Raw genomic sequence first — 57,671 nt, 5'->3', positions numbered from 1 at the left:
CTGGAGAACCTGCCTTGGATCTTCCGAAAGGCCCCCCGAAAATCCTGATCGCCGACGACAACATCCAGAACGTGGAGTTGTTGGAAGCCTACCTCGGCGACGTCGACTGCGAGATCCGCACCGCGTTCGACGGGGAAGACACCCTCAAGGTCGTCGAGGAGTTCGCGCCCGACCTGCTCCTGCTCGACGTGATGATGCCGAGGCTCTCGGGCTTCGAAGTCTGTCGCAAGCTCCGCTCCAACCCGGCCACCAAGGATCTCCTCATCCTGATGGTCACCGCGCTGAACGAAGCGTCCGATTTCGAGCGCGGCGTCCAGTCGGGCACCGACGACTTCCTCACGAAGCCCGTGAACAAGGTCGAGCTCCTTTGCCGAATCAAGAGCCTGCTCCGGGTCCGGCACCTGAAGAACCAGCTCGACCGGACTCTGGCCTACCTCGCCGAATTCGAGGCGGCGAGCCGCGCCCCCGAACCCGGCAAAGAATGATCGGCCGCGCCCCTCGAGTGACTTCCGATCGTGCCTCGGGTTTCGATTGAGGTTCGTTGGCTTTTTCATGACGAGATCCTGACAGGAAGGCCGACCACTTGTCGCGCCCGAGGTGCCTTCGCGGGTGATTCGATGGCGTGCCTCGCGCCGAATTCCCCTGAATCTCGCGCGAATCCCGGTTAGATGGTCATGTGACCCGGGCGTTGAGCCCGTTTGGAACGGTCGTGTCCCAAGGACGCCTTGCGATGTCCAGCCTCCCTCGAGTCATCATCAAACCGCGCCGGGCTCGCCCGTTCTTCGCGAAGCATCCCTGGGTCTTCGTCACCTCGATCGGCCGGGTCGAGGGCGACCCGCAGCCTGGGGGCGAAGTCGAGGTCGTCAGCCACGAAGGCCAATTCATCGGCCGGGGGATCTTCAACCCCAAGAGTGCGATTCGCGTCCGTCTCTATCGCTGGGACGGTGGGCCGCTCGACGACGACTATTGGATCCGTCGCCTCGACGAGGCCGTGTCTCTCCGTCGCGATGCCCTCGGCCTGGTCGGTCCCGGGGTCGGGTGCCGTCTCGTCTCGAGCGAGGCGGATGGGCTCTCGGGCCTGACGGTCGATCGCTACGACCGCTGGTTGGTCGCCCAGTTCACGAGCCTCGCCCTCTTCCAGCGCCGAGAGCTCCTGGTCGAACACCTGGCGAAGCTCACGGACGCCCAAGGGATCCTCGCGCGTCCGGAACGGGTGACGGCGGAACAGGAAGGAATTCCGGCCCACGGCGACCTCTATTTCGGGACCCCTCCCGAGGCCCCCGTCGAGGTCGTCGAGAATGGCCTGACCTTCTGGGTTGACCTTAAAGCCGGGCAGAAAACCGGTTTCTACCTCGATCAACGCACGAACCGTAAGGCGGTCGCCGCTTATTGCCAGGGCAAGGAGGTTCTCGACCTCTTCTGCTACACCGGGGGTTTCACGCTGAACGCGCTCCTGCACGGCGGTGCGACGTCGGTCCTGGGGATCGACAGCTCCTCGACCGCCATCGAAGTCGCCCGCCACCATGCGGTCATCAACAAGCTCGGTGCCGCCCGCTTCGAAGCCGCCGACGTCTTCGACACCCTCGAGACGCTCCGCAGCGGAGGACGCCGGTTCGGCGTCGTGATCTGCGACCCGCCGAAATTCGCGCGGCATCCCCGAGGCGTCGAGGATGCTCTGAAGGGCTATCTCCGATTGAACCGCGCGGCCCTCGACGTCCTCGAGCCGGGAGGGATCCTGGTGACCTGCTCCTGCTCCGGCCTCGTCGATCGCGGCCTCTTCGCCGATATCCTCGGCCAGATCGCCGAACTCTCCGGCCGCTCGATCCAGATCCTCGAACAACGAGGGCAGGCCCCCGACCACCCGATTTCCGCCTCCTGCCTCGAGACCGAGTACCTCAAGTGCTTCATCTGCCGCGTCTCCTGACGGGGTTGTGCGGATTGAATCCGGAGACTCTTCACCACAAAGGCACAAAGAAATTCAAATAAAAATGAAATAGGATTTTTTGTTCTTACTTTTTTGTCTCTGTGGTGAACAGCGTTCCCTTCGGATATTCCGCCTCATTTGCAAATTCCCCCGAAACGTCCATAACGTGTCTCGACAATATTGGACAATTGCTGGATTTTTTCGGGCATGGGACTATCCTGGGAAAGTCCGTCCAGATGAGGACGTCGGGTAGTCACTGATCGGGAGGTCGGGCCGTGCAACATCGTCCGGACGGTTTCTCGCATTCGATGAGCCATCGCCGCGGGACCCATCTCTGGCAGCCACCGGCGCGTGACTTGATCGGTGCCGGTACGCCGTCTCGCCGTTGGTTCCTCCGCGCGGGCCTCTCGGGGATCGCGGGGCTCTCGGCCGCGCAACTCCTCGGACTTCGCGCCGAGGCCGCAATGCCGAAGCCGACGGGGGGGCCCAAGTCCGTCATCCTGTTCTGGTTGTCGGGCGGTCCGAGCCACCTGGATATGTGGGACCCGAAACCTGACGCCCCCTCGGAGATTCGCGGCCCGTTCGGGACGATCGCGACGAGCGTCCCGGGTGTCCGCTTCTGCGAGCACCTGCCGAGGCAGGCGGCGATCATGGACAAGCTGACCGTGATTCGCTCGATGGACTGCTCGACGAGCAACCACACGCCGATCACCTTGCAGGCCGGGAATCCGCTCGCGCGTCGGACCGACGACGGCCGAGACGGGGACGGTTATCCCTCAATGGGCTCCGTCGCGGCCAAGTTCCGCGGCCCGAACGACCCCGGGCTTCCGGCCTTCGTTGGCCTCGCTGACAGTTGGGCGGCCGATGTCTGGGGCGCGGGGCATATGGGAGCGGCCTACGAGCCGGTCAAGGGGAGCGAGCTTGCCGGCCGATTTCAACTCCCTCAAGGCGTGAACCTCGACCGAATCACGAGCCGAGACGCCCTGCGCCAGCAATTCGACCAGCTTCGGGCCGAGCTCGACGCGAGCGAAGGGATGAAGCTCACCGACCGTTACACGCGCCAGGCGCTCGACATGGTCCGTTCGGGCAAGGCGCAGCGGGCCTTCGAGCTCGACAAAGAAGATCCTCGGCTCCGGGACGCCTACGGGCACGACAGCTTGGGGACCAAGGCCCTCCTCGCTCGACGACTGGTCGAGGCCGGAGTGACCTTCGTGCTCGTCAGCGGGGCCTGGGGCTACTTCGACCACCACGGCGACCACGTCGTCTGGAAGGGCATCGAAAAGGGCCTGAAGCCCCTCCTGCCCCGCGTCGACCAGGCTCTCGCCACGTTGGTTCTCGACCTCGAGGCGCGTGGCCTGCTCGACCAGACGCTCATCGTGATGATGGGCGAATTCGGCCGCTCCCCGACCATCAATAAAGAGGCCGGGCGGGAACATTGGGCCAACGTCATGTCGCTCGTCCTCGCCGGCGGCGGCCTGCGTCACGGCCAGGTCATCGGCGCGACCGATCGCAAAGGCGACTCGATCGTCGAGCGCAAGGTTACCCCGCAGGACCTCGCCGCGACCGTCTTCACCCACCTCGGGATCAACCCCGAGGCCCACTGGATCAGCGGCCAGGGCCGCCCGACGCCGATCGTCGTCGAAGGGGGCCGTCCCATCCAGGAACTACTTTGAGACCTCCGCACAAAGCGATGGACCGATCTTTCAAAGAGTCCCCTGAAGTGACGCGAACTCGCGCCGGCTCGTCTTGTGGGATTTCGAAAGATCGGCTATTGGTGGAATGACGCCCCACCCGAAGATCAGCCGACTTTGATGCGATGCAGGGAGGCATTGCACCCGTGTCACCGCGCCTAGAATCACTCACCTTCGCCGCCGCACTCGCCGTCCTCGTCTCGGTCTTCTTCGCCGAATCGCTCGTCGGCGGAAAGGTTCTGAGCTCCGCCGACGTGCTGCTCGTCTCGGCCAGCTTCCGGGATGAGCGCGGTCCGCTCTATGAGCCGGCCAACCGGCTCCTGATGGACCCGGTGCTCCAGTTCCAGCCCTGGCTCGAATACAACCGCGAGTGTCTCCGCAACGGTCGCCTACCCCTCTGGAACGATCGGGCGGGATGCGGTGCGCCCCACCTCGCGAACGGCCAAAGTGCGGTGTTCGACCCGTTCCACCTTATCGCCTACCTCGGGACCCTACCCGACGCTTACGCCTGGATGGCCGCGGCCCGGCTCTGGGTGGCCGGCCTGGGCATGTTTTTCCTCGCGCGATCTTGGGGGCTGAAACCCTGGGGACGCTGGTTCGCAGGACTCTGCTTCCCGTTCTGCGGGTTCCTCGTCGTCTGGCTGCTCTTCCCCGTGACCAACGTTGCGGTCTGGATGCCCTGGCTCTTCCTGGCGGGAGATCGGGCGCTCGAACGGCCGAGTTTGCGGTCGATCGGCGGTCTGGCGATCGTCGCTGGCCTGGTGGTCTTCGGTGGCCATGTCCAGACGAGTGCCCACGTCTTGCTGGCTGCCGGGATGTACGTGGTCTGGAGGCTCGCAACCGGCGGCCTGGGGGCTTCGCCCTGGACGAGCGTATTCGCCTGGACAGCGGGAATCTCGCTCGGCCTGGCGTTGGCGGCGGTCGAGATTGTGCCGCTTGCGTCGTACTTGACGAAGAGCCCGGTCTGGGGGGATCGTGATCGCGAACGTGCGTCGCCCTGGACGTTGACCCGGCCGAGAGTCCTCGACGCCGTCTGCACCGCCCTGCCCTACGCGTACGGCAGCCAGCGTCGTGGGCATCCGCACCTTGGCCGGGCCGTCGGGGTCCACAATCTGAACGAGTCGGCCGGCGGCTTCGCCGGGTTGGTGACGCTCGTCGCGCTCGCCCCGCTCGCCTGGGGGGCTAGATTTCGAGTCCCGCGCGTCCGTTTCCTTGCGCTCCTGCTTGGTATCGCCGCGCTCGGGGCGTACGGCCTCCCTCCCTTGGACAACCTCCTCCGAGCCCTTCCAGTCCTGAACGTGACCGACAATCGGCGTCTCACGCTCTGGCTGGCCTTCGGCCTGACCCTTCTCGGGGGAATTGGCCTCGACCGGCTCTCGGAGTTGGTCCCTCAACGAGTCGCGCCAAAGCTCTGGATCCTTGCGGCCCTCACCCTGGTCGTGGCCGCTGCGATGGTCGGATTTCTCGAGCCTCGTCTCCGGGACAAGGCCCGAACGCACTACGCCAAGGCGGCGTCGGAGACGCCCGGGGCCGACTCGAAGGTCTACCTCGAGCGGGCCGACCACCAGGTACGACTGACCTTAGACTTCTACCCGCGATACTTCGGCCTCGTCGCCGCCGAGCTCCTCGCTCTGGCGACTCTGATGGGCTTGTGGAAACGCGGACGACTCTCGTCGCCCGCCCTTCAGACTTCGCTCGTCGCTCTGACCCTGGCGGAGCTCATCGGATTCGGTCATGGGCTGAATCCCGCGATCCCGCGCGAGGATGACCGAGTCGGGGGACCGCTGGTCGACTACCTGCGCCGCGAGGCCCCGCCGCCCTGGCGAATCCTCGGCTTGGGCGAAGAGCTCCCGCCGAACGTCCTGATGCGGTACGGCCTCCGCGACGTCCGCAACTACGACTCGGTCGAATTAACCAAAAATCTCTCATATTTCGCGGCCATGTATCCACCCGGATCTTCGGCGTGGACGAGCCGTCGCGAAGTGACCTGGGACGGGGCGATCCGCGCCAGGGAGCGTCTCCGCGAGGCCTCGGTCCGGGCGATCGTCGGCTCGACCCCGCCCCCTTCCGGGGCCTTCGACCGCGTCGACCGGGTGGGGGACGTCTGGGTCGCGCACCTCGACGGCCGGCCCTGGGCGGAGGCTCGCGGAGGGGGACCCGTGGCGTCGGACGGGAGCGTCGGGGGCGAGATAATTCTCTCTTGTAAAAACGAGAACATCTCGGATATCATTATTCGAGAGATATTTGCTCCGGGTTGGTACGCCGAGGTCGACGGCCGTCGCATTTCCGTTGAAGAGTATCTTGGTGCGTTCATGAGTATACGTGTGCCTGCGGGGGCTCGGCGACTCCTCCTGCGCTACGACCCGCCCGAGGTCCGGATTGCCCTGGCGACCTCGATTTCGGCCCTGTTCCTGGCGGTTTTCGCCTTGACGGTCTCGCGGCCGTTCCGATCTACTCGAATTATCGTCGAAGGGCTTGGACGGACCCAAGCCGTCGAGTTAGAATCGATTACGTCATCTTCACCGGCCAATTACTGAGGGATGAGACGCTGATGGTCCACTTCACGTGTGATCTCTGCGGCAAGGACCTGACCGCGTGCGGTGACCCCCGCTTCGTGGTCAAGATTGAGGCTTTCCCCGGCTTCGACCCCACCGAGATCACGGAGGATGACCTCGACGAGGACCCCATGGAGGCGGTCTCGCAAATCCTGCAGCGCGACGAGGGGCTCGGTTCCGAAGAGTTGGCCACGCCCCTTCGAAAGGGATTCCGCTTCGACCTCTGCCCCGCTTGCCACGAGAAGTTCCTGAAGGACCCCTTGGGCAAGGAATTCCTCCGCTCCTTCGACTTCAGTAAGAATTGATTGCTGGATGACGCAATGGCCGCCCTCGCGGCTCGACACGAAGTTCCGGCTCGGCCCCCAACTCTTGAAACGATGCCGGCCCACTCTCTCGGCCTTGCCGATCCCATCGACATCTGTCGAAACGCGATCCGACGCTCAAGGGCGTTCCCTTCACCTCGCCAAGCATGCGGCTGTTCTATTCCGAAGGTGACCGGTCGTGTTCTTCGCACGGTCGGTCATCGGCTGCCCTTCGGACGACAACCAGAGCTGCCAGCCACTCGATGGGTATGGAGATGCCTTTCCCGCAGGGAAGGCATTGCCCGCCGGTTCGGGATATAAGTCGAAAGGTCGCGGTAAGGCGTGACAGGCCGGGACAAGACGCGGGAGAGATCGGAGGGGTGAGCGATCGAGTGAGGTGTTCGATCAGCGTGTGACGAGGACGACGAGGTTGGTGATGACGGAGAGGGCGAGGATCGCGGTCAGGGCGATGATGATGTGCTGGCGACCGTTGACGTAACCGGCGAGCTCGATGAGCTGGGCTTCGGTCGCGCCTCGGTTCGCCTCGTCGACGTCCCCTTCGGCCAGGGTGGCGAGGTCGTCGGGCTTTTGCCCGGCGATCATCGGGCTTTCGCCCTGGAGGAGACATTTGAGGTCGAGGATCAGGTCTTCGGGGGTCCGGTATCGATTCTCGCGGTTCTTGGCCATCATGGTCTCGACGACCATGCCCACGCCGCTCGAGAGTTTGGTGTTGATGTGATCCGGGGGGACGAACGAGACGTTCTTGTCGACGTGCTTCCTCATCACCTCGGCGGCCGTCTCGCCGCCGTAGGGGACCTGCCCGGTCAGCATGTGGTAGAGGGTGGCGCCCAGGCTGTAGATATCGGCCCGGATGTCGACGTCTACCTGGCCGCGGACTTGCTCGGGGCTGATGTAGTACGGTGTCCCGATCGCCATCCCGGCCTCGGACATCGCCCACTTCTCGTCGGCGGTGAGCCTGGCGAGGCCGAGGTCGGCGAGCTTGACGTTCCCGTCCGTCGTAAGGATGACGTTCTCGGGCTTGATGTCGCGGTGGATCAGGCCGCGTTGATGCGCGTGCGCCAGCGCCTCGGCCACGGCCATCACGATCTTGAGGGCGGTCTTTTCCTCGAAGAACTCGCTCTTGTCGAGCTTGTCCTTGATGGTGTAGCCCTCGACGTACTCCATCACGAAGTAGTGGTTGCCGTTGACCTCGCCGGCGTCGATGGCGTTGACCACGTTATTGTGGGAGAGCTTCGCGGCGATCTTGGCCTCGCGGTCGAATCGCTTGATGAACTCACGGTTCTTCGCGAGGGCATCGAGGAGGATCTTCACGGCCACGATTCGGTCGACACTCGTCTGACGGGCCTTGTAGACGATGCCCATCGACCCTTTGCCGAGCTTCTCGAGGACCTGATATCCAGGGATCTCGAACCGTCGATTGGCGTCGCCGACTTCCTTGAGCAGTCGGGCGGACTGGCTCCGGGTCAGGACCTTGGCCTCGACCATGATTTCGAGGAGGCCTTTGCACTCGTCCCTGGCGGCGAGCTTGGCCTTATGGGCCTTGCAGGCCTCGATCTCGGCGGCCGTGGCGAGCCCCCTGCGCAGCACCGACTTCTCGAGGTTGAACTCGTTGAGACTCGAAAGCCCTTTCGAATCCTTCGCGGGGGGATTGCTTTCGGTCGTCGTGGCCATGAGGCCGGCTCCCTGGTGCCGCGCACAGAACGCGGTGAAGGTTACGATCGCCGTCGAATTTATTGAGAAACGCGCTAGGGTGCGACAGGCAACCGGAAGAAGAAAGGAAGCCCGGGGTGCCGCAGTTGGAGTCTTCGCTGACAAATTATGAGGGCATTCGGGGTCTTGTCAACGTAATTCTCCATCGACGGCGGCCTTTGTGTCGGACATTCAACCTCGGCGGCACACGGGTTACGCCCCCCGTCCGTGCTCGTGACGCTTGTCGCCTGCGCCCGGGACGGTTACAGTGGACTTTCGCCGGGCGAAGGGCGGGCCATGCCCCGGCGGACGTCGATCGCCCGCATTCGATTCCGAAGACGTTTCTGGCGGAGGCGGTTTTGCCCACGATCGGTGTGATTGCGGGAGATGGGGTCGGCCCTGAGGTGGTCCGCGAGGCTCTGGCGGTGCTTGCGGACGCGTCCGCGCCCGAAGGCTTCACTTACGAGACCGTGCCCTTCGACATCGGCGGCGAGCGTTACCTGAAGTCCGGCGAGATCCTCCCCGATCGCACGATCGACGATCTGAAACGCTGCGACGCGCTCCTGCTCGGCGCGGTGGGACATCCGGGCGTGGCGCCCGGGATCCTCGAGAAAGGCATCTTGCTCCGTCTTCGGTTCGAATTCCACCAATACATCAATCTTCGCCCCGTCCGCCTCTATCCCGGGGTCGAGACTCCTGTCAAAGGCAAGGGTCCCGAGGAGATCGACCTCGTCGTCGTCCGCGAGAACAACGAAGACCTCTATGTCGGCGCGGGGGGCTTTACCCGCAAGGGGACGCCCGAGGAAGTGGCGATCCAGACCTCGATCAACACGCGGGCCGGGGTCGAGCGCTGCCTTCGCTACGCGTTCGACCTGGCGAAGACGCGGGGCGAGTCCCGCCCCTTCCCCGGTTTGAGCGCCGAGGAACGCAGTCGAGGGCTCAAGGGGCAAGTGACCCTGGTCGCGAAGACAAACGTCCTCACCTTCGCCCACGACCTTTGGATGCGGGCCTTCACGGAAGTTTCTCGTGACTACCCCGAGATCAAGGCGGATTATCAGCACGTCGACGCTTGCTGCATGCGGATGGTCGTGAGTCCCGAGAGATTCGACGTGATCGCCACCACGAACATGTTCGGCGACATCATCACCGACCTCGGTGCCGTCCTCCAGGGCGGGATGGGGCTGGCCGCCTCGGGCAACCTCAACCCCTTGCGTACCGCGCCGAGCATGTTCGAGCCGGTCCACGGCTCGGCACCCGATATCGCCGGAAAGGGTATTGCCAACCCGATCGCCGCGATCCTCTCGGTTGCGATGATGCTCGACCATCTCAATATCCCCCGAGTCGCCGAACGGGTCCGTCGCGCCGCCGCGAGCGTGCTCGCGTCCGGGCCCAAGACCCCCGACCTGGGAGGGACCGCGAAAACGGCCGAAGTCGGCCGGGCGGTACGCGACGCCCTCCAGTAGGCGGAGCGGTCCCGGGCGGCAGCGGCAAGGGAAATCGCTCGAAACTTCGAGCTGATCGGTTCCGTTGCTTCGCTTTGCGTTCGCCCTGGACCCTTCAACTGCCCGCTCGGAGGAGAGACCCGCCCATGACCCTAGGCGCCAGTCACGCCCTCGACGCCAGCGTCCTCGTCCTGAACAAGTTTTACATGGCCGTCCATGTGATTTCGGTCCGGAGGGCATTCTGCCTGCTCTTCAAGGACCTGGCCGAGGTCATCACCCTCGACGACGGCCGTCACCTGTCGTTCAACTTCCAAAGCTGGCGCGAGGTCTCCCAGGCCCGCGCCCTCTTCAAGCATCCCGACGACGAGTTCATCCGAACCGTCCACTTCGAAATCCAGGTGCCGCGGGTCATCCGCCTCGTCACATACGACCGACTGCCCCGTCAAAAGGTCAAGTTCAACCGGCGCAACATCTTCGCCAGGGACTCCAATCGCTGCCAGTACTGCGGCAAGAGGTTCGCTACCAACGAGCTCAGCCTCGACCACGTCCTGCCGAGGAGTCGAGGCGGGCAGGCGAACTGGGAGAACATCGTCTGCGCCTGCCTGAAGTGCAACGTCCGCAAGGGGGGCCGGACCCCCTGGGAAGCCAACATGCGCCTGATCAAGGACCCGGTCCAGCCCAAGACCAGCCCGTCGTTGAGCCTCAAGCTCTCGCATCGCAAGTACCAGAGCTGGAAGACGTTCCTGGACAACGCCTACTGGTCGGTCGAGCTGAGGTGAAGTCGCGGGTGGGAGCCGGAACCCCCGGGTTCGGACCCTGGCTCCCAAGAATCGTTGAGAGAATGATAGCACTGATGACAGGCTTCGGTTATTGTTGACCTGGACTCCCTATCGATTCACCGTTCGGTCGTTTTTCCGAGGGAAGACCCAATGTGCCGGACCCTGAAGGATTGTCGATCCAGGGCGGGTTTCACGCTCATCGAGCTCTTGGTGGTAATCGCGATCATCGGCGTGCTCGTCGCCCTGATCATGCCCGCGGTCCAGCAGGCCCGCGAGGCGGCGAATCGAGCGAAATGCTTGAATAACCTCAAGCAACTGGGGCTTGCTGCGCAGGAATATCACGACAACTACAATTCGTTCCCCTCCGGCTGGTTCTGCTGCCCTCCGTACGGAACGACGGACCCGACGACCGGGCTCCCCTATCCGCTCTCGCAGATCGATGTGACCTATTGGAGCGGCCTCCCCTCCCTCTTGCTCAAGATGGAAGGGGTGAACCTCTACAACGAAATCAACTTCGCCCTGGCCACTTCGTCTCCTGGCAACATCACCTCCGTGCGCCGGACCGTGGATGGTTTCGTCTGCCCCTCCAACCGACGGGCGGCAACCGTCTCGGCCAGTAACCTCACGACCAATACGACGGGCACGGTCAAGTGGGGCCCGATGGATTACCGCGGCAACATGTCCGCCGGTTTCATCATGGACAACACCCAGAATCCGCCCGTCCCCACGACGAATCCCCCCTCCCCCATCCTCGACAACGGGATGACGTATCAGAATTCGCAGGTAGGCATGGCCGACATCTCCGACGGCACCTCCTCGACGATCTTGCTTGGCGAGACCTTGCAAGGGACCTGGCCCGACGCGACGAGCTGTTGCGTCCGGACCGACATGACCCGGACGCTCAACAAGCCCATCTCCGTCGCCAACCCGAATGGGACCGGCACGGTCAACTACTACACTTACTGGATGAGCAAGCACCCCGGCCTGGTCAACTTCGCCAATTGCGACGGCAGCGTCAGGACGATCAACAACCAGATCAACAAGGTCGTCCTCATCAAGCTCATGACCCGCAACGGTGGTGAGGTGATCTCTAGTGATGAGATGAAGTGACCTCGGGCTGACGAACGACGGGGTTTCTACCTCCGCGCGTCTCGTCTGTCGAACGCATGGTCTCTCTTCGATGCAACGGACGGAAGCCCTCGGCTCCGTCCGTTTGTTTTTTGATATCAGTAGAAATTTCGCCTGATATCCTTGCGGGGATGTCGACCTATTCACACGTCCGCCGTTGACCGTTCCACAGCCGTGTGGATCGTTTCTCGCTCGTGTGGGACGTGAGCTGACTCACCAACATCTAGGAGCGATCGGTCGACCGAATGACACCGAGACGTGGGATGTCGTTCGGGAGTACGATTCGCCGAATTGGTGTGGGAACGAGGGTGGGCGAGGTTGGTGAATCCGAGGGAGTGCGTTGTCTGGAGCCGATCACTGACGGGGTCGAAGGCTGGCGAAGGGCGCAAAAAACAACCCCAGTGGGACGTGCCTGGGGTCGAGAAAGCTCGGTTGCAGACCGTGGAAAAGCCGCGGTCGCTGGCCAACCCGCGATTTCGATCACTTGGCGGGCTTGCAGGCAGCGCCTTCAAGGGCCTTCTTCTTCTCGCTGATCACGGGGCTGCCCGGCGCCTCGTCGGCGTTGAGCTTGGTGAATTCTTTCCAATTGTCGGGGAGGTTGTCCTCGTGGAAAATCGCTTCCACCGGGCACTCGGGGACGCAGGCCTCGCAATCGATGCATTCTTCGGGGTGGATGTATAACATCTGCGCCCCTTCATAGAAGCAATCGACCGGGCAGACGACCACACAGTCGGTGTATTTGCAGTCGACGCAAGGCTCGGCGACGACGTGAGCCATTCAAGATCTCCTTAGAGGATACTCACTGTCCCAACAAATCGTGCGGTCAAGGCCGGAGGGGCTGCCACCGGGTGCGTGCGCAATTTTCGGCACCCAATCTTAATTCGTCTGATCGATCAGGTCAAGGGATCGATGCGGCGGCCGCTCCGGCCGAAATGTCGTCAGGACTTGGCTTTCCGCTTAGCGCTCTTGATGTAAACCGGCTTGACCGGTACATCCGACATCCCCGACTTCCGCCCGGTCGGCACCTGCGCGATGGCGTCGACGACGCTCAGGCCGTCGATCACTTTGCCGAAGACGGCATATCCGCCACCGAAATTGTCGAGCTTGGCGTTTTCGTCGTACCGGTTGAAGTAGAACTGTGAAGTGGCCGAGTTCGGGTCATTGGTGCGGGCCATGGCGATCGTCCCGCGCACGTTGCTCAGTCCGTTCCCCGCCTCGTTCTTGATCGGCGGATGGGTAGGCTTCTCTTGCATCGAGTCGGTGAATCCCCCCCCCTGGATCATGAAGTCGGAGATCACGCGATGGAAGATGGTTTTGTCGTAGAAGCCTTCGTCGACGTACTTGAGGAAATTCTCCACCGAGATCGGGGCCTTGGCCCGGTCGAGCTCGATGGTGATCTTCCCGAGCGTGGTGTCGAACACAACGACGGGCTTGTCGTCGGCGGGGGGCGCGGCGAACGTCTTGGTCGCCGACTGGGTGCCGACCGCCAGCATGGCCGCGAGGCCGAAGATGAAGTGAGATCGTCCTGGTGCCATGTTCCGCTCTCCTTGGTTTGAAACGCTCGTCACTCGCCCGAGTCGGGGGTGGGGTTCCAATCACCCCGAAGTCGGTTGGATCCGAATCCCCCGGGTGACTTCCGGAGACCCGGTCCCTCGCGACAGGAGGTCGTCCGAGTCCCGTTGTCGTCACGACGCCCCGAATCTAGCACAGGCTCGGGGCCTTTGAGTAGTTGCCGCAGACCCGTGAGCGAGGTGTTTTCGGCTCGGGGTCCGGTCGAAATCCCTGGCGAAGGTCGTGATCAACCCATCGCCGGGAACGGAACCGACGGGGTTGCCGACGCGGCCTGGGGGACGACTTCCTGCGGCGCCTCCTGAGGCCACCACTCGAGGCGGACGTCGCGACCTTTTACGGCGACGAATGGGCACGGGGGTGCTTCGGTCCAGGTGCCGCTGTTCAGGTATCGGACTCCGTCGATATCGGCTGTCAGGGGAAGGTGGGTGTGGCCGCAGGTCACGAAGCGAAATCCCCGGCTCTTGGCGTATTCGGACGCCCGACGCTCGATAAGCTGGCTGTTCCGCTGCCAACGCTTCGAGATCCGCCGAATCCAGCGCGAGGCTCGGTGGGGCATCCACTTCTGGATGTAGTAGAAGATGCCGCAACTGATCTCGGTGAGCCAGACGTACTGCGTGATGAAGGTGTCGAACTGGTCGCCGTGGAGGATCAGGAGCTCGACCTGGTCGTTCTTGTAGACATACTCGTCGAGGATATCGACACCGACGATGTGGCTGATGATATCGGCCGGGCCGTCGTGGTTGCCGCGGACCCAGACGAGCCGAAAATCGTCCCGGTCGGAGTTGCGCCGGATGACCTTGAGGCAGGCGAAGTGCCGCTTCGTCAGACGCTTGAAATTGAGGTCATCGAAGATGTCGCCGTTGATGACGAGCACTCGGGTTTGCAGAACGGCCCACTCCAGGAAGTCTTCGAGCAGCTTGGCCTGGCAGACGAGACTACCGAGATGGATGTCGCTGATCACGATGCAGTCGAAGCGCGGCTCGGTCGGGGTCGGTTCGGCCGGGAGATATTGGGTCATTCGCGCATTCCCATGGCTTGGGGAGACTTTGCGAACTCTCGGGGGTGGGTTCACTGGTCGCTTACCAACCGGCATAGTAGGCCATGCCGGGGTAGTCGCGGACGAATCCCAACTCGGCGAGCCAGGGGGCGGCGGGACTGGCGAGTGTCGCCGCCGTATTGTAACACTCAACCTTGAGGATGCGCCGCGAAGGCCCGGCCAGAGTCGGGAGCAGCACCAAGGCCGCTCGCAATTCGGCCTCCGAGGCGGAGGCCAGGCCGGTGAGTCGCTTGCCGAACGCCTCGATGATCAGGATCGGACGCCCGGCGGACAAGACCAGATAGTTTGCGCCCGAGCGAGGCAGGCGGGCGGTCCCCCCCTCCAGCAGGTCGATATCCAGGGGGGCGCCGGAGCCGTAAAGGTTTGCTGGGTCCAAGGTTGAGAGGAGTACCGGGGGCGTCTGACCGGGTCTTCCGGCCACATGCCGAGCGAGCTCCTCGGCGACCTCATCGGACGTAAACTGGACCCCCGAAAGCCCTTCAACGAAGTAGCCGCGACGCAACTCGCCCCGCAACTCGGCCCGGGACAACCAGGGGACTAGGTCACGCCACGCCGGTCCCGAGTGGTCGAGGGCAACCGTCTCTCGGCAGAGGATCCCGTACCGCTCGATCTGGACCTCGGCCCAGGCCAGCATCCCGGCCTCCTCGTCCCCGGAGGGAGGTGAGAAGGTGGACCAACGCCCTTCGGGCCGAGTGGTCGCCGACCTCCGGGGCGAAACGCGGCCAAGCCCGGCTCGACGCGCCCGAGCGTTCGCCGAGGTCAATGCCTCGAGCATGGCTCCCGAGCCGGCGCGGAGTGGATCGAACCGGTCGTTGGTGATCTCGCCTCGACGTACCAGCTTGTCGAGGGCCGTCCTCACCCGTGAAGGCTCGAGGCCGAGTACGCGGGCCAGGTCGGTCGCGAACGAGGCGCCCGAGTTGGTCAGCCGGTCCACCACGAGTTGTTCGTCGTCGGATCGGGGCGGCTCCTCACCTGGAGGGGGCCAAAGGCCGGCAAACTCGCGCCGGGCGAACGCGACGCGAGGATCCGCTTTGGCGTCTGCATGAGCACGCCAGAGCCAATGCCCCGAGGTCAGGGTGTCGTCGAGCCAGGCAGGGCGGTAGTCGGCGACTCGGCGAGGGAGGATCTCCGTTTCCCAGAGGTCGGCCGGGGCTGAGCATCCCTGGAGCTGTTCGAGGGCCAGTTCGAGCGCCGGGCGGCCCTCCCGACGCGTTTCCGGGTGGACGTGCTGTCGCCTGGCGACGAAGTCGGCGAACACCTCCGGGAGCACCGCCACGCTTTCCTGACGCTGCAAGGCGATCGAGAGTCGGCGGACATCTTCCAGGTTTCCTCGCTCGGCCCAGCGCGGCTCGTCAGACCCCTCCGAAGGGGCGAGCCGGACGAGGCCACCCGCCTCGGCCCAGCGTTCGAGCAACTCGGTCGCTCGCCCGGGTCCGATCGGATATCGCGCGGTGAGGTCGTCGAGGCCGATCAACGCATGAGTCCGGAGGAATCGTCGGACGATCGATTCCAGGGCCTCCTCGGCCGGTTTTCGGGCGAAGGCCGAGCGATACAACTCCTCCTCCTCGGCGCTGATCCATCGCGTCGGCTCGGGGGTGCCAGACAAGTTAATTGTCAGGGCACGACCGTCGGCCCGGAGCTCTTCAAGGAATCCGAGCATCGGGCCGGAGAGTTCATACGCGGTGAGATCACCGAGTCGCCTGAGGACTTCGGCCATCTCCTCGGCCGAGCGTGGGGGATGGCCGTGACCTCGCAGTCGGTCCTCAACGCGGCCGACCGCGTCGGGGTCGATCAACCGGTCGGCCACACCCGACCCGAGCAGCAAAGGGGCGAGGATATCCTCATCGACGAACGCGCGGCCCTTGGGGCGGTCGCCTCGGTTGGGCTCGTCCCACTGGTACAGATACTGGGACGTGAATCGGAAGATCAGGTCCGAGGCGAACGGAGAGGCCACTTCGCCTCGGCGGCTGACGATGCGGATCGTCTTGGTGGCGATCCCGCCGATGAACGAGCGAAGGCGAGTGAGGTCGAGGTCGTCGTCGAGGCACTCACGGTAGGTTTCGACCACGATCGGAAAGTCGGGGAACTTACGCACGACCTGGAGCAGGTCCTTCGCTCGAAGCCGCTGGAGCCAGAGTGGCGTGCGCTTGGCCGGGTCGGGGCGCGGCATGAGCAGGGCACGTCCCGCATTTTGACGGAACCGCAGTCCGAAGAGGGCGCTGTCGCCGAGCTCCTCGCGAATCAAGTCCTCGGCGATTTCGGGGGTGAGCCCTTCGAAAAGGTCGAGGGGGGGCTCGTCGATCCCGGGGAGTCGGATCAGGAGCCCTTCGTCGCCGTGGAGGCACGCGACGGAGATGCCCAACCGCTGGCGGAGCCTTGCCAGGAAGACGAGCTTCAGGGCCGAGTGGAGTTTGCCCCCGAATGGAGTGAGCACCGCCAGGCCGACTTCGCCCGCGGGGTCGCGGAACGACTCGATCACGACCGTACGATCGTCGGGGACCGCGCCGGCGACCTGGATCTGTCGACTTACGTAGTCGCGCAGCCTCCGGGCTGCGGCACGATCGAGCCGGCACTCGGATCGGAGCCAGTCGAGGACCTTGGGGTCGTCGCGCCGTTCGGAGAGTTCCCGGCAGAGGACGCCCACGGCCTCGCCGAGCTCGGGGCTCCGGGGTGAGTCCTCCCCTCGCCAGAACGGCATCATGGCCGATTGGCCCTCGGCGCGGGAGACGAGGACGCGGAGCGGCTCGATCGCATCGATTTGCCAGGTTGCCGTGCCGAGCACGAAGGTCCCGCCGACGCGCTGTTCGAGCACGAATTCCTCGTCGAGCTCGCCGAGTCGAGGCCCTCCATCCCCGAGGTAGACCGGGTATTGCCCTGTGTCGGGGATCGTCCCTCCGCCGGTCACCGCCAGCCTCGCGGTCCCGGGTAACGCCTGGAGGCGGTTATGGACCCGGTCCCATCCGACCCTGGCCCGGAGGTCGCGGAACGTTTCCGTCGGGAACCGCCCCGAGATCATCTTGAGGACGCTCTCGAAGGCCTGCGGCGTGAGGTTTCGATAGGGATAGGCGGCCCGGATCATGTCGAAGAGTGCGGGGACCTCCCAACGATCCATCGCCACGCTCGCGATGACCTGCTGAGCGAGGACGTCGAGGCAGCCGGTCGGGACGCGAAGGGCTTCGACCTCGCCTCGGAGCATCGCTCGGCAGAGGGCCGCGGACTCGAGCAGGTCACTCGACGTCTTCGCGATCATCCGCCCCTTGCTCACCTGGCCGACGAGGTGGCCCGCCCGGCCCACGCGTTGGAGGCCTCGCGAGACGCTGCCCGGCGACTCGACCTGACAGACGAGGTCGACGGCTCCCATGTCGATGCCCAACTCGAGGGACGCCGTGGCGACGACCGCCTTGAGCTCGCCTTCCTTCAAGGCCTCTTCGGTCGTGCGACGCTCCTCGATGCTCAGGCTACCGTGATGCGACTTCGCCAGGACCTGGGCCGAGTCCTTGGCGCCGTCTCCCTCCGCCTGCTCATTGAGATGGGCGGTGAGGCGCTCGACGACCCGGCGATTGTTGGCGAAGACGATCGTCGAGCGATGGGCTCGGATCAGCGCGAGGAGTTGGCCCTCGATCGCCGGCCAGATCGACCCCGCCGTCGGGGGTGCCGAGCGGTCTGACGGGACGAGGACCTCAAGGTCGAACTCCTTGCGCCGACCCGTATCGACGATGGTCACCGGCCTCGACTCGAGCCGCACCTCGCCCTGGCCGCCCTTGACCTTCCGAAGTCCTCCCAGGTAGCGGGCCACTTCGTCGAGCGGTCGCTGAGTTGCCGAGAGTCCGACGCGGACGAAGCCATCGGGGTTGATTGCCTCGAGCCGTTCGAGCAACAGGGCCAGGAAGACGCCTCGTTTGTTGGGGCAGAGCGCATGAATTTCGTCGATGATCACATGAGAGACCGAGCGCAGTGTGTCTCGGGCCCGGCTCGTGAGCATCAGGTGGAGCGACTCGGGCGTCGTGATCAGGATGTCCGGAGGCTTCCGGACCATCCGGGCCCGGTCGGCCGCCGGCGTGTCGCCGCTTCGCACGGCGACTTCCAGCCTCGACAAAGATGTCCCCGAGGCTTTCGACGTTTCGAGGATCCCTTCGAGAGGGAGTCTGAGGTTTCGAGAGACGTCCTGGTTGAGCGCCTTGAGCGGCGAAATGTAAAGGATGCGGACGCCTGCCGCCTTCCTCGGGACTCGCCAGAGGTGGTCCAGGCACGCGAGGAAGGCCGCGAGGGTCTTCCCCGATCCGGTCGGGGCGAAGATCAGGGTGTTCTGGCCCGACGCGATCGCGGGCCATCCCAGCTGTTGTGGAGGGGTCGGGGCCCCGAAGGTGGCGCGGAACCACGAGGCGACGACGGGCAGCAGTCCGTCCAGTCCGTCGTTGCCAGGCATGGAAAAAGGCGTGCCCCCTCGCCCCGGAGATCACCTGAACAGACCTACCCAAGATTGTGTCGGACGGACGACACCCTTGGCAAGATCGATCTCCGGGCGGGCGTTCCGGTTGTAAAAAGGCTCAAGCTTTGCAATCCGCGGATTCGTCGTCCGAGAGGGCACGGTCGATGAGCCCTCGGAGGATCTGGGCGATGCTCTCTCGGCGACGTTTCGACAGCTCTAACAAGGCGTTGGCCCGATTCGCCGAGAGCAGGAGCCCGATCTCGACCACGTCACCACAAGGAAGGTTGCTGGCTTTGGAGGCATTCAAGCTTTGAAAGGGAGCCATGTGAGGAAGGTCCTCGTCCATTTCTTACGGAAGAATGGCGCAGTCCTGGCGTGCGGGATTGGTGGAAGCAAATCCCGGGCCGGGGCTCGGCCTTCTTAGCGGATCAGCGTGATCGCCAGGATGGCAAGGACGCCGAGGAGGACGGCGATCGCGATGAAGTGAATCAGCCAGCGCGAGTCGTTGTCCGCTCGGCTTCCCAGCGAGGGGGGCGCGACTTCCTGGCGGTCGACCGTGACGATTACGGCCTTCACCGGTGCCGGCGGTGGCCGGTGCATGGGGGCGAGGGCGGGCTCCGCGTTGCCGAGGTCGCGGAGTGACAGGGAAGAGGCCGCCGACCCCTCTTCATCGGCGAGGAGGCGGAGGTCGTCGTCCTCGAGCTCGGGGGGAGGGGGTCGAAAGGCCCGGGCCGCCTCCGCTTCGCTGCCCAGGATCGCGCGGACCTTCTCCGGGTCGGTCCAGCGGACGAGGTCGGCCCGGAGCTCGGGGCAGGTCTGGTAGCGGTCGTCGGGGACCTTCGCCATCAGCTTGCGGACGATCGCCGCGAACGCCGACGGGACGCCGCGGGCGACCCGTTCGAGCGGCTCGGGGTCCTCCATCCGTTGCTTGAAGATCTTATTGACGACGTCCCCCCCCTCGAAAGGCGCGCGGCCTGAGAGGGTGAAGTAGAGGGTACACCCGACGCTATAGAGGTCGCTACGGCGGTCGGCCTGCGCCGCGTTCCCGAGCTGCTCGGGACTCGCATAGTCGAGGGTTCCCACGACGAGATTCGGCTGGGTCAGCGGGCTTTCTTCGCCTTGAAGGCGTGCCAGGCCGAGGTCGAGGATCTTCGCGTCCCCATCGGGGGTGATCATGATGTTCGAGGGTTTGATGTCGCGGTGGATCAGGCCGGTCTCGTGGGCCGCGTTGAGGCCGTCGAGGACCTTGAGGAAGAATCGCGCGGTGTCCGGAACTCGGAGTGGCCCCCCCTGCTCCGATTTGACCGCCTGATACAGGCTCTCGCCGGGGATGTACTCGAGGATCATGAAGTAGACGTCGCCTTCGTTGCCGACGTCGATCGTGCGCGCGAGGTTCGGGTGGTTCGCTCGCCGGGACAGCTCCATCTCGCGACGGAACCGCAGGAGGGCCTGGCGCTCTTCGGCAGCCTTCCTCGGGGGGAGGACCTTGATCGCCACCCGTTGGCTGTCGCGTTCGCTGGAGGCGAGGAAGACTTTCCCCATCCCCCCCTCGCCGAGCGGGCGGAGGATTCGATACCCGCCGAGGAAAAACCCCCGAGTCGCTCCGGCGAGCAGCTTGCGGGCCTGATAGGGCGTCAAGGCTTTCTGCTGGATCAGGAGCCGGGCGAGCCGGGCGGCGGCGTCCGACGAGGGTGACTTCGGAACCGAGGAATGGGCCTGGGCCAGGGCGTCGGGCGTGACCAAGCCGCTCTTGGCGACGTTCGCCAGGAAGTCGTCAAGCCTTGGCATGCACAGGCCCCTCGGGTCGTCCCGCGTCACTCCGAGTCACGATCCGAGGAGACATCAGCTGATCGGATCCATCGACTTCGAAGAGTGCCTGCCGCATCGGTTGTCGGGGCACTCGAATCGTCTCCACATCCTTCGGGCCGAGGGGGACGGTCGGCTATCCGATCCGGCGAGGGGGGCGGGTCTGAAGGCTCGGAGCCGTCAGTCATAACGTCGGCTGTTCGATCTCGCTCACGACATGGATGACCAGGCTCGTGATGTTGTCCTTGGAGTCGTTGGCCAGGGCCCGGTCGACCAGGGCTCGGGCGGCTCGCTGAGGGTCGTCGAAGTCGCCGAGCAGCCGCGCCAGCTCGTCGTCGCGGACGACTCCGGTCAATCCGTCGCTGGCCAGCAAGAAGCGGTCGCCGGGCAGGACATCGAGGACCTTGACATCTTCCGGCCCGCCGCGTGCATCCTTGCTGCCCAGATATAAGTAAAGCACATTCTTGAACTTGTGGTGGGCCACTTCGTCCTTCGAGATCGTCCCGGCCTCCTCGAGCGCGTCGGCCAGCGAGTGGTCCTTGGTCATCTGCTCGAGCTGCCCGTCTCGCAGTCGGTAGGCGCGAGAGTCGCCGATGCCGGCGAGGAAGACGCGATCGTTGCGGAAGAGGGCGAGGACGACAGTCGTGCCCATGTTCGAGTAGGCGGCGACGGCCCCCGAGCAGCCGAGGATCTCCTGGTTGGCCTCGGCGACGGCGTCTCGGATCAGGCGCTGGACCGCGCGAGGGTCGACGACATTCGGGGCGAGCCTGCGGGTGATTGCCTTGGGGATGATCTCGACGGCCATCATACTGGCCTGCTCGCCGGCCTGCTGACCCCCCATCCCATCGGCGACGATGAACACGACGTTCGAGGGATCGAAAGACGACGTCGACTCTTCGGATGTCCCTTCCGCCGCCGCGGTGACGCTCGCCGTCGGGACGGGGCCGACGGCCGGGGTCCCGTTATTCCTTACGGACCCGGGGGCGTCGAACCGTACCGAGGCCCGTCCGGGGACGAAGTAGTTGTCCTCGTTATGTTCGCGATAATGACCGACGGTCGAGACGACGCCCGCGCGGAGCTTGAGGGCGCCGGAGTAGAGCGTGAGCGCGGCGGGAGTTGCCGAGTCGTCCGACGCCCCTCGATCTCGGGGCGTCGGGCCCGTGCCGAAGAGGTACTGCATCAGGTTCCTCAGGCGCGATAGCCAGCTCACCTCGTTCGCCTTCTTTCCAACGGACACCGTGAACCCACCCTCGCCGCCCCAGCCCGTCGCGTTCGGCTCGTCGCAACAGCGTTCATGTCCGGGCGTGCGCAGGGCTCGCCCAGCGCATCAGGTCGTCGATCCCGACCGCTCGGTAAGTCATGAACACCTCGCCCGCCTCGAAGCCCGCCGTCAACCCCTGGTAACGATTCATGGATTCGACGGCGCCGAAGATCCCCACCTTGGCCGCCGGGAATTGCGTCTCGTAACAGCGGATCGCGTCCAACTTCACGGCGAGCGTGCTGCCGATATCAGCCACGAAGTGGCCCATCGAGTCGGCCAGGTTCAAGCCGTGGAGCGCGATCGTGAACGCGAGCTGATTGCTGACCGTGTGGACTGGCAACCCGTCGAAGTGCTCATCCCATTTCGTCAAGCGGCTGTAAAAGACCGCCGCGTCGGTGATCAGCATCGCCTGGTAGTGGTCGGGCGACGCGAGCACGGTCTTGCCGCCGAACCCGAGCACGACCTTGGGTCGATACCGTCGGAAGACTTTGGCCAGGGCGATCCTCGACTCGAAGTTATCGAAGAGTCGCCGGTTCGGGAGGTTGAGGTTGATCCGCACCGAGACCCCGAGAACCTCGGCGGCCCGTCGCGCTTCCTCGAGGCGAACATCCGGTCCCGGGGAGAGCGGGGTCGGCTCTCCGTCGGTCAGGTCCACGATACCGACTCGGTACCCTTTCCGGGCGAGACGGGCCAACGTCCCGCCGCAAGCGATCTCCACGTCGTCGGGATGAGCGCCTACGGCGATCAAGTCCAGATCAATGTCGCTGGACTCGGACATACACGACCTTTGCCACAAGGCGCCGGGACTAGGGACTGCCAACCTACTCGAGTCGAATCCAACTCGAGTATACCTGCCGCCGGGAGGCTCTCACAACCGACGGGTCTCAATCAAGGGGGAAATCGAGAATGGAGCCTGCGATCCTTGGCGGCTTCCGAAGGATCCGGTCAGTCGTTCTCGTCGGGATGCTTGGTGACGGCGAGGAGGAACGTGGGATTGATGGACTCGAATCGCATGCGGTCCATCTGCTCAATCCCCCGAGCGATCGCGATATTCCAGACCCGGACGTCTCCCGCGAGTCGCTTCAAGGTCTCGTGCGCGGTGGCCAGGCTGTCGATGGTCGCGACGTTCACCGCAAGCCGCCCTCCGGAGCCGAGACGGGCATAGGAGGCGCTCAGGACCAACCCGACCTGCCGGCCGGTCCCCCCGACGAAGATCGCGTCGGGTTCCGGCAGCGAGGAGAGGACGTCGGGGGCCAGGCCCACAACCGTCCGGAGATTCGGCACGCCGAAGGCCTCGGCGTTGGCCTGGATCAGGGCGACGTCGGTCGCCTCGGGCTCGATCGCGTAGACCATCCCTTGATAGGCCAACTGGGCCGCCTCGATGGCGACCGAGCCCGAGCCCGCCCCGATGTCCCAGACGACGCTGGTGGGGCGGATGTCGAGCTGGGCCAGGGCGATCGAACGGACCTCGGCCTGGGTGATGAGGCCACGTTTCGGCAGCGACTGCGCGAAGGCGTCGTCGGCGTTACCGAAGAGGCGATGGCGGCTGGCCCGGCTGGCCTGGTCGGGCCGATTCGGCTTGCGGACCAGGATCATGACGTTGAGTGGGTCGAACTCGAGGGTCGCCAGGTCGGCGAGCTCCGACTGCGTGACTCGCTCGTCGGGAGACCCGAGGTTCTCGCAGACGTACGCCCGGAAGTAGTCGATCCCGCGATCGAGCAAGGCCCGAGCCAGCCGGCTCGGCGGGTGTTCGTCGCTCGAGAACAGCCCAACCTTCTCGGCCGTGCGAATCCGGTCGACGATGTCTTCCAGGGGCCGTCCGGCGAGGCTCGTCAGGTAGGCGTCTTCCCAGCTCTCCTTGACCCTCGCGAAAGCCAGTTGCATGCTGCTGACGTGGGGGATGACCTCGAACTGGTCCTTGCCGAGGCGGTCGCAGAGATACCGGGCGACACCATAGAAGAGCGGGTCGCCGCCGCTGACCAGGACGGGGCGCCGGGCATTGAGCGCCTCGCGGACCTGCTTCAGGGCGGAGGGCATCTCGGGGTCGAGGGGAATCTTTTCCGGAGAAGTCCCTTCGAGGAGTCGCAGGGTCGCCGGGGCCCCGAGGATTACGTCGGCCTCGTTGAGGATCCGACGCGCCGACTCGGTCATGCCGGCGAGCCCGTCATCGCCGATCCCCACAATCACCAACTTCGATCGCGCGGCGGCCAAAGTCCATGTCCCCGAGGGGGCCGCTGTCGTCCTCGCGAGACGCTCACGAGGGGCAACCGGCCGGTCGCCTCGTATTGTACAACGGGGGTCGACCCTCGGGATAGATCGGCCGACCTCCGCCGGAAGCGGAGATCAATGACCGGAGTTGCCCGGATCGAACCAGTCCCCGACCATCGCCGCCAAAGCTTCGGGATGGGTGTAATGGGGCTGATGCCCGACCCCGGGCCAGAGTCGCCCCCGAGCGCCCGGCAGCTTGGCGATCAACTCGTCGAAGTGAGGACGACCGACGATCCGGTCGTCGTCCCCCTGGATGAGCAGAAGCTCGTTGGGGATCTCGCCGAGGACCGGCCTGAGGTCGAGACGCGAGACCAGGTCGAGCCGTTGCGAAAGCGAAGCAATCGGCGTCAGCCCGTTCTGCTCGAGATAGAAGGACCACAAGTCGGCCTGCCCGTTCGGGAAGTGCCGCTTGCTCGAGATCGCCAGCGCCTGGTTCCGGAACGGCAGACGCGCCGAGGTGCCCGGAAGCCGTCTCCCTAACAGCAGGGCCATTCGCTCGGCCGCGCTGAAGCGCCGATGAGCGAAGCCCCCTTGCAACGCGGCCCTGGGGAACAATTCGGGTCGTCGATGCAGGGCACTCAGGGTGATCGTCGTGCCGAACGAGAGCCCGAAGAGGTAGGCACGATCGCCTTCGAGGTGGTTCACGAGGCCGAAGACGTCGTCGACGAGGTCGTCGTGCGTGATCCTCGCGAGGTCGGCTCGGTCGCCGGGATGCTCGCCGGGGTAGTCGTAGATGACCGTCCGGAAACGACTGGCGAGTCGCCGGAGGGTCGGGGCATACCCCCGATAGGTCGCGGCGATGCCCGGGATCAGGACGAGGAGCGGGCCGTGCCCGAGGGTCCGATACCGGAGGTTGTAACGAGGGCCTCGCCACTCGCCGACCTCGGCCTCGGTGTCGTATTCGGCAACTTCCCGGGGGAAGTCGAGGGGGACTTGCGGTCCGTTCTCAAGCACAGGCGGCGCCCCCGGTCTCGGCCGACTCTTCGAGGTCGAAGGCGAGGCTGGCGAAGCTCACGCAGCATGTCCCGCGGTCGTCGACGGCCTGATTGTATTTGAGCACGCGCCCTCGCGCCGGTCCCATCGCGTGGAGCATGGTATAGGTCGCCGCCAGGCCGCAGACCCGAAGGCGGTTCCCGATCCCGGCGGCCTTGCCGAACCAGCCCGAAGGGTTATTCGCCGAGGCATGGTCGAGCATTTCCTCGTCGAACGCGCGGACCTTATCGAGTGTCGCGACGTTCAGGTGGTCGGGGTCGCCGAACTCCGGGCCGACGTGGCAAAGATCGACCCCGCCGATGTAGACGACTCGCTTGCCGCTCGTCGCCTCGGCTGCGCGGAGCGCCTCGATGAACCGACGGACTTCGTCCGTTGCGATCGGGTCGGTCCCGCTGACCATCAGGTCGTGAAACGAGCCGACGAGTATCGGCACGATCGAGAAGTCGCGGCGGCCGCCCAGCAGATACTGGAGGAAAACGACCTGGAACTCGATCGAGTGCTCTTGGCGATGGGCCAGCTCGTCCTCGAAGAGGTCATGCCCGGCCAACGCGGCGATCCGACCGACGTAGTCCTGGTCGGTCGGTGCGATACCGAGAGGGGTCCCGAAGTCCTTGGTCGTCAGAGCGAACCGATTGCGGCAATGCTGGTGGGCCACGCCGAGGATCACGAACGTATCGGCCTCGGAACGCTCGATTAGCTCGCGGTAGGACCAGGTGTAGACCGGCCCTCCTCGGTGGAAGTCGATGTGAGGGCTGAGGATCCCTCGGAGCCGCCGGGAGGGCTTGGAAGGCTCTGGCCGAGGGAGACCGGATCCTTCGGCGTGGGCGAAGATACGTCCCAACTGGGCACGGAGGGCACGCTCCGAGCCGGCGTACGATCGGCCGGCGAGCGCGGCGGGCCGGAGTCGGCATTCGCGATAAGCGGCGCGGAAGGCATCGAACGTGGGCCCGTCGAGCGCCATCGCAACGTCGAGCCGGGTGACGAGATCCTCGAGCGTCTTGAGGCCGATCCACTCCCCGGTCTCTCGGACGATCCTGGCCTGAATCTCCGAGAGCGAGGTCTTTCCGTCGAAGAAGCGGACGACGCGCTCGAAGCTCTCGATCGGGATCAGGACCGGATCGGTGAAGACCCCGAGCGGATCTTCGAGCGCGACATAGACGATCCCCTTGTGCTCGAGCCTTCGCGCCGAGAGGGGACGAAGCCTGGGACGGTCGAGGGTCGCCATGCCGATTTCCTGGGCATTCGGGCTCGAAGCTGGAGCCCGGGCTTCACCGCCCGAGCAACGCATCGAGGCTCGTCGCTCCAATTGTCTCGGCGGCCCGAAAACCCGTCAAGCCGTCAATCTCGGGCCCCGGGGAGGCAAGGCGATCAGGGGGAGGGGCCAGGCCGGAGGGGCGATCTCTCGGATCGGTTGCGGTTGCATATCGGAAGTCCTCCGCGACGTGGATGAACGTCTCGATCGTGTTGAATGAGCCTTGCCGAATACGCACCTGAGGCGATTGTTGAAGAATCGCAAACGGCGTTCCAATCTCCGGTCCAACCCAGCCCGATCGGTCCCGCGGAAAGGGGGACACACGGGCCACTCCATGCGGCTTTCGTGCCGGATCTCTCGGGAGGGACAAACCTTGTTGCACGACACGACTCTCGTAACCTCGGTATCGGTGTCATCCCGAGCTCATTCACCGCCTATCGGAGGGTAAAGGAGGGTCGATGACCAAACTGCCTAATCTGTGGGCGGTCATCGCCCAGGAATCGACGTCCGAAGTCGTACGGTATTCTTTTGGCCTCGTGGTCCAAGAACCTGGCCCACTGATCTGGCCAGGATTTCGGAAGTTTGTTAAGGTCCGCCGCGCCGACGCTGTCCCTGCTTGAAGGATTCGGGGGCGTATCGAGGTCGATCCCAACAAGGAGGAGGGGTGCCCATGCGATGGGACGTCAAGAAGATCCGAGCCCTCACGACGGTGGCCGTAGCGGCCTTGTCCCTGAGCGCCGCCGCCCAGGAGCAGCCTCGTAGCGCCGCGACTCGTCCGCCCGCCGCAAAGTCCGCTCCGACCACGAAAGCGGCCCCCGTCGCGAGCCCGCCGATCGATCCCCAAGGGAAGCGGATGGACGAGCTCCTCAAGTTCTGGGCCCAGCGGAGCTCGAACCTGAAGACGCTGGACGTCGTCATCAAGCAGACCAATACCCTGGCCAAGCAGTGGGGGGGCAAGAAGGAGTACCGCGAAGGCCGGGCCTTCTTCCAGACCCCGAACCTGGCCTGCATCGACTTCAAATCCATCGTCGGCCAGGGGGCGGCTTCCAAGAAGGTCGACTACGAGCGGATCGTCGTCACGGGCAAGGACGTCTGGCATTATCGTTCCGAAAGTAAGCAGATCTTCATTTATCCGCTCGGGAGGGAGCAGAGAGAGCGTGCGCTCGACGAGGGGCCGCTCCCGTTCCTTTTCAATTTCCGGGCCGACGAGGCGAAGAAGCGATACAAGATGTCCCTCCTCAGGGAGGATCAGGACAACTACCTGATCGATGTCCTCCCGCTGGAGGAGATCGACAAGGAGAGCTTCGGGAAGGCACTCATCCGGCTCGACAAGAAGCAATTCTTGCCGACAAAGATCGCGCTCTATGCCCCGGGTTATCCCGCCGATGATAGCATGAAATTTTATGAGTTAGCGAATGTTCGCCAGAACGTGGCGGTCCCGGCCGAGAACTTCCGGGGGCAGCGTCTCGCGAACTGGAAGGTCGAGTTCGTCGACAGCCGAGGCCTGAAGGCCCCCACGGACAACGCGGCGGCACCCGCACAAGCGAGACAGCCCGCGGCGGGCAAGGGGCTCCTCAAGGGTCGGCTCCGCTGAGCCGGGGACCTGCCTCGGGACGCCCTCGATCGCGATCGACTTCGGACGACGAGGCCCCGGCCGCGCGATGCGGATCGGGGCCTTGTTTCGTTGTCGGTGGCCGTGGAAGCGGCGGAGTCCCGGGGCCACCGGCCTGCGGTTTGACGGGCATTTTCCCCAGGCTTATAATCAAGTCGGGCGGGCATCCTGACGGATCGACCATCGCCTGCCCTCCGCGCGTATCACCTGGGTTCGGCCCTCGGGCCGACCCGTTGATCCGCGCAATCTCGACGTTCGGGCCCGCCGCCGACGACGAGAGGACGAGGCTCCGGCTGACTCATCGGAGGGAGTCCGACTGCAATGATAGGCCCCCGTTCCTTTCGGTTCTTCTGCCTGACCTCGGGCATCTTTCTGGCGGCATTGGTCGCGACGACCGACCTCTTTGCCCAAGCCGATAAATCGCCCCCCGCAAGCGACGCCACCGCGAATACGAACCCCGGCCAGTTCTTCCAGATTACCGAGCCGATCACCAACGAGACGCTCGAACGGATCAAGGCCGCGACCCGCCAGCTCGTCACTCGGAGCGCCACCGGCCAGGGCAAGAGCCCGATCTTGATCTTCGAGTTCCGCCCCGGCGAGTCGCAGGCGGGGGGAAGCGGGTTTGGCGCGTCCTACGACCTTGCCCGTCACATCATGAAGAATCTGGGAGGGGCCAAGCTGACGGTGGCCTATATCCCCGAGCCGCTGAAGGGCTACGCCGTCCTCCCGGCCCTCGCCTGCGACGAGATCGTGATGGGCTCCGAGTCGTCGATCGGACCGATCTCTCCCGAAGGGGAAGCCTCGACGCGAGACCTCCAGGATACGGTCAGGAACCTCGCGATGAGCAAGCAGCGCGACCCCGACCTGCTCCTCGGCATGCTCGACGTCAACGCCGACCTGCGTGTCGTCCGGACCGACGACAAACAGATCCGCTACTTGCTCGCGGAACACATCCCCGAATTCCAGAAGACGCACCATATCGTCTCCGACGATGCCGCCTGGGAAGGGGGACGGAGCGGCGTTTTGGAAGCGAAGCGCGCCCGCGAAGAGGGCTTCTCGAAGCTCACGGCCGATAACCCCGCCGAAGTGGCGAGCACCTACAAGCTGGCAGGCCGTTCCACGTCCAACGACCCGACCCTCGGCCAGGTCCTCCGGCCGGTCTGGATCCAGATCAAGGGGCCGCTCGACACGGTCCAGAAGTCGTACCTGACGCGGAGGATCGAGCAGGCCCGGCAGGAACGGGTCAATCTCGTCTTCTTCCAGATCGATAGCCCCGGGGGCCTCGACTCGGCCGCCGACGGGATCGCCGACACGATTTCCGGCATCAAGGACATGAAGACGGTCGCGTTCCTCGACAACCAGGCCCTCGGCGTCTCGGCCCTGGTTGCCCTCGCCTGCGACGATATCGTCTTCAAGCATGAGGCCGAGCTCGGGGACGTTCGCGAGCTGATCACCGGCGGCCGGAACGGGCGGCCGGTCGAGCTGTCCGACATCCAGATCAAGGCCTTGACCCGACGCGCCGCGAGCCTGGCTGAGCAAAAGGGACACCCCTCGGCGGTCGCCCAGGCGATGATCGACCCGGAACTCACGGTCGTCCAGGTGACCGACAGCAAGACGGGGGCATCGGCGTTCGTCCTCCAGTCGCAGGTGGAGGCCGAGCCGGGACGTTACCTCAACCCCGTGGTCCGGAAGTCCCCCGGGGAGTGTCTGAAGATCAAGGGAGTCGACGAGGTATCCACCTTCGGGCTTGGTCAGGTCGTCAAGGATAAGGAAGAGTTCAAGGGGTTGTACGGCCTGAGGGGCAAGTCGATCCGGGAGGATGGCCCGACCTGGGTCGACTCGTTGGTCACCATCCTCACCGACCCTTTCGTGAGTTGGGTCCTGCTGTTCGTCGGCCTCTTCATGCTCGTCGTCGAGCTGAAGCTCCCGGGGATCGGCCTGCCGGCCATCACCTCCGCGCTCGCGTTCCTGCTTTTCTTCTGGAGCCACTACCTGAGCGGTACGGCCGACCAGTTGGAGATCATCCTGTTCCTGGTCGGGCTCGTCTGCGTGGCGCTCGAGTTGTTCGTCTTCCCCGGCTTCGGCGTGTTCGGGATGAGCGGCATCCTCCTGATCCTGACGAGCATCGTGATGGCCAGTCATACGTTCATCTGGCCGACCCAGGAGTATGAGTATCGGGAGATGGGGTATACCCTCCTGCAGCTCATCGTCGCGATGGTCGCCGTGGGGGGAGGGGCCGTGGTCCTGGCTCGCTATTTCCCGTCCTTGCCCCTGTTCAACCGCTTGGTCCTGAAACCCGAGCCCTGGACGGGCTTCGGGGAGGAGGATCCGGTCAACAAGCCTCCCGTCGAAGGGTATGACTCGTTCGCCTACCTGATCGGCGAGACCGGGAGGACGACGACCGTCTTACGCCCCTCCGGCAAGGCCCGCTTCGGCGACCTCCTCATTGACGTCACCGCCGACGGCTTCTTCATCGAGCCGGACAGCCTCGTCGAGGTCATCGACGTCCAAGGCTCGCGGGTCATCGTCAAACGGATGGGGAGCTGAATCCCTCTCCGGTTCCCATCCCCGTTGAGGTGAATACCTTTTGCCGGGTCGAGCGGCACTCCCGCTGCTCATCCAAGTACCCCGTCCATCGGACCCGCATCCGAAGACGGGGCCTGGCGACCCGCGCGGTGAAATAATTCGAGGAGGGCGGGGCAGGAGTGCCCCACCTACCGTTGCCTGGTCACTGCCAGGGGAATCGACGGGCGACTTCGACCTGGGGTCCGACGCCAATCGACCCTATGTCATGGCACATTGCGTCGGGGCAGCGATTGTGAGACGTTGGAACAATGCGGTGACGGGACGGTTGACTCCGGGCCGTCACGATGGCGTAAACTACAGAGGAGGGGACAGCGCCGAGAGGCGATGGAGCATTCAGTCGACGGGCCGTCTCCCCCGTCGCGGGCGAAAGTGGAGGAGCCATGAGTACGCTGGCGTGGCCGCTACTGCTGCTCGCGTTCGGGCTGATCCTCCTGATCGGCGAAGTGTTCCTCCCGTCGGGTGGTGTGATCGGGGTGCTCGCGGTGTCGTGCATCGCCTTGAGCCTCTGGCAGGCGTTTTCGCAGTCGACCGACCTCGGCCTGAAGTTCCTCCTCGCGGATAGTCTGCTCTTGCCCGTGACGCTTGCGTTCGGGCTTTATCTCTGGCCCAGGACGCCCTGGGCCAAGCGGGTCTTCCTGATCCCGCCGACGCCGGATGAGATCGAGGTGTCGCATTCGCCTCAACGTCTCGACCACCTGATCGGGCAACTCGGCCGGGCCTTGACCACCTTGCGGCCCTCGGGACTGGTCGACTTCGACGGACGTCGCCTTGACGGCCTGTCCGAAGGCGGATTCATCCCTTCGGGGGCGATGATTCAGGCGGTCCGGATCCGTGCCGGCCAGATCGTGGTGCGAACCGCCCCCGACCCGCCCCTGGATGAGGTCTTGACCTGAGTCGACCGTCGTTCGTCGAGCCTCGGCTCGACGGAACCCGGTCCACGCCTAGGCCCTCGAGGCGACCGAGTCCGGAGGCCTCGATGTCCGTGCCCGGCGTTCTTGCCCAACGGCGGCCCGAAGGCCGCCACTCCGAGAGGATGCTTCATGATCTCGACCCTGTTCGCGCAACTCAACCCGTCCACCTACGTCGTGTTCGGGATCATCGCGATCGCGATGTTCGCGCTCGTCGCGTGCATCTTCTTCGCGAAATATTTTAATCTTTGGATTCAGGCGAAGATGACGGGGGCCAACGTCGGCATCTTCGAGCTGGTCGGGATGTCGTTCCGCAAGGTGAACCCGAACATCATCGTCCGTTCGAAGATCATGGCCTACCAGGCGGGCCTGGCCGAGAAGGACGGGGTGACGACGCAGTCGCTCGAGGCCCACTACCTCGCCGGCGGAAACGTCCCGAACGTCGTCCGCGCCCTGATCGCCGCCAACCGCGCCGACATCCCGCTGTCGTACAAGCGAGCCGCAGCCATCGACCTCGCGGGTCGTAATGTCCTCGAGGCCGTTCAGACGAGCGTTAATCCTAAGGTGATCCCCTGCCCCGACCCGACCCAGGGGAGGCAGACGATCGACGGCGTCGCCAAGAACGGCATTCAGCTCAAGGTGAAGGCCAAGGTGACCGTCCGGACGAACATCGACCGCCTCGTCGGCGGTGCGACCGACGAGACGATCATCGCGCGGGTCGGAGAGGGTATCGTCAACGCGATCGGCTCGGCCGACACGCACAACCAGGTCCTCGAGAAGCCCGACTCGATCTCGAAGCGGGTGCTCGAGAAGGGGCTGGACGCCGGGACCGCTTACGAGATCCTCTCGATCGACATCGCCGACATCGACGTCGGCGACAACATCGGCGCCAATCTCCAGGCGTTGCAGGCCGAGGCCGACACGCGGGTCGCCCGTGCCAAGGCCGAAGAGCGTCGCGCGTTCGCCGTCGCGGCCGAACAGGAGATGATCGCCGAGGTTCAATCGAACCGCGCCAAGGTGGTCCTCGCCGAGTCCGAAGTCCCATTGGCCATCGCCGAGGCGTTCCGCAAGGGGAACCTGGGCGTGACCGACTACTATAACCTCCGGAACATTCAGGCCGACACCGAGATGAGATCCTCGATCGGCGGCTCCGGCAACTCTCGGCGCGAGGCGGGGGCGAGTTAAGGCCGCCTGCTCGCCACGAGGCACTCGAGGGTGGCGGCTCCCCCTCCTCGAGACGCCCGGGAACCCTGCGGGGAGGCCTGCGGACGAGGCCCAATGCGTATCGACAACATCCTCCAGTTCATCGTGCCTCTGACCTTCCTGGCGATCTGGGCGCTGACCTCGCTGTTCAACCGCGAGGCTCAGCCGCTCCCGCCTCGGTCGAGCCGACCGCCGGGTCCCCCAGGCCCGAGGCCGGGTGGCACCTCGACCCCTCCGCGCCTACCCGTCCGCCGACCCGAGGCCTCGCCGAACCCCGTCGCAACCCGCTGGCAGCCGACGACCACGTCCGGGAAGCCGGTACGTCCTCGGCAGCCTTCCCGGTTGGATGAAGATATCGTGATCCTCGACTCCGAGCCGAAGCGGTCGTCCGTTCCTCCGCCCCCGCCCCCACGGCCGGGGGGAGGGGCGTTGACCTCGCGTCGATCGGGGCGGAACCGTTCGAATCCCCCGCCGCAGGCGAAGCGAGCCGAGAAGGAGACGCCGAGGGCCCTGACCGCGAGCCTCGCGCAAGAGGCCGACACGCACATCGCCCGGTACATGGAACTCAACCCGCTCGCGGGCCTCAATTCGCCGCTCTCGACCCAGCAGTCTCACGACGTGGCCGATTCGACCTGGACGACCATTCCCACGTATTTCGAGGCCGGGCCCGCTAAGGATCTGGTCGTCACTCCCGCGAAACTCCGCGAAGCGATCATCCTCAACGAACTGCTCCAGCCTCCGCTCGCGCTTCGGCGGCGGACCCCGGGCCGCGCCTGACGCCAGGCTCGTTTCGCCGAATGTTGGGGTGTTTCTCCGGTCGTGACGATGATCCGGACCCTCAATTTTTCGGGGAAAATCGGCACGATCTCCCGACGACGAACCATCCGAACGCCCGCGGGTTTTCCCGAGGGCGTTCGTCGTTTTTGGGTGAAGCGCTTCGTATTGGGGGACGATAGGTAGGAGCGGGATCGAAGTCGTCCTCCCCCCATCGCCAGCAGCCTGAGCCCGTTCGTCACAATTCGGGTGGCATCTCCACGGATGGAGGGCGTCGCGCCCGCCGACGTAACGTTGGCCGTCCCCACTCCAATCCGAACCAACGCACGATGGAGATGCACGATGGTCGAGCGCAAATCAACGTCGATCCGCGTCGTCGCGGGCGTCCTGGTGAGCATCGGTCTTTCCTGGCTCGGTAACATCCCGGCGATGGCCGCCGACGAGAGCGGCATCGCCTGGCGAGAAAACCTGGGAGCCGCCCAGAAGGAAGCTCGGGCGTTGAATCGCCCGATATGGATCCAGTTCACGGGTCCTTGGTGCCATTTCTGCCAGTTGATGGAGCGTGAGGCGTTCGTCCATCCCCCCGTGATCAAGCATGCCCGCGAGTCGTTCGTCCCGGTCAAGCTCCAATCCGACGACCACGAAGACCTCGTCCACCGCCTGGGCGTGACGGGCTTGCCCTCGACGATCATCGTCACGCCGGCCGGAGTGTCGATCGCCCGACAGGAAGGCTATATCGACAGCAACTCATTTCTCGTTTTCTTGAATTCCTCATTGACTCGCTCCGGAATGACGGCGCGTCGGAACCCGCCGAACTCGGGCTCGGCTCCTGCCGTGGCGGCGGCTCCGAAGCCCGCGCCGAGGCGAGAGCTCGAGGTCGCCCTCGCCGGATACTGCCCCGTCAGCCTGATCAAGGGCCAGAAGCTCGTCCTTGGGCAGGACGACGTCACCCTCGAGCACGCGGGACGCCGCTACCGCTTCGCCGACCAGGCGGGCCTCGAAGTCTTTCGGAAACAACCCGAGCGCTTCACCCCGGTGAATGGGGAAGGCTGTCCGGTGGCCAGTGTCGATCGGGGCGTATACCGTCGCGGCGAACCTCGGTTCGGGATCCTCTACGGCGGCCATCTTTATGTCTGCGGGGACGAGGCCGGTCGGTCGGCGTTCCTGCAAAATCCCGAGAGGTATGCGCGTGTGAATGTCGCCGAGCGGAGCTTCTGCCCCCACTGCTGGGGAAGTGAGACCCTGCTCGTCCGAGGGATCTTCCCGGCCACCTGGCCCGGGCCCGGTGGATCGTCGGTCCTGCCTAGCCTCGACCCGCTCCAGGCGAGCCGCGACTTCGGGTCGAAGACTCGACGGTGATCGATCACTCGCACCGCGCGAGTCGACGTTCGCCGAGTCCAGTCGTGGTTTGTTCCAAGTCGAAATCACAAGGCTTGGTAAACGCGGACCTCTCTCTCAAGTCGTGAACTCCGGGGTTGGAGGTTTTCCTCTCGACCCCGAATCAAGCCGGCGGTCAACCGTCGGCTTTCCTGCCTCTCATCCCCGAATTCGCTCCTCAAGCCCAACGAGTTTCGGGGTCAGGAAGACCTCCGCCGTTCGGACCGGCCCACAAAGGCCTTGCCTATCCAGACGCTTGGATTTCAACACGATTGGCCACGCGTTCACGAAGGCATTTTTCGCGGGCCGGGAGATTTTTTCCGGACTCGTGTCGCCGTGCAAGGGGGGTTTCCGAATGCTCTTGCGCAGGATGCAAGGTGCGGCCGGGGTCGATGCGCGGTCATGAGGCCGATCGACTTCGAAACAAATTCGCTTGAAGTCTCGCAGGTGAGTTTCTATCCTGAGCGAACAAGCCGGATGCGCTCCTCGAACGGCAACGGAATGCGTGCTCCCTGAGGTTGGTCACTGGGTCGACGGTTTCGCCCTACCCCTCTCTGAAATCCGCAATCCGCCATCCCGAGGTCCCGCCGGTTGACCGAGTTTCTCGGCCGCCTCGGTACGGATCTTCCTGCTCGACCCGAGACCCGACGTTGGTCCAGGCGAAGGGCGGGGATCGGCCCCCTCCGAGCTCCGTGGGAAATCCTCGCGGCGACCCCGGCCCCCTTGCTCCGACTGATTCTCAACTCCGCGTATCGCAGGCCCGCTTCTCGACCGGGACGGTCGAGGATGCGGGGCTCCCCTGGGACACCGCGGTCCGGTGCCACGAGCCTAAGGAGAAGAGCCCGATGACCGTCCGATGGAAACCCCTCCTGATCCTATCGGGGCTGTTCGTGGTCATCGCCGTGGTCGGCGTGATCACGATGGCCTATACCTTGATCCCTCGAGGTTCGGGCGACTTCCTCCCGCAGGCACGGGCGGACCGCGGGGCGAAGAAATACGAGAAGGCCGAGAACCGCTACAAGCAGGCCCTCCAGGTCGACTCCCACAATCCCTCGCTCCACGAAGAGATGGCGGGGTTCTACAAGGAGTGGGCGGCCGTGGCCTCTCCCGATATCCGGGCGAAGCTCCAGATGCAGCGGATCCAGGCGCTGAGCCAGGCCAGGGCCATCGGCAAGACGTTGCCGGAACCGCGCCGACAGCTCCTGGCCGACGCCATGGCCCGGGACCTTTCGGGTGACAGCGTCGCCCTCGCCCGCGAGCTCGTGGCGCTCGACCCGAAATCGGTCGACTCCTACTACGTATTAGCGTCCGAAGGCTTGGAAAGCGCCTCGCCGAACGTCCCCGAGATTAAGAAGCAACTCGCTCAGCTCGTCACCCTGAAGGCGTCGCCCGTGCGGATCGCCTGGGTCCGGACGAAGCTGGCCCAATACACCGGCGACAACGTCGCCATGCGTGAGGCCTTGGCCTCCTCGAGGAGCCTGACCCTCACCGAGAAGGATTCGTCGGTCGATCACCTGGCCTTGTTGCGACTCCGGGCCCTGGACGTCCAGACGACCACCGACCCCGAGCAGCTCGGGTCTCGGGTGCAGGCGCTCCAGGTCGAGATCCGGGCGCTCCTCGCCGGCACCGACCTGGCTCCCACGCGAATCACCCGCCTCAGCTTGCTCCTGGAACAGATCCAGAAGTCGTTGATGATCACGGCGTCCAAGCTGCCCGCCAAGTCGAAGGCCGAGGTCACTCAGCTCGTCGACACGATCGAGGCCGACGTGAACGGCCTCTTTACCAAGGCGCTCGAGCCGGCGAATAAGCCCGAGCTTTCGCTCTACCTGACCTATGCCGATCACCTTCGGTTCCGCCAGAAGCGCGAGCAGTGCCTCGAGCTCATCGAGTCCGCGCTGCGGAACCCGATGGCGGGTCGCGCCGCGAACAGCGACACGGTGCTGGGCCTGCACGCGGTCGCTGTTCAGACGGCGTTGGCCAAGTCCGAGGACAAGAATCGGTTCCAGATCGCCAAGCCCCATATCGACAAGCTTATCGAGAGCGCTTCGATTCGGTTCAAGGGCCTCGGCCATCTGTTCCAGGGGGCGATCGACCTCGAGCTGTCCGGCGTCGCCAGCAATTCGGGCGGTCCCGCCGACGGCGCGGCCCCGAACGCGGCTGCTCAGTTCAAGCTCCGCACCAGCGCCTTGAACCACCTCAAGATCGCGGCGAAAGAACTGCCGGACGTGGCCGAAGCCCAGGCACGGTACGGCGTCGCCCTCGTCCTCTCCAAGGAGCAGGCCCTCGGGCGGCAGTACCTCCTGAACGCCCTGCGGTTGGGGAACCTCGACCCCCAGTATCAGGTGTGGGCGGCATGGTCGATGGTCCAGGCCGGCTATCCCGAAGAGGCCGAGCCGATCGTCAGCATGCTCCTCGACCAGATCGCCCAGGGGCGACAGTCGAGCGAACTCGAAGGGACCCTGCACCTGCTCCGGGGCGAGATCCACCAGGCGAGGCGGACTCCCGAAGAGCTGAGGCTGGCCCTGGCCGAGTATCGCAAGGCGGTCGACTCGGGCGTCCGGCTGACACCCCCCGTCCAGTTGCGGCTCGCCCAGATCGAAGTACAACTCGGCCGCCCGGAAGACGGCCTCAAGCGTATCGAGTCGCTCCGCAAGGAGTCGCAGGGCGGTCCTTCGGCCGAGCACCTCGCCGTGCTCACGCTCCAGGAGCAAGGCAAGAAGGACGAAGCCCGAGCGGCCCTCGACGCGGCCCGCAAGCGGTTCCCGGACAGCGAAGAACTCGTCGGACTCGACGCCGCGATGCTCGCCCGCGCCGGCAGCAAGGAGGAGGCCGACAAGGTCTTGACCGAGTTCCTCAAGCGGTCGCCGGACAACATCGGGGTGATCCTGATGCGGGTCCAGATCCTCTCGGAGCTCCTGAACAACCCGAAGGAAGCTCGCAAGCTCCTCGTCACCATCGCGGATCGGAGCGAGAACTCGGCCCCGCTCGTCCAGCTCGCCTTGTTGGACCTCAAGCAGCATGACCACGACGCCGTCGCCGACTCGATCGCCAAGATCCGCGGTCGTTGGAAGGAGGCCGCGATCGCCGACTTGCTCGATGCGCAGCTCGCGCTCGACCAGGGGGATATCTCGTCGGCCGTCACCCACTTCGACGCGGCGTTGAAGAAGGATCCCGGCAACAAGCTCGTCCAGTTCTGGAAGGCCCAGCTCGATAGCCGCAACGGCGCGACCAAGAACGCCGCCGCGTCGCTCGAGGCGATCGCCCAGGCCAAGCCGACGAAGGAAGTGGATTCGGGCCTCTCGCTGATGGCCGCCGCCGAATCGGCCCTCGCCAACATCTCGCTCCAGAGCGGAGACATCGACGGCGCGATCCAGCGTCTCGAGGACCTTCGGAAGAAGAACTCGGGGCAGCTCGGCGGCCTCACCCGAAACGACCGCTGGCAGCTCGCAATTGCCTATGCCTCGAAGTCGCAGTGGACCGCCGCCAAGAGAGAGGTCGCCGCGCTCTTGAATGACCCGAAGAATCCGCCGACCGCCGACGAGCGGGTCCGAGGCGCCAACTTCTACCGGCTGCACGACGACAACCCGGCCGCTCTCGCCCAGCTCGACTACGTCATCCGGGTCGACCCGGCGCACCCGTCGGCGGTGGTCACTCGCTCGTACATCCTCAGCCACAGCGAGAACAAGAACGCCGAGGCGGTCGCCATGCTCCACAAGGCGATCGAGGTCACGAAGGGGACTCCTCCCGCCGTCTTCTACCTGATGCTCGCCGCGATCGAGACCACGACGCCCCCCGCCGACAACTCGGCGCGTCGGGCGCTCGATGTCCTCGACCAGGGGCTTAAGGTCCAGCCCGAGTCGATCGAGCTCGTCCAGGCCAAATACCGTTTCCTCGTGAAGACGAAGGGCGAGGCCGAGGCCTTGGCGTTCGTCGAAGCGAAGGGCAAGAACGGGCCCAAGCCCCTCCGTCGCCTGCTCGTCGAAGCCTACCGGGAGCGGAAGGATTACGCCGCGGCCGAGCAGATCCTCCACGACTTGCTGAAGGAGAACCCGAAGGATTCGCAGGTGGCGGCGAATCTCGTCCGGATCGTGGCCTTGCAGGCGGTGGACGCGGCCGAGCACGATCGCCGCGACCGCGAGCGGATCTTCAACGACAAGACCGCCGGCCTGATCCGCGAGTTCCGCGGCAAGTTCCCCAACGACCTCTCCTTCCTCCAGGCCGAGTGTGACCTTGCCGCCCGTAAGGGAGACCTCGCCCGGGCCACCTCGCTGACCCAGGAGATGGACAAGGTCGCCAAGGCCTCCCCGGCCGGCCCGCTGACCCGTGCCCGGATCTTCACGGCCCAGGGACGCCTGAACGAGGCCGCCTCCGCTTACGTCGAGGCGCTCGACCGCAACCCTCGGATGTTCGACGTCCGGATCCTCCTCGGCCAGGTCAACTTCAAGCTTGGCCGCTTCGACCAGGCGCTCCAGCAGGCCAAACTCGTCCTCGAGGTCGACAAGGACCAGCCGGAAGCCATCCTGCTCGAGGCCAGGGCGACCGCGGCCCGGCCTGGCACCACCGCCCAGGTGACCCAGGCCCGTCGTCATGCGGTCGATCTGCTCTCCGCCGCGCTGAAGAAGAATACGAAGTTCGTCGACGGCTATCACCTCAAGGCCGAGATCCAGCTGGGCCTCGGCGAGCCCGACAAGGCGATCGCCACGCTGAAGGAGAACGTCAAGGCTGTCTCCGATGACCCCGCCGGGCTTGCCCAGCTCATCGAGTACCTCTCGGCCAAACGAGGGCCCGACGGCAAGCCGACCCAGGCCGCCATCGCGGACGTCGAAGCCGTCGCATCGGCGGCGGGTGACGGCGACAAGAAGGGCAACCTGATGCTCGCGATCGCCGTCGGCTATCACAAGGCCGGCGACCTCGAGCGGGCTCTTGACTGGGCGCAGAAGGCCGCGGGTAAACTCGACACGCCGCTGGTCCACCTCAACTATGGCGACCTGCTCCTCTCCCTGGCCGAGGGGACCAGCGACACGCTCAAGGCGAAGGAGACATTCGTCAAGGCGATCGAGCAGTACAAGCTCGTCCTGAAGGGACAGGCCAACTCGGTCGAGGCCATCAACAACATGGCCTGGGTGCTGCACAACTACCTCGGCAAGAGCACCGAGGCCCAGAACCTCGCCCAGGGGCTCGTCCGTCGTGTCGATCCCGCGACGTTGCCGGCGGAGTTCTTCGACACGCTCGGCACCATCCAATCGGCGATGGGAGAGTCCCGATCGGCCGAGGAGTCGTTCAATAAGGGGCTCGCCAAGTCGCCCGATCTCCCGGTCCTCAACTTCCACATGGGGCAGTTGATCGCGTCCGACCGCAGTCGCTCGAGCCAGGCGAACAACTACTTGAAGAAGGCCCTCGCCGGGCGGAACCGACTCAGCCAGTCGATGGCCCACGACCTCAACGCTCTTGTGAGCAAGCTTGGCATCAAGGCGAACTGACGTCGCCCTGACCCTTCGGAGATTCCAACACCGGGCCCGGTGCCGGGACAATCACGTCCAGGCATCGGGCCGTTTGGATTCAAGGCGACCTCCGGCCATGTGGCTGGCGTTGGCGAGAGGATTCCCCCGATCCTCGGACCGGCCCGCGAGAGTCGTTACAGGCCGTCAACTCGCCCAGCCCGCAATGCGAGGGACGGGAAAACCTGCTATGATGCGGCCTCCCCCGAGCCACGGGACGGCCGTTGTTGACCCTTTGGGCCGAATTCACCTCACTCGGAGAGACTTGACTTGGCCAAGACTCGCGTGGAAAAGGACTCGATGGGCGAGCTGGGGGTGCCGGTCGAGGCCTACTACGGGGCTCAGACCGAGCGGGCCCGACGGAACTTCCAGATCAGTCCGCTCCGCGTCCCCCGCTCTTTCATCCGGGCCCTCGGGCTGATCAAGAAGTCGGCGGCCCAGGTGAACATGGACCTGAAGCGGCTGCCGGCCCAACTCGGCGAACAGGTCGTGCTCGCGGCCCAGTCCGTCGCCGACGGCTTGCACGACGACCAGTTCGTCGTCGACGTCTTCCAGACCGGGAGCGGCACGTCGACGAACATGAATGTGAACGAGGTGATCGCGGGGATCGCCAACGAGCATTTCAACGGTGGCGTCCGAGGGGGTCGGAGCCCGGTCCACCCCAACGACGCCGTCAACATGGGGCAGTCGTCCAACGACGTGATCCCGACCGCGATCCACGTCGCGGCCCTCGAAGGGATCTTGAAGCGTCTCATCCCGGCGCTCCAGGCGCTTCACGCAAGCCTCGCGGCGAAGGCGAGGGCCTTCGACTCGATCGTCAAGATCGGGCGTACCCACCTCCAGGACGCCGTGCCGATTCGGCTCGGGCAGGAATTCTCGGGGTATGCGTCGCAGGTCGAGCACGGCGTCAAGCGACTCAACGCCTGCGCCGACTCGCTCGCCGAGCTCTCGATCGGCGGGACGGCGGTGGGGACGGGCCTCAACACCCACGCCGAGTTTCCCCAGCGAATGGCCGCCGTCCTGGGCCGGGAGACCGGCCTCACGTTTCGCCCCGCGGCCAACCCCTTCGAGTCGTTGGCCAACCGTGACGCCGCCGTCGAGGCCTCCGGCGCGCTCAAGACGGTCGCGATCAGCCTCTCGAACATCGCCAATAACTTTCGATGGCTCGCGTCCGGCCCGAGATGTGGGATCGGCGAGATCCAGATCCCCGAGCTCCAGCCCGGCAGCTCGATCATGCCGGGGAAGGTCAACCCGGTCATCCCCGAGGCGGTGATGATGGTCGCCGCCCAGGTCGTCGGCAACGACGCCACCATCGCCTGGTCGAACGCGCTCGGGTCGAACTTCGACCTCAACGTGATGATGCCCGTCCTCGCGTATAACCTGCTCCAGTCGGTCGACCTCCTCACGAACGCGGCGGAACACCTCGCCGAGAAGTGCGTGGACGCCGAAGCATTCCTGGCCAACCAAAGCGTCGTGGGCGTCGTAAGGATCGAGGCGGACGAGGAACGCTGCCGTTCCCTGGTCGAGAGGAGCCTGGCGATGTGCACCGCGCTGGCCCCTCGGATCGGGTACGACAACGCGTCCGCGATCGCCAAGACGGCGTATGTCGAGGGGAGCAACGTCAGGGAGATGGCCCTCAGTCTGGTCGGGAAGACCCCCGAGGAAGTCGAGGCCCGCCTCGGCAAGCCCGCCTCGGCCGAGGTCCTCGCCCAGAAGGGGGGGTATCCCACCGCCGAGGAGATCGACGTCATGCTCGACCCGAAGAGCCAGACCGAGCGTAGCAGCGGTGTCGGCGGATCGTCGGGCGGATAATCCAGGGCGAGTGGGAACCCACGACGGAATGAAGGCTCCGGGTAATGACCGGGCCTCGATTCGAGGAGGCGGAACCATGCGCGATCGCCAGGATTTCGCGGTCGAACCCGCGGCCGATGCGCCCAAGGCACCTGCACCGATGGTGGTGATCGAGTATCGGAACCGCGGGTTGCCCACGACCCTGATCCCCGCGTTCCTGATGCTGTTGCTCGCCCTCGGGATCCTCTCTTATCGCCGGCAGGCCCCCATCCGCTCGCTCGGGACGATCGTCGCCCCGTCGCCGGTGTCGAAGCCGGCCGACGCGCCCGCGCCTGGGTCGAAGCCGGTCGTGGTCCTCGCCAGGACGACTCGGCCCGAAGATCCGAGCGCCAAGCCCCCCGAACCGGCGTCGCCCGAGGATACGGGAGCGGGCGAACCCTCGACGCGGATCCTGGACGCGGCCGATGGGCGGACCAGCCAGGCCCCATTGCCGGACCTGTCGGCAGCACTCCCCCCTCCCCCCCTCCGCGCGGTCCTGGACCACCCGGTGATGAAGGCCGACAACGGCCCGATTCCGGAGATCCCGGCGCCCCAGGGGAAGGCTGTCACGCCCGTTCCCGCATCGGCCCCTGCTCCAGCTCCTGCATCCGTCCAACCGTCAGCGCCGGTTGTCGCCGATGAGGAAGCACCGGCTCCCAAGATCACTAAAGAACAGGTGATGGCCGACATCCGCCTCGAGGCGGAGCAGAAGGAGGCCGAGCGGCGTCGGATCGAGGCGATGAGGCCGAGGATCCAGGCGCAGCTTGCTATGGAGGCCCTGCGGAAGATCCAGGATCAACGCGCGCCGTTCCACCAAGAACTGCGCGCGATCCTCCGATCGCCAACCGAGGAGACGGGTCCTCGGATCGAGTCTCTTTGCGACCAGTTCGGACGCACCCCCTTTCCCGAGGTCAAGGACGAGGTCAGCCGACGCCTCAAACGCTCGCACGCGGGGCTGAGCCGCCTGGCCCGGGTCGAGATGATGCGGTCCTGCGGATATCCGGAACCGTCGATCCTCGAATACCTCTCGCACGAGAGCCACCGGAACATGAAGATGCGCGGCGGGCTTCGAGACGAGGATGATGTCTGGGTCCACGCGGCGCGTCTCCTGCTCTCGATGCCCCCGAAGGCCAGCCGGAGCCAAGCCGCGAAGGCCGAGATCCAGGGCGCCTCGAAAGCTCGAGCGACTTCGGCCACCCCTGGTCCCCGATCGATCGGCCGAGCAAAATAGAAGTATCCGGCGACCGGCCGGGTTTCTCCACCGCTCGCGCCTCGAAAGGCCACGCTCATGCGCCCGCGTCTCCCGCACCTCGCAACGCTCGCCCTGGTCGTCGCCCTCGCCTCGGGCGGTCATCCCGCGTCCGCCGACCTCGAGTCCGACCCCAAGGCCGGCGTCAAACTGCTCGCCGAGGGGGATGTCCTCGCGGACAAGGGGGAAACGAACGAAGCCGTCATCCGCTACAAAGGGGCGTTCGAGCAGCTCCTCCCCGGGATGCGGCGGATCCCCTTCAAGCACACGGTGAAGCGCGACGTCACCGCTCGCGAAGATATGAAGGCGCTCCTGATCAAGGAGATCGACACGGAGATGCCCGCGGAGGAGTTCCGGGCCAACGAGCTGGGAATGAAAGTCCTGGGCCTGCTCCCGAAAGATTTCAACCTCAAGGAGTCGATGGTCAAGGTCTACTCGGAGGAGATCGCCGCCTTCTACGACACGAAGACCAAGACCATGCACCTCATCAAGGAGCCCGAGGCCGAGGCGAAGAAGCCGCCAACATTTCTCGAGCGGCTCCTTGGCAAGGCCGAGGGATTCGACAAGGATGAGAACAAGACGGTCATCGCCCACGAGCTGACCCACGCCCTGGCGGACCAGAACTACGACCTCGACTCGATGCAGAAGTCGATCAAGCACGACGACGACCGGGACCTCGCCCTCTCGTCGCTCATCGAGGGCGAAGCCACCTTGATGATGATCGGCGCCCAGATGCAGGACTGGAAGGGCACGGCCATCTGCGACGTCCCCGCCGATCGGCTCGACCGGGTCTTCAGCTTCATGATGCCGTTAATGCCGATGGCGGGAGGCGCGAGCCTCCGCGAGGCCCCCGTGATCCTCTCCGAGACGATGATCTTCCCCTACCTCCGAGGCATGGTCTTCTGCGCCCGGCTGACCAACGATGGAGGATGGACGGCGCTCGGCGACGCGTATCGGAACCCGCCCCTCTCCACCGAGCAGATCATCCATCCGGAGAAGTACCGAGCCGAGCCCGACCCGCCGACCGACTTGGACCTCGGGACGCTCGACGCGGGCCCGGGCTGGAAGGAAATCGGTCGGAACGTGGTCGGCGAGATGCAGCTCGGCGTCCTGCTCCGCCGACATGGGGGTAAGGCTGCCGCGGCGGGCTGGGACGGCGACCGGTTTGCCATCTTCGAAGGGCCCGAGGGTCGTCTCGGCCTGGTCTGGCTCTCGACCTGGGACCGAGAAGAGGACGCACGCGAGTTTACCCGAGGCTACGGCGCATTCCAGGCGACGAAGCTCAAGGGCGATGTTCCCCCCGCCGGTGAGGACTCGAGGCGGATCTCCGAAGGCCTGGCCTACGACCTCAAGCGTCGAGGCGTCGATGTGGCCATCGTCGAGGGGTTCTCTCCCGAGGTCACCGACAAGCTCGTCGAGGCGGCCTTCCTTGCCAAGAAGGTCGAGAAGGCCCAGACGCCGGCCGTCCCGAAGGACAAGCCGGCCGAGGCACGCTGACCCCCTCGTCACGTCGGGGTAGGAGATGACGTCGTCTCAGGTTCGAGGGACGACGGCAGCGATCCACGCAAGCGGCCTTGCACCGGGGCGTGCCATCGGATACCCAATGGGGGAATCCGCGAGCAGAGACGCCCCCCGGCTCGCCGCATTCGAGGTTTCCAGACCAGGAATCACGCACCTATGTCGATGCATGACTTGATCCGTCAACTCCGCGAGTCGAGCAAGACCAAGATCGTCCTCCTCGTGGCCGACGGCCTCGGCGGCCTCCCGATCACGCCGGGCGGCAAGACGGAACTCGAGACGGCCAACACCCCGAACCTCGATGCGCTCGCCGCCGAGGGGACCGTCGGGCTGAGCACCCCCGTCGCGCCCGGCATCACGCCGGGCTCGGGCCCCGGCCACCTCGGGCTCTTCGGGTACGACCCGCTCGAGAACGACATCGGCCGAGGCGTCCTCGAGGCGCTCGGAATCGGCGTCGAGGTCGGGCCGAAGGACGTCGCGATCCGGGGCAATTTCTGCACGATCGACGCCGAAGGACGTGTCACCGACCGACGCGCCGGCCGGATCCCGACCGAGGTCTGCGAGGCATTGGTCGAGAAGCTCCGCGCCGGAGTCAAGATCGACGGCGTCGAGGTCCTCGTCGAGGCCGTCCGCGAGTACCGCCTGGTCGTCCGGTTCCGGGCCGAAGGCCTCGGCGACAACGTCTGCGACACCGACCCCCTCTCGACCGGGCTCCACACCCTGGAACCCAAGGCGGGCGACCCCGCGTCCGAGAAGACCGCGAAGATCGCCGCCGAGTTCCTCCGCCAGGCGAGAGAGATCCTCAAAGGCGAGTCGCCCGCGAACTTCCTGATGCTCCGGGGGTTCGCGACGTTCCCCAAGATCGCCACGATGGAAGAGGTCTACGGACTCAAGCCGGTCGCCATCGCCGTCTACCCGATGTATCGGGGCCTCGCCCGACTCGTGGGAATGACGGTCGTCGAGCCCGGCAAGACGATCGCCGACCAGATCGAGGTTGCCAAGGCCAACTGGGATAAATACGACTTCTTCTTCATCCATTACAAGTACACGGATAGCACGGGTGAAGATGGCGCCTTCGACAAGAAGGTCTCCGTCATCGAGGCCCTCGACGCCGAGATCCCCAAGCTCCGGGCGTTGAACCCCGACGTCCTGATCGTCACGGGCGACCACTCGACCCCGAGCCGGATGAAGTCGCACAGCTTCCACCCGGTCCCGACACTCCTCTGGGCGCCCGCCACGAGCCGACCCGACCTCGTGACCACCTTCGGCGAGCGACCCTGCATCCAGGGGGGCCTCGGCCAGTTCCTGGCCAAGGACCTGCTCCCGCTCGCACTCGCCCACGCCGGCAAGCTCCAGAAGTTCGGCGCGTGACGGCCCGACTCTCCGGTCGTGCGCGGCCGGCGCTCGGCATCTCGCCGAGGCGACGAGACGCGGTGCTCCTCTTTCGACCTGTCGGCCGCCCCGCCGATCCCTTCCGGATCGGCGGGGCGTCGTCGTTCCTCACTTCCCCGACGCATTGCTTTGGAGGTACATGGACGATGCTCGCCTTGCTCCTGGCCTCGCTCGCGATCGGTCTCGAACCGGCCTCGTTCCCCGCGACGACGGAACCCCTCCCCTTCGACGTCGTCGCCTTGAAGGCGTTGCCTCAGGTTGAGCTGAAGGTGACCGAGGACGGCAAGTCGGGCGTGTATTCGGGCGTGCCGCTCGCCTCCCTGCTGACGGAGTTACTCAAGGGGGATAACGAGATGGCGTCGTTGCGGGCACTCGCCGACGCGGTCATCCTCGTCGAGGCGTCCGACGGCTACCAGGTCGCCGTCTCGGCCGCCGCCGTCGCGATGGACCCGAAGGGCGAACGCTACTTCCTGGCACTCCAGCGCGACGGCAAGCCGCTCGATGCGAAGCAAGGGCCCGCCAGGCTGGTGATCCCCGGCGACCCCAAGCATCTCCGCTGGATACGGATGATCAAGTCGTTCGAGTTGATTCGTCTCAAGACCTCGAAGTGATCCGATGGCATGATCGCGAACGGAGCGGCCTCTCCGCACCGCTCCGCTCGCATCCGCAACGCTCAACGCGAGGTACCCTTGGGGGCTTCCGGTGCGTTCGGCGTGGCCAGGTCTCGCCAGATCTTGGGGGAGACTCGAGGCGTGTAGACCTTTACGCTCCCGTCGAAGTTCAAAACGTTGACCCCGTCGGGGTGGCCGCTCGAGGCGCCGATGTAGGCCGATCGGCCGTCCTGGGCGACGCACGAGGGAGAGGCGTTGGGTGTGGACGCATGGCTGTAGAGGGTCGATCGCCAGTCGGCGGAGGTCCACGATCGGCCCGCGTCGCCCAACCAACTCGAAGACGGGATCGGCGGGCAGCCTCCAGGCCCGAGCGGCCCCGCGACTCGTCCGTAGTTCTCGAGTGCGGCGACCGCGCGATTGTTCCCGACGAGCCGTTCGGAGTAAGCGGCCGTATAGGACAGGCCGTCTCCCGCTTCGATGTCGGCGAGCCGGAGCACTTTCCCCGGAGAGAAGCCTCCGTCAGTGGCGTCCGCGGAATCGCCCGTGGTTGCTCGGTAACTGACGGGCGCGGGGAACAGGCCCGCGGTGGAATTGCGATCGCTCGGGCAGATGAATCCGGGGACGGGTTGTTCCTTGGGGATCGCGCCGGCTTTCCTCTCCCGAGGGGTCTTGAGGTCGGACAATCCCCGGAAATCCGCCAGGCCCAGCGTGTCGAGGAGCGCCGCGAGTGGACTGTCTCGAGGTGACCCGTCCGTGGTCCCGAGGCCGAGGATGGTCGGGAGATGCCCCGCCTGTTGGTCGTAGAGTGCGAGCGCCATGCCGATCTGCATCAGATTCCGCTGACACGACACCCGTCTCGACGTTTCGAAGCGTCGCGGTAGTACCATCATCAAGGTCAGGACCAGGATTCCCAGGACCGCTATGACAACGAGGACCTCGACCGCGCTGAGCCCGCGCCGTCCGAGGGGATTCGACATGATCACGACCCTTCCGTTTCCAAGTGGATCCAGGCCCTGCGCAGGGGGTCTCGGTGTCCCGTTCAGGATGGTCGAGGCCGGGCGACGACCCTCCTGCCCACTGCCCACTATCATCCCGCCCGACGTGGCTCCCGTCCATCGGGATTGCACGTGGAATGCACGCCCCGGGTTCGTTCCTACAAGCGATCTGATTTGTCCTATGATTGGGTGGCAGACTGCGTCGGACTCGCTATCAATGACCCCAGGGTCCTGATAACTTAAGAAGTTTGTGCCCGACTTGAGAATTGAGATCACGGGGCCCTGCTTCCCTTGCCGAAGCCTCCCGAGAGGGGTTGTATGGAATCTGAAAGTCGCCCGTTCCGTGGTTTGAGTGTGCTCATCCTCGTGCTGATCGCGATCGTCGCGTTGGCGACCCGCCTGCCCGCGCCCTGGCGGGTCGAGGTGATCAACGACGAGATGTACCATCTCGAGTCATGGATGCGCCACTATCGTACGGACGACATCGCCCCGCTCTTCCACCGGCAAATTGCCGCGATGAGCTCGTTCAGTCCGGAGCGGAAGGCCTGGCTCGAGCATCTCTATCAAAGCAGCCCGCTCGTCCAGCGCCTCGTCTGCGTGAAGAACGACTACGGCTCGTTCGGGTTCAGCGTCGCGGCGGAGATCATCGAATATTTCTCGCATTCGAACCTGGTCGTACTTCGACTGCCTGCGGTTGCCTTCGCCCTCGGCACGATCCTCCTGGCGTACTACCTCGGGACGTTGCTCAAGGACCGAGAGCTTGGCCTTTGGATCGCGGCCCTCGTGACCGTGGCCCCGCTGACGCAGACGTATGCCGGTTTGGGACGGCCCCACGGACTGACCCAATTCGCCCTCTTCCTGCTGATCGTCCGGTACGTCCTCGAGCGGTCGCGCGGCTATGCATCCCCCTGGCGATTCCTTCTCGCCGCCCTCTTCGCCCAGACGACGCACCTGACCTGCTGGGCGACGGTCGGCCTGTTCGTCATCAGTGAGTTGATCCGGCGTCTCCTGAACGGTACCTCGATCGTGACGCTGATCAAGCAGACCTGGTGGTATGCCGTCGTCAGCGTCGGGTTCCTGGTCGTGATCAAGCTGAACTCGATCGGGACCTCGTTCTTCAGCGCCAACACGATCCGCGCCGGGGCGTCCAAGATCTGGAGGAACTTCTGCCTTGCCTCGCCCTTCGGCCACCTCGCCGGCCTGGGCGACGAAGGGCTCTGGGCGAGCGGTATTCTCTATGCGATCCTGATCGCGTTAGGGATCATCGCCTTATTTGTTCAAGCGAAATGCTACAAGGGCCTGCGGTGGCCGCTGCTGGCGGTCTTTGTTGTGACAACATATGTGCCCTTCGTTGCGAGCAACGAGGTCCGTCACCAGATGATCTACGGGGTCGCCCCGCTCATCCTGGCGGGGATCGGTGGGCGTTGGGCTTTCCGTGGTGAGAAGCTCACCCTCGGCGCCGTTGCGGCCCTGGTCCTGGGGCTGGGCGGCCTCTCCCTCGTCTCCCCGATCGATCCTTATCAGAGCACCATCGATTCGGAGACCCGATATTCGGTCGTCTCCTCGGACCTCGGTTCGATGATGAAACCCGGGGACGTCTGGATCAGTTGGCCGTATTTCGTCGGGATCCCGCTCGCCCTGTACGGGCACCTCGACGCACCGGTGCTCCCGCTGAACGAGCCGGAGCTCGACGAGGCCGTTCGCACCCGCTCGGGGGACCACGCCTGCTACGTGTTCACCAACGAGATCTCCGCCCAGACGACGACCGCCCTGCAAGGTGCCGAGATCCTCAAGCGTTACTCCAATGGCTTGGTCCTCCTGAAGCTGCCGACGAAGCCGAGCGACCCTGCTCCGGCCCCTCCCAAATCCTGAAGTCTTGCCACGTCACGGAAGGAACGCAGGGGAGGACGGGCCGATCGTCCTTCCCTCCCCCCTTTCGAAATCCCAGAAACGCCGGGTCCGCTCGATCTCGCACATCGATGCCATCACGCTGCGAGCATGACGGCATTCGTGGTGGCCGGCCGTTCGCACTCCCGCCGCTTTTTCGTTGCATTCTCCCCGCGAGCCTGTCAGCCTGAGAATTTCCCCTTCTTGGAAGGTACTGTGCCTGCTTCGCGCCCAGCGAGGATAGGGGTGCCCGATCGTTCGTACCGAAAGGATGCGGATATGAGGATTATTGGCTGCGTCGCCGGGATGCTCTTCATGCTCGTCGGCCTCACCGCCGGAGGTGCCGAGCCCCCGGCTTACGCGAGGGTCGAGCCCGATGCCAAGGCTTCGGAGACGATTCGGCTGTTTGATGGCAAGGACCTGGAGGGGTGGGAAGGGCACAAGCAGTACTGGTCGGTCGAAGCGGGCGAGGTCGTCGGTCGGAACTTGGAAGGGGTGGGGGTGAGTACCTACCTCCTCACGAAACGGACGTTTTCGGATTTTCGCCTGATCGCCAAGGTGAAACGAGTGAAGTCAGGGATGCATTCGGGGATCGCTTTCTGGGGACGGATGGCCCCCGAGCACGGCGACCCATATACGTACGCCGGACATCTCGTGATGTTCCCGTCTCCTTGGGGGATGTTCGACCTCTACGGCCGCAAACTCCTCCCGGTCGACCCTGCCCCCGCTGTGCGCGTGGGCAAGCCTCGAGACTGGAACAGCCTGGAGATTCTCGCCCTGGGGCATCGCGTGCAAGTCGCCCTCAACGGGACGCAGGTCGTCGATTGGAGCGACCCCGAGCCGGGCCGGATCAAGGCCGGACCGATCGGGCTCCAACTCCATGCGAACAACGTTGCCCAGGAGGTCCGGTTCAAGGACCTCACCCTGATCACCAACCCCAAACTCGATCGCCTCATCACGATCGGTCGCTGAGGCTTTGCTTGAATTTAGCGATAGCTCGATTAAGCGAATGACGTTGCAAGAGGCCAAAATCGCCGGGAAATGTTCGTCTCCGATCGCTTCTCGTTGATGAAATTCAACATGAGGCGGCTTAATCATCGAAGAACGGGGGAATCACTCGCTGTCTGAGATCGAAAATGAGAGAACAGGACACCCAAAGAACCTGGACGTCCCGAAGGGGATCGCGTTTGGGTTCTCGACTCCCGAGACCTCACAATATGGCCCGTAAGAAGAACCATCCCGAGTCCGTGCGCCAAAAAAGCGAATTGGCGGAACGTCTGCGCGACATTCGAATCGAGCTTTATGGCGACCGCGGAGGCCCTGCTTTAGCTCGAAAGCTCGAGATTCCGAATCGGACTTGGTACAACTACGAGACCGGGGTCACGGTCCCCGCCGAGATCTTGCTGCGCTTCCTCGAGGTTACCGCCGCCGAGCCCCATTGGCTGGTCACCGGCCAGGGTCCGAAGTTCCGTAATGATCCCTTGCCTCATCGCCGGTCGACGGCCCTTCCCGTCGCCCTGGGCCAGGACTCGATGCTCGAAGACCTCCTGGGCCAGCTCCTCAAGCGGCTGGATCGCGGCGAATTCCACGTGACCTGGCAGGCCTCGAAGTAAGATTCCCGACGCGTCCGCGGGGGGACAAATGTGCCCCCCCTGCGAAACGTGCTCGTCCCGAGTCTTCATCCTCCCGTTCCCCAACAGACCCTCCCGGTCTTCCTTTCGAGATATGAACAAGACTCCCTGCCTCAGCCATGACCCTTCGGCCAGCCGATGGGCTTCGGGGTCGGCCGCTTCGCGGTCTGGACGCCGGTGTGACCGAGCGACTTCGCCGCGATCGCGTTTCGGTTCCCCGCCGCGTTGAGGTGGTGTCCGGTCGGCATCGCCCGGACGACGATCTTCGGGCCATACTTCCGCCCGCCCAGCGAAGCGAGCTTCGACTTCAAGTTCCGTCCCATGCCGGCCATGAACCGGAAGGCCGAGGATGGTGTTGAGCTCGCCGCGGCAGGTGTGGCATCGTTCGCAGGCGGGGCGGCAGAAGAATTCGTCGACGACGTGGGAGTCGTGGTCGTCGAAACACTCGCCGGAGCCGGAGTCGTCGCCGCGACGCTGCTCGTCGAGGGTGGCACCACCGTGACGACCGGGCTGGGGGTGCTCCGAGTCGTGACCGGGATGATGCTCACCGGAGTGACCGGTGTCGTCGAGGTCGCCACGACCGGCTCATCCGAGTTCGAGTCCGTCGGGGTCGTATCGACGAGCGAAACCGTTGGTTCCGCGGTCGACTCTTCGGTGATCGTGTTGGACGATCCGGCTGAGGTCGGAGTCGGGGTCACGACGACCAGGGTCGACGACGGTGTGGGTGTTAGTGGCGGTGTCGGGATTGCGACCGGGGCCGTCGAGCCGCTTCCACCTCCCATGGTCACGACGGGTACGGTCGTGGCGGTCGTCGACCCGGATTCGGATGAGACCTCGTCCGGGAGCCTCGTGGTTTCGACGATGGTCGTCGTCGTACCCGACTCCGTCGTCGAGGCGGAAGGATCGGTGGTGGCATCGACGGACGAGACGATCGAGACGTCGTCGAACGAGGCGGACGACTGGACCGTGCCGCCGTTGAGTCCGGGTGAGCCGGTGGTGCGGTCGCCCCAGCCGGTCTGGGTGAACATCCAGTCGGAGGGCTCGGCGGTGCCGTCGGCCCAGACCTTGCCGTAGAGGTTGTCGCCGACGCGTTCGAGCTTGAACCAGTACCAGGTCCCGACGGACCAGTCGAAGTTGTAACCGTTGCCCCAGGCGACGCCGTCGTTGAGGAAGGCGACGGTGTTCCGTCCGTAGAAGATCATGTTGTAACCGCGACCGTTCGCGTCGGTCGAGAGGCCGACACCCGCACGAGTCTGGCTGACGTCCGAGCCGGGGTTGACCATCACCTTGGCCGTGATCATCACGTCCTGCGAGGAGGTCGGGACGCTCAGCGTGGCCTTCTTGGGGTCGGCGTAGTCGAGCGAGGTCTGGCTGAGGACGCCGTTGGCGACCTGCCAGGTCCCTGCGTTGGTCGTCCAGTCGGAGCCGAGGGAACTGCCGTCGAACGTGTCGCTCGCCAGGGGCGGCACGACGGGCGTCGTCGGCGTGTCGGAGCCCGTCGAAGGCGAGGTCGGGTCGCCTCCAGGGGTGGTCGAGGTTGGAGTCGGCGTCGGCGTCGGCGTGGGAGTCGAGGTCGCCGGAGTCGAGGGCGTGGTCCCGAAGGAGCCGGTGCCGATGGAGATCACCTCGCTGTAAGGCAAGTACGTGCCCGAGGCTTCTTGCCCTCGGATTCGGTACTGGTAGGTCGTGTTGGAGTCGAGGCCCGCGTCGGCCATGCTGAGCATGGAGGGGACGCCCGCGGATGGGCTCTTGTACTGGCCGACGGGAGACCAGTTCGTGCCATCAACACTCCTCTCGACCTGATAAGAGGCCGCGCCCGCAACCGGCGCCCACGTGAGGACGACCTGGCCCGAAGAGGTCGGGGTGGCGAAGAGCTCGGTGGTGTCGCCGACCGACATGTCGATCGTGACGTCATCGAATGAGGCGGTCGACTGGACCGTGCCGCCGTTGAGTCCGGGTGAGCCGGTGGTGCGGTCGCCCCAGCCGGTCTGGGTGAACATCCAGCCGGAGGGCTCGGCGGTGCCGTCGGCCCAGACCTTGCCGTAGAGGTTGTCGCCGACGCGTTCGAGCTTGAACCAGTACCAGGTCCCGACGGACCAGTTGAAGGAGTAACCGCTGCCCCAGGCGACGCCGTCGTTGAGGAAGGCGACGGTGTTCCGTCCGTAGAAGATCATGTTGTAACCGCGACCGTTCGCGTCGGTCGAGAGGCTGACGCCGGCGCGGGTCTGGTTGGCGTCCGAGCCGGGGTTGACCATCACCTTGGCCGTGATCATCACGTCCTGCGAGGAGGTCGGGACGCTCAGCGTGGCCTTCTTGGGGTCGGCGAAGTCGACTGAGGTCTGGCTGAGGACGCCGTTGGCGACCTGCCAGGTCCCCGCGCTGGTCGTCCAGTCGGAGCCGAGGGAGTTGCCGTCGAACGAGTCGCTCGCCAGGGGCTTCGCGACCGTTGTCTCGATCGGCGTCGCCGTGACGACCGTGCTGTAAGGGGTGGTGCTCTGGTCGTGCTGGCTATCGCCAAGGGCGCCGGAGGTCGCGGGGTTGGCCGCCGGCTTGGAAGGAAGGATGCTCGAGGCGCTCCGGGCCATGATCCGGTAGCTGTAGGTGGTGCCGGTGTTCACCGACGTGTCGACGAAGGAGAGGGCCGCGGAGCCGCCGGCGGGCGGGGCGGCGACCTGACCGATGACGCTCCAGTTGGTGCCGTCGGTGCTCCGCTCGACCTCGTAGGACGTGTCACTGCCGAGGGCCGTCCAGGAGAGGACGATCTGGCCGTTCGCAGAGGCCGCCGCGGCCAGGTCCGTCGTGACCGTCGAGACGGCGGTCGGCGGGGCCACGGTGATCGCGAGCGTCGAGGTCTGGCTGTCGTCGACGCGGAACCAGCCGATGTGCAGCCCGAGGTCATCCTCGGTGAAGATGTCGAGCATCCCGTCGTTCGGGTTCCGGTTCACGGCGATCGAGGCCTGGTTGTCGAACCAGCCGCTCGTGTAGTTCAGGGCCGCGCCCGGCTTCATCACGCCGATCAGCAGGCCGTCGGCGGTGTACTGGTAGACGGTGGACGTGGTCCCACCGCCGATCATCACCCCGCCCGATCCGCCGGGGATCACGTCGATCCCGGTGCTAATCTCCGGGAGCTTGGCCATCCAGAGCAACTGGCCGTTGGAGTCGTACTTCGCCAGGGTCGTCCCGCCCATCCAGAGGGGCGAGTTGCCGAGGGGATTGTTGGTCGTGTTCCCGATCACGTAGAGCGAGCCGTCGTCCGCGCGCTGCACGGTCTGCGGGGCGAAGCCGGTGCCCGTCGTGTCCGCGGCGACGACCACTCGGGCGTCCGCCCAGTTGTAGGTGGGGTTGCCGCTGACGTCGAGCTGGCCCATCGGGACTTCCCAGATGTCCTTCGTCGACTGGTCGGCGTACCACAGGTTACCGTCGGCGTCGACGTTCATGCCGAGCGTGTTATAGGTCGACTGGCCCTGGGGCTGATACCAGTCGAGGTCGCTCGTGTCCGGCACACCGGTGCCGTTCACGTCGCTCCAGGACCATTCGCCTTGGGCTTCGACCCTCATGGTCCCGTCCGGTGCGGGGTCGCGGCCGCCGACCAGGGCCGCGAGGTGGAACGCCGAACCGTCGATCCGGTAGACCTGGAGGCCGTCGCCGGTGGGGAGGAAGTAGAAATCCTGGCCCCCGATGTTGAGGATCCGCGGGACTCCATGTAGGCCGCTATTATAGGTGCTTACGTTCGAGGGGGCGGTCACGCCATCATAGTGCCAAGACCCCGTCGAGGAATTGGTCAAGGTATACGAATGGAAGGAGGCCGAGTAGAACTGGTCCGGGTTATCCCGGCCGTAGTTTCCGAGGCCGCCGAACTCGTTGCTGAAGTGGTACCAAATCAACGTCCCGTCGGGGGCCCACTTGGCGATCTGGGCACCGCCGGCCGGCTGGGTCTGGACGGTGATGATGTTGCCGGACGAGTCGACCGTGGCCCCTCGGAGATTGAAGAAGTCGGACGGGTCCCCGTCGCCGGGCTGGGCGAGTTGGCCGAGGGTCCGGACGAGGTTGAGCTGGATCCCGTCGACCGCATAGATCTGGACCTGGCCCGCGGTCGTGTTGGCGATGTAGAGGTTCCCCGTCGGTCCGAAGGAGAGCGAGCCGACTTCGCCGAGGCCGCTCGCCGCGTCGCCGATCGGCTGGCCGTTCGAGCCGAAGACGGTGAGGGTGCCGTGCTCGTGATCGACCCAGATGTTCCCGCTCGCGTCGACCGCGATCGCCTGCGGCAAGGTGACCGCAAACTGACCGAGGGGTGCCCCGCTGTTCTTGTCGTACATCAAAACCCGGTTGCCGGCCGCGTCGGCGACGTACAGGGTGTTGCCCGAGACGGCCAACGACTGGAGCGGGTTGCCCATGATCGCCGCGTCCGCCGCCGAGGTGCCCGCGGGGACCAGGCCGGTGGTCGTGGAATAGACCTCGATATGCCCGTTGACCGCGCCGGCCCCGGTGAAGGGGGCTGCCATGCCGTCGCTGAGGCGGAAACGTTGGACTTGCACCTCTCCGTCCCAGGCGCCGACGGTGAGGTACATGTAGTTAGCGTCGGTCGTGATCTTGTACGGGACGCCGTTGGGGTTGCCGTTCCGGATCGCGTAGTTGGCGTCGTAGACCGAGTTCCCGTTGGCGTCCCACTTCTTGAAGTCCGCCCCCGCCTCGTCCCAACCGTTGGCCGTGTAGATCGCCCCCGACGAGTCGACCGCGACCGAGAGGATGTTCACCGGGGTGTGCGACGCCATGCTCGGGTTGGTCGCGTCGTCACCGATGGCCCCGACGTTTTCGTAGGTGTCTCGATTCACGACGATGTGGACCGAGTAGCTCCCGCCCGGCACCGTGTTGCCCGCGTCGTTGAGGCCGTCCCAGAGGACGCTGTGCTCGCCAGCGGAGAGGGACTCGACGCTGAAGAGGGTCCGGACCAGGTTTCCGTCCGCGTTGAAGATGCCGGCCGTCACGACCGCCGGCTCGGCCAGCGTGAAGTTGACGATCCCGGTGGCCGACTCCAAGGAAGCGAAGTCGCCGGACTGCGTCTGGGCGACGACTGCGCCAGCGGTCTCCAGCGTTGAGACCGGCCCGACGACCGGCAAGCTCGTGGCGGTCGACGTCGCCGTTGTCGCGATCGAGGGCGTGATGGCGGCGACGGTCGGGTTGGCCTGGATGGTGGCGACGGGGCCGGCGCTCGGGATCATCGAGACGCTGCTGAGGACGATCCGTGGTTCCACGACTTGGAGATCGGGGACGAGACGTGTCGCGCTCCGCGATGTCGTTCGTTGGCGAGTCTGATAAGGCGAAAGCACGGTGGAGTTCCCTACGGAGCCGTCGATCGAATCCACTTCGTTCGGGCCCACTCGTCGTCGGGGGCCAATGGAACCCTAGGCCACGTTTTTGCGGAGGCGCCGGGATTTGTCGCGTTTCGATCGCGGGTCTCAGACTCTCGCCAGGAGGTTAATTTGGGCTATTTTGCCCGGTTTCGGTGATCATATTCTTCGGGTCTAACAGCGACATTCCCGGATACCTCACCTCCTCTGCCTCGAGCCACTCCCACGCGAGACCTTAGGTCAATCCTTCGGCGTCCAAATGGTTCGTATGGACCCCGTGGATGCGGCTTACGTCCCCGCATTCACGCTGGAATTCGGGGACGACGCGAGAATCCGAAGTTTCGGAGACTATGGAAAATTAATATGTTTGCTTTTTTTAATTAGGAGTTACGCAGTTAGTGCTATTCTGATCACTTTGTTGGTTTGTTCATCGCCCCTACGATGAGAGGTATGAACACACCGCGCTGCACCGATGAGTCCTACATCGACTTCCTTATCGCCTCCCAGGGGCGTGTCTCTTGTGCCGAGGCCGGTCGCGTGCAACCTCAAGGCCCCTTCGCTCCTGCCCATGACGCCTTCACCCGGCTGCTCCACCGCCTGGAGCCCGATCCTGAGGCCCTTTGGCAAGAGGCTGAGCCGCGGGTTGATAAGGCCAAAGGCGCCTTGGTCCTCGACGACAGCACGCTCGACAAACCCTACGCCCGGAAAATCGAACTGGTCTCCAACCATTGGTCGGGCAAGCACCACAGGACTGTCCCCGGGATCAACTTGGTCACCCTGCTGTGGACCGACGGCGATCGCAAGATCCCCTGCGATTACCGCATCTACAACAAGGTCGACGGCTTGACCAAGCACAACCACTTCTGGGAGATGCTCCTGATGGCCAAAGCCCGTGGCTTCCGCCCCGAATACGTCCTGTTCGACGGCTGGTATGCCAGCCTGGAGAACCTCAAGCAGATCCGCGACTTCGGCTGGAATTGGCTGACTCGGCTCAAGGGCAACCGCTTGGTCACGCCGGGGGATCGAATCAAGCGGGCGCTGGACGACGTAGCGATCTCGGAGTCGGGCACGGCGCTTCACCTC

At 65.1% G+C, this 57,671-nt stretch carries 38 protein-coding genes; 24 read left to right on the top strand and 14 right to left on the bottom strand.

Translation table 11 applies throughout. The features are described from left to right. Positions 1-14 precede the first annotated feature (14 nt). From ACYOEI_RS15955 to ACYOEI_RS15935, 5 genes are all read left to right on the top strand, one after another. Positions 15-485: a response regulator gene (locus ACYOEI_RS15955; protein ID WP_462850513.1), complete on the top strand. Its 471-nt coding sequence runs from the start codon at positions 15-17 to the stop codon at positions 483-485. Between the two features lie 245 nt (positions 486-730). After that, the gene (locus ACYOEI_RS15950; protein WP_462850512.1) at positions 731-1,924 is read left to right on the top strand and encodes a class I SAM-dependent rRNA methyltransferase; all 1,194 of its coding nucleotides are present in this window, start codon (positions 731-733) and stop codon (positions 1,922-1,924) included. A 275-nt stretch (positions 1,925-2,199) separates the two neighbouring features. Beyond that, positions 2,200-3,597 carry a DUF1501 domain-containing protein gene (locus ACYOEI_RS15945; RefSeq protein ID WP_462850511.1) on the top strand — a complete coding sequence of 466 codons (1,398 nt, stop codon included), beginning with the start codon at positions 2,200-2,202 and terminating at the stop codon, positions 3,595-3,597. A 164-nt stretch (positions 3,598-3,761) separates the two neighbouring features. Next, positions 3,762-6,152 (top strand): hypothetical protein, encoded by a 2,391-nt coding sequence (locus ACYOEI_RS15940; RefSeq protein ID WP_462850510.1) that lies wholly within the window; start codon positions 3,762-3,764, stop codon positions 6,150-6,152. A gap of 14 nt (positions 6,153-6,166) precedes the next feature. After that, complete coding sequence (locus ACYOEI_RS15935) at positions 6,167-6,475, top strand: hypothetical protein (protein WP_462850509.1); 309 nt, start codon at positions 6,167-6,169, stop codon at positions 6,473-6,475. A 402-nt stretch (positions 6,476-6,877) separates the two neighbouring features. On the opposite strand, the gene ACYOEI_RS15930 is transcribed toward ACYOEI_RS15935, so the two are convergent. Next, positions 6,878-8,164, bottom strand: a complete 1,287-nt coding sequence (locus ACYOEI_RS15930) for a serine/threonine protein kinase (RefSeq protein ID WP_462850508.1) — start codon at positions 8,162-8,164, stop codon at positions 6,878-6,880. Between the two features lie 377 nt (positions 8,165-8,541). Between ACYOEI_RS15930 and ACYOEI_RS15925 the strand changes: the two genes are divergently transcribed. The 3 genes from ACYOEI_RS15925 to ACYOEI_RS15915 all read left to right on the top strand — a co-directional run bounded on the left by ACYOEI_RS15925 (position 8,542) and on the right by ACYOEI_RS15915 (position 11,513). Beyond that, positions 8,542-9,645, top strand: a complete 1,104-nt coding sequence (locus tag ACYOEI_RS15925) for a 3-isopropylmalate dehydrogenase (RefSeq protein ID WP_462850507.1) — start codon at positions 8,542-8,544, stop codon at positions 9,643-9,645. Positions 9,646-9,770: 125 nt separating this feature from the next. Then, entirely contained in the window at positions 9,771-10,403 is a 633-nt protein-coding gene (locus ACYOEI_RS15920) for an HNH endonuclease (RefSeq protein ID WP_462850506.1), read from the top strand. 150 nt (positions 10,404-10,553) lie between these two features. Further along, the gene (locus tag ACYOEI_RS15915; protein ID WP_462850505.1) at positions 10,554-11,513 is read left to right on the top strand and encodes a DUF1559 family PulG-like putative transporter; all 960 of its coding nucleotides are present in this window, start codon (positions 10,554-10,556) and stop codon (positions 11,511-11,513) included. A gap of 498 nt (positions 11,514-12,011) precedes the next feature. Here the strand turns inward: ACYOEI_RS15915 and ACYOEI_RS15910 are convergent, their stop codons facing one another. The 11 genes from ACYOEI_RS15910 to amrB all read right to left on the bottom strand — a co-directional run bounded on the left by ACYOEI_RS15910 (position 12,012) and on the right by amrB (position 26,142). Next, positions 12,012-12,308, bottom strand: a complete 297-nt coding sequence (locus ACYOEI_RS15910; protein ID WP_462850504.1) for a ferredoxin family protein — start codon at positions 12,306-12,308, stop codon at positions 12,012-12,014. Between the two features lie 161 nt (positions 12,309-12,469). Further along, entirely contained in the window at positions 12,470-13,024 is a 555-nt protein-coding gene (locus ACYOEI_RS15905; RefSeq protein WP_462850717.1) for a peptidylprolyl isomerase, read from the bottom strand. A gap of 305 nt (positions 13,025-13,329) precedes the next feature. After that, positions 13,330-14,121 carry a UDP-2,3-diacylglucosamine diphosphatase gene (locus tag ACYOEI_RS15900; RefSeq protein ID WP_462850503.1) on the bottom strand — a complete coding sequence of 264 codons (792 nt, stop codon included), beginning with the start codon at positions 14,119-14,121 and terminating at the stop codon, positions 13,330-13,332. A 61-nt stretch (positions 14,122-14,182) separates the two neighbouring features. Further along, positions 14,183-18,586 carry a DEAD/DEAH box helicase gene (locus tag ACYOEI_RS15895; RefSeq protein ID WP_462850502.1) on the bottom strand — a complete coding sequence of 1,468 codons (4,404 nt, stop codon included), beginning with the start codon at positions 18,584-18,586 and terminating at the stop codon, positions 14,183-14,185. A 121-nt stretch (positions 18,587-18,707) separates the two neighbouring features. Then, on the bottom strand, positions 18,708-18,914 hold the full coding sequence (locus tag ACYOEI_RS15890) for a hypothetical protein (protein WP_462850501.1): 207 nt from the start codon (positions 18,912-18,914) through the stop codon (positions 18,708-18,710). Between the two features lie 95 nt (positions 18,915-19,009). Continuing rightward, positions 19,010-20,377, bottom strand: a complete 1,368-nt coding sequence (locus ACYOEI_RS15885) for a serine/threonine-protein kinase (RefSeq protein WP_462850500.1) — start codon at positions 20,375-20,377, stop codon at positions 19,010-19,012. A 202-nt stretch (positions 20,378-20,579) separates the two neighbouring features. After that, on the bottom strand, positions 20,580-21,632 hold the full coding sequence (locus tag ACYOEI_RS15880) for a PP2C family protein-serine/threonine phosphatase (RefSeq protein ID WP_462850499.1): 1,053 nt from the start codon (positions 21,630-21,632) through the stop codon (positions 20,580-20,582). A gap of 55 nt (positions 21,633-21,687) precedes the next feature. After that, on the bottom strand, positions 21,688-22,434 hold the full coding sequence (locus tag ACYOEI_RS15875; RefSeq protein ID WP_462850498.1) for a PIG-L family deacetylase: 747 nt from the start codon (positions 22,432-22,434) through the stop codon (positions 21,688-21,690). Between the two features lie 167 nt (positions 22,435-22,601). Beyond that, positions 22,602-23,843: a precorrin-6y C5,15-methyltransferase (decarboxylating) subunit CbiE gene (cbiE, locus tag ACYOEI_RS15870; RefSeq protein ID WP_462850497.1), complete on the bottom strand. Its 1,242-nt coding sequence runs from the start codon at positions 23,841-23,843 to the stop codon at positions 22,602-22,604. Between the two features lie 156 nt (positions 23,844-23,999). Further along, positions 24,000-24,878 carry an alpha/beta fold hydrolase gene (locus tag ACYOEI_RS15865; protein WP_462850496.1) on the bottom strand — a complete coding sequence of 293 codons (879 nt, stop codon included), beginning with the start codon at positions 24,876-24,878 and terminating at the stop codon, positions 24,000-24,002. After that, complete coding sequence (gene amrB / locus ACYOEI_RS15860) at positions 24,871-26,142, bottom strand: AmmeMemoRadiSam system protein B (protein WP_462850495.1); 1,272 nt, start codon at positions 26,140-26,142, stop codon at positions 24,871-24,873. The genes ACYOEI_RS15865 and amrB overlap by 8 nt, the downstream gene beginning before the upstream one ends. Positions 26,143-26,839: 697 nt before the next feature. On the opposite strand from amrB, the gene ACYOEI_RS15855 reads away from it, so the two are divergent. The 12 genes from ACYOEI_RS15855 to ACYOEI_RS15800 all read left to right on the top strand — a co-directional run bounded on the left by ACYOEI_RS15855 (position 26,840) and on the right by ACYOEI_RS15800 (position 46,727). Beyond that, positions 26,840-27,763, top strand: a complete 924-nt coding sequence (locus tag ACYOEI_RS15855) for an outer-membrane lipoprotein carrier protein LolA (RefSeq protein WP_462850494.1) — start codon at positions 26,840-26,842, stop codon at positions 27,761-27,763. A 339-nt stretch (positions 27,764-28,102) separates the two neighbouring features. Next, positions 28,103-30,328, top strand: a complete 2,226-nt coding sequence (locus ACYOEI_RS15850) for an NfeD family protein (protein ID WP_462850493.1) — start codon at positions 28,103-28,105, stop codon at positions 30,326-30,328. 419 nt (positions 30,329-30,747) lie between these two features. Next, entirely contained in the window at positions 30,748-31,260 is a 513-nt protein-coding gene (locus ACYOEI_RS15845) for an NfeD family protein (RefSeq protein WP_462850492.1), read from the top strand. Positions 31,261-31,407: 147 nt separating this feature from the next. Beyond that, complete coding sequence (floA, locus tag ACYOEI_RS15840) at positions 31,408-32,460, top strand: flotillin-like protein FloA (RefSeq protein WP_462850491.1); 1,053 nt, start codon at positions 31,408-31,410, stop codon at positions 32,458-32,460. A 93-nt stretch (positions 32,461-32,553) separates the two neighbouring features. Beyond that, positions 32,554-33,255 (top strand): hypothetical protein, encoded by a 702-nt coding sequence (locus ACYOEI_RS15835; RefSeq protein ID WP_462850490.1) that lies wholly within the window; start codon positions 32,554-32,556, stop codon positions 33,253-33,255. A gap of 339 nt (positions 33,256-33,594) precedes the next feature. After that, positions 33,595-34,611, top strand: a complete 1,017-nt coding sequence (locus ACYOEI_RS15830) for a thioredoxin fold domain-containing protein (RefSeq protein ID WP_462850489.1) — start codon at positions 33,595-33,597, stop codon at positions 34,609-34,611. 863 nt (positions 34,612-35,474) lie between these two features. Next, entirely contained in the window at positions 35,475-40,109 is a 4,635-nt protein-coding gene (locus ACYOEI_RS15825) for a tetratricopeptide repeat protein (RefSeq protein ID WP_462850488.1), read from the top strand. 288 nt (positions 40,110-40,397) lie between these two features. Next, positions 40,398-41,939 carry a class II fumarate hydratase gene (locus tag ACYOEI_RS15820; RefSeq protein WP_462850487.1) on the top strand — a complete coding sequence of 514 codons (1,542 nt, stop codon included), beginning with the start codon at positions 40,398-40,400 and terminating at the stop codon, positions 41,937-41,939. Positions 41,940-42,015: 76 nt separating this feature from the next. Next, positions 42,016-43,188, top strand: coding sequence for a hypothetical protein (locus tag ACYOEI_RS15815; protein WP_462850486.1), 1,173 nt, complete (start codon positions 42,016-42,018; stop codon positions 43,186-43,188). Positions 43,189-43,245: 57 nt separating this feature from the next. After that, positions 43,246-44,703 carry a hypothetical protein gene (locus ACYOEI_RS15810; protein ID WP_462850485.1) on the top strand — a complete coding sequence of 486 codons (1,458 nt, stop codon included), beginning with the start codon at positions 43,246-43,248 and terminating at the stop codon, positions 44,701-44,703. Positions 44,704-44,883: 180 nt separating this feature from the next. Beyond that, positions 44,884-46,095, top strand: a complete 1,212-nt coding sequence (locus tag ACYOEI_RS15805; protein WP_462850484.1) for a 2,3-bisphosphoglycerate-independent phosphoglycerate mutase — start codon at positions 44,884-44,886, stop codon at positions 46,093-46,095. Continuing rightward, entirely contained in the window at positions 46,092-46,727 is a 636-nt protein-coding gene (locus ACYOEI_RS15800) for a molybdopterin-dependent oxidoreductase (RefSeq protein WP_462850483.1), read from the top strand. The genes ACYOEI_RS15805 and ACYOEI_RS15800 overlap by 4 nt, the downstream gene beginning before the upstream one ends. Before the next feature lie 62 nt (positions 46,728-46,789). Here ACYOEI_RS15800 and ACYOEI_RS15795 read toward each other — a convergent pair whose 3' ends face one another. Further along, positions 46,790-47,704, bottom strand: coding sequence for a DUF1559 family PulG-like putative transporter (locus ACYOEI_RS15795; protein ID WP_462850482.1), 915 nt, complete (start codon positions 47,702-47,704; stop codon positions 46,790-46,792). A 336-nt stretch (positions 47,705-48,040) separates the two neighbouring features. Here ACYOEI_RS15795 and ACYOEI_RS15790 point away from each other — a divergent pair, with 336 nt between their 5' ends. From ACYOEI_RS15790 to ACYOEI_RS15780, 3 genes are all read left to right on the top strand, one after another. Beyond that, on the top strand, positions 48,041-49,594 hold the full coding sequence (locus ACYOEI_RS15790; protein WP_462850481.1) for a hypothetical protein: 1,554 nt from the start codon (positions 48,041-48,043) through the stop codon (positions 49,592-49,594). 294 nt (positions 49,595-49,888) lie between these two features. Further along, positions 49,889-50,581: a 3-keto-disaccharide hydrolase gene (locus ACYOEI_RS15785; RefSeq protein WP_462850480.1), complete on the top strand. Its 693-nt coding sequence runs from the start codon at positions 49,889-49,891 to the stop codon at positions 50,579-50,581. A 245-nt stretch (positions 50,582-50,826) separates the two neighbouring features. After that, positions 50,827-51,222, top strand: coding sequence for a helix-turn-helix domain-containing protein (locus ACYOEI_RS15780; RefSeq protein ID WP_462850479.1), 396 nt, complete (start codon positions 50,827-50,829; stop codon positions 51,220-51,222). A gap of 131 nt (positions 51,223-51,353) precedes the next feature. Here ACYOEI_RS15780 and ACYOEI_RS15775 read toward each other — a convergent pair whose 3' ends face one another. Beyond that, positions 51,354-56,492, bottom strand: coding sequence for a FlgD immunoglobulin-like domain containing protein (locus tag ACYOEI_RS15775; RefSeq protein ID WP_462850478.1), 5,139 nt, complete (start codon positions 56,490-56,492; stop codon positions 51,354-51,356). A 546-nt stretch (positions 56,493-57,038) separates the two neighbouring features. On the opposite strand from ACYOEI_RS15775, the gene ACYOEI_RS15770 reads away from it, so the two are divergent. Beyond that, positions 57,039-57,671: transposase (locus ACYOEI_RS15770; protein ID WP_462850477.1), on the top strand; the 633-nt coding region annotated here is incomplete at its 3' end.

This window comes from Singulisphaera rosea (assembly GCF_054877945.1).
The sequence above is the reverse complement of the archived record's forward strand: the minus strand, read 5'-3'. Positions and strand labels throughout refer to the sequence as shown.

Coding starts and splice junctions, on each gene's coding strand:
- ACYOEI_RS15950 (WP_462850512.1), top strand. CDS start 731: ATGTCCAGCCTCCCTCGAGTCATCATCAAACCGCGCCGGGCTCGCCCG.
- ACYOEI_RS15935 (WP_462850509.1), top strand. CDS start 6,167: ATGGTCCACTTCACGTGTGATCTCTGCGGCAAGGACCTGACCGCGTGC.
- ACYOEI_RS15930 (WP_462850508.1), bottom strand. CDS start 8,164: ATGGCCACGACGACCGAAAGCAATCCCCCCGCGAAGGATTCGAAAGGG.
- ACYOEI_RS15920 (WP_462850506.1), top strand. CDS start 9,771: ATGACCCTAGGCGCCAGTCACGCCCTCGACGCCAGCGTCCTCGTCCTG.
- ACYOEI_RS15915 (WP_462850505.1), top strand. CDS start 10,554: ATGTGCCGGACCCTGAAGGATTGTCGATCCAGGGCGGGTTTCACGCTC.
- ACYOEI_RS15910 (WP_462850504.1), bottom strand. CDS start 12,308: ATGGCTCACGTCGTCGCCGAGCCTTGCGTCGACTGCAAATACACCGAC.
- ACYOEI_RS15905 (WP_462850717.1), bottom strand. CDS start 13,024: ATGCTGGCGGTCGGCACCCAGTCGGCGACCAAGACGTTCGCCGCGCCC.
- ACYOEI_RS15900 (WP_462850503.1), bottom strand. CDS start 14,121: ATGACCCAATATCTCCCGGCCGAACCGACCCCGACCGAGCCGCGCTTC.
- ACYOEI_RS15895 (WP_462850502.1), bottom strand. CDS start 18,586: ATGCCTGGCAACGACGGACTGGACGGACTGCTGCCCGTCGTCGCCTCG.
- ACYOEI_RS15890 (WP_462850501.1), bottom strand. CDS start 18,914: ATGGCTCCCTTTCAAAGCTTGAATGCCTCCAAAGCCAGCAACCTTCCT.
- ACYOEI_RS15885 (WP_462850500.1), bottom strand. CDS start 20,377: ATGCCAAGGCTTGACGACTTCCTGGCGAACGTCGCCAAGAGCGGCTTG.
- ACYOEI_RS15875 (WP_462850498.1), bottom strand. CDS start 22,434: ATGTCCGAGTCCAGCGACATTGATCTGGACTTGATCGCCGTAGGCGCT.
- amrB (WP_462850495.1), bottom strand. CDS start 26,142: ATGGCGACCCTCGACCGTCCCAGGCTTCGTCCCCTCTCGGCGCGAAGG.
- ACYOEI_RS15855 (WP_462850494.1), top strand. CDS start 26,840: ATGCGATGGGACGTCAAGAAGATCCGAGCCCTCACGACGGTGGCCGTA.
- ACYOEI_RS15850 (WP_462850493.1), top strand. CDS start 28,103: ATGATAGGCCCCCGTTCCTTTCGGTTCTTCTGCCTGACCTCGGGCATC.
- ACYOEI_RS15845 (WP_462850492.1), top strand. CDS start 30,748: ATGAGTACGCTGGCGTGGCCGCTACTGCTGCTCGCGTTCGGGCTGATC.
- floA (WP_462850491.1), top strand. CDS start 31,408: ATGATCTCGACCCTGTTCGCGCAACTCAACCCGTCCACCTACGTCGTG.
- ACYOEI_RS15835 (WP_462850490.1), top strand. CDS start 32,554: ATGCGTATCGACAACATCCTCCAGTTCATCGTGCCTCTGACCTTCCTG.
- ACYOEI_RS15830 (WP_462850489.1), top strand. CDS start 33,595: ATGGTCGAGCGCAAATCAACGTCGATCCGCGTCGTCGCGGGCGTCCTG.
- ACYOEI_RS15825 (WP_462850488.1), top strand. CDS start 35,475: ATGACCGTCCGATGGAAACCCCTCCTGATCCTATCGGGGCTGTTCGTG.
- ACYOEI_RS15815 (WP_462850486.1), top strand. CDS start 42,016: ATGCGCGATCGCCAGGATTTCGCGGTCGAACCCGCGGCCGATGCGCCC.
- ACYOEI_RS15810 (WP_462850485.1), top strand. CDS start 43,246: ATGCGCCCGCGTCTCCCGCACCTCGCAACGCTCGCCCTGGTCGTCGCC.
- ACYOEI_RS15805 (WP_462850484.1), top strand. CDS start 44,884: ATGTCGATGCATGACTTGATCCGTCAACTCCGCGAGTCGAGCAAGACC.
- ACYOEI_RS15795 (WP_462850482.1), bottom strand. CDS start 47,704: ATGTCGAATCCCCTCGGACGGCGCGGGCTCAGCGCGGTCGAGGTCCTC.
- ACYOEI_RS15790 (WP_462850481.1), top strand. CDS start 48,041: ATGGAATCTGAAAGTCGCCCGTTCCGTGGTTTGAGTGTGCTCATCCTC.
- ACYOEI_RS15785 (WP_462850480.1), top strand. CDS start 49,889: ATGAGGATTATTGGCTGCGTCGCCGGGATGCTCTTCATGCTCGTCGGC.
- ACYOEI_RS15780 (WP_462850479.1), top strand. CDS start 50,827: ATGGCCCGTAAGAAGAACCATCCCGAGTCCGTGCGCCAAAAAAGCGAA.